At 43.8% G+C, this 57671-nt stretch carries 50 protein-coding genes (2 of these 50 running past the window's edge); 25 read left to right on the plus strand and 25 right to left on the minus strand.

Annotation, left to right across the window (positions count from 1 at the left end):
- The 5 genes from DFP75_RS06725 to DFP75_RS06745 all read right to left on the minus strand — a co-directional run.
- Window positions 1–1842: the 5' portion of a fatty acid cis/trans isomerase gene (locus DFP75_RS06725; RefSeq protein ID WP_110573549.1), read on the minus strand. The gene continues 501 nt to the left of window position 1, outside the view; 1842 of the gene's 2343 nt are visible here — the first part of the coding sequence; it begins with the start codon at window positions 1840–1842; its stop codon lies beyond the left edge, outside the window.
- 194 nt (window positions 1843–2036) lie between these two features.
- The gene (locus DFP75_RS06730; protein WP_110573551.1) at window positions 2037–2636 is read right to left on the minus strand and encodes a hypothetical protein; all 600 of its coding nucleotides are present in this window, start codon (window positions 2634–2636) and stop codon (window positions 2037–2039) included.
- Between the two features lie 87 nt (window positions 2637–2723).
- Window positions 2724–3104, minus strand: a complete 381-nt coding sequence (locus DFP75_RS06735) for a YacL family protein (protein ID WP_110573553.1) — start codon at window positions 3102–3104, stop codon at window positions 2724–2726.
- 11 nt (window positions 3105–3115) lie between these two features.
- On the minus strand, window positions 3116–4132 hold the full coding sequence (ylqF, locus tag DFP75_RS06740) for a ribosome biogenesis GTPase YlqF (RefSeq protein ID WP_110573555.1): 1017 nt from the start codon (window positions 4130–4132) through the stop codon (window positions 3116–3118).
- Between the two features lie 262 nt (window positions 4133–4394).
- On the minus strand, window positions 4395–5015 hold the full coding sequence (locus tag DFP75_RS06745) for an acyl carrier protein phosphodiesterase (RefSeq protein ID WP_110573556.1): 621 nt from the start codon (window positions 5013–5015) through the stop codon (window positions 4395–4397).
- A gap of 234 nt (window positions 5016–5249) precedes the next feature.
- Here DFP75_RS06745 and DFP75_RS06750 point away from each other — a divergent pair, with 234 nt between their 5' ends.
- The 6 genes from DFP75_RS06750 to DFP75_RS06775 all read left to right on the plus strand — a co-directional run bounded on the left by DFP75_RS06750 (window position 5250) and on the right by DFP75_RS06775 (window position 11765).
- The gene (locus tag DFP75_RS06750; protein ID WP_110573558.1) at window positions 5250–6779 is read left to right on the plus strand and encodes an ABC transporter substrate-binding protein; all 1530 of its coding nucleotides are present in this window, start codon (window positions 5250–5252) and stop codon (window positions 6777–6779) included.
- A gap of 75 nt (window positions 6780–6854) precedes the next feature.
- The gene (locus DFP75_RS06755; protein WP_110573560.1) at window positions 6855–7835 is read left to right on the plus strand and encodes an ABC transporter permease; all 981 of its coding nucleotides are present in this window, start codon (window positions 6855–6857) and stop codon (window positions 7833–7835) included.
- Window positions 7832–8770: an ABC transporter permease gene (locus DFP75_RS06760; protein ID WP_110573562.1), complete on the plus strand. Its 939-nt coding sequence runs from the start codon at window positions 7832–7834 to the stop codon at window positions 8768–8770. Before DFP75_RS06755 ends, DFP75_RS06760 begins: the two co-directional genes overlap by 4 nt.
- A gap of 1 nt (window position 8771) precedes the next feature.
- Window positions 8772–9770 carry an ABC transporter ATP-binding protein gene (locus DFP75_RS06765; protein WP_110573564.1) on the plus strand — a complete coding sequence of 333 codons (999 nt, stop codon included), beginning with the start codon at window positions 8772–8774 and terminating at the stop codon, window positions 9768–9770.
- Window positions 9770–10780 carry an ABC transporter ATP-binding protein gene (locus tag DFP75_RS06770; RefSeq protein WP_110573566.1) on the plus strand — a complete coding sequence of 337 codons (1011 nt, stop codon included), beginning with the start codon at window positions 9770–9772 and terminating at the stop codon, window positions 10778–10780. Before DFP75_RS06765 ends, DFP75_RS06770 begins: the two co-directional genes overlap by 1 nt.
- Window positions 10781–10829: 49 nt before the next feature.
- Window positions 10830–11765, plus strand: coding sequence for a LysR family transcriptional regulator (locus tag DFP75_RS06775; RefSeq protein ID WP_110573568.1), 936 nt, complete (start codon window positions 10830–10832; stop codon window positions 11763–11765).
- 47 nt (window positions 11766–11812) lie between these two features.
- Here DFP75_RS06775 and DFP75_RS06780 read toward each other — a convergent pair whose 3' ends face one another.
- Window positions 11813–13318 carry a putative bifunctional diguanylate cyclase/phosphodiesterase gene (locus tag DFP75_RS06780; protein ID WP_110573570.1) on the minus strand — a complete coding sequence of 502 codons (1506 nt, stop codon included), beginning with the start codon at window positions 13316–13318 and terminating at the stop codon, window positions 11813–11815.
- A gap of 174 nt (window positions 13319–13492) precedes the next feature.
- On the opposite strand from DFP75_RS06780, the gene dbpA reads away from it, so the two are divergent.
- The 4 genes from dbpA to DFP75_RS18390 all read left to right on the plus strand — a co-directional run bounded on the left by dbpA (window position 13493) and on the right by DFP75_RS18390 (window position 16875).
- Window positions 13493–14875 carry an ATP-dependent RNA helicase DbpA gene (dbpA, locus tag DFP75_RS06785; protein ID WP_110573572.1) on the plus strand — a complete coding sequence of 461 codons (1383 nt, stop codon included), beginning with the start codon at window positions 13493–13495 and terminating at the stop codon, window positions 14873–14875.
- On the plus strand, window positions 14872–15234 hold the full coding sequence (locus tag DFP75_RS06790; protein WP_110573575.1) for a VanZ family protein: 363 nt from the start codon (window positions 14872–14874) through the stop codon (window positions 15232–15234). The genes dbpA and DFP75_RS06790 overlap by 4 nt, the downstream gene beginning before the upstream one ends.
- 87 nt (window positions 15235–15321) lie before the next feature.
- Window positions 15322–16623, plus strand: coding sequence for a guanine deaminase (gene guaD / locus DFP75_RS06795; protein WP_110573577.1), 1302 nt, complete (start codon window positions 15322–15324; stop codon window positions 16621–16623).
- 96 nt (window positions 16624–16719) lie between these two features.
- A complete protein-coding gene (locus DFP75_RS18390) occupies window positions 16720–16875 on the plus strand; it encodes a hypothetical protein (protein ID WP_175404936.1) in 156 nt (51 codons plus the stop codon).
- Here DFP75_RS18390 and DFP75_RS06800 read toward each other — a convergent pair.
- The 8 genes from DFP75_RS06800 to DFP75_RS06835 form a co-directional block, all read right to left on the minus strand.
- On the minus strand, window positions 16872–17375 hold the full coding sequence (locus DFP75_RS06800) for a hypothetical protein (protein WP_175404937.1): 504 nt from the start codon (window positions 17373–17375) through the stop codon (window positions 16872–16874). The genes DFP75_RS18390 and DFP75_RS06800 overlap by 4 nt on opposite strands.
- Window positions 17376–17498: 123 nt before the next feature.
- On the minus strand, window positions 17499–18302 hold the full coding sequence (locus DFP75_RS06805; RefSeq protein ID WP_110573581.1) for a hypothetical protein: 804 nt from the start codon (window positions 18300–18302) through the stop codon (window positions 17499–17501).
- A 3-nt stretch (window positions 18303–18305) separates the two neighbouring features.
- On the minus strand, window positions 18306–20429 hold the full coding sequence (locus DFP75_RS06810; protein ID WP_110573583.1) for a site-2 protease family protein: 2124 nt from the start codon (window positions 20427–20429) through the stop codon (window positions 18306–18308).
- Window positions 20430–21767, minus strand: a complete 1338-nt coding sequence (locus DFP75_RS06815) for an efflux RND transporter periplasmic adaptor subunit (protein ID WP_110573585.1) — start codon at window positions 21765–21767, stop codon at window positions 20430–20432.
- A gap of 7 nt (window positions 21768–21774) precedes the next feature.
- The gene (locus DFP75_RS06820) at window positions 21775–29544 is read right to left on the minus strand and encodes a DUF4347 domain-containing protein (protein WP_110573587.1); all 7770 of its coding nucleotides are present in this window, start codon (window positions 29542–29544) and stop codon (window positions 21775–21777) included.
- 114 nt (window positions 29545–29658) lie between these two features.
- Window positions 29659–30369 (minus strand): efflux RND transporter periplasmic adaptor subunit, encoded by a 711-nt coding sequence (locus DFP75_RS06825; RefSeq protein WP_181417003.1) that lies wholly within the window; start codon window positions 30367–30369, stop codon window positions 29659–29661.
- A gap of 20 nt (window positions 30370–30389) precedes the next feature.
- The gene (locus tag DFP75_RS06830; protein ID WP_110573591.1) at window positions 30390–31970 is read right to left on the minus strand and encodes a TolC family protein; all 1581 of its coding nucleotides are present in this window, start codon (window positions 31968–31970) and stop codon (window positions 30390–30392) included.
- A 294-nt stretch (window positions 31971–32264) separates the two neighbouring features.
- Entirely contained in the window at window positions 32265–33050 is a 786-nt protein-coding gene (locus tag DFP75_RS06835) for a phage tail protein (protein WP_110573593.1), read from the minus strand.
- Between the two features lie 252 nt (window positions 33051–33302).
- Here DFP75_RS06835 and DFP75_RS06840 point away from each other — a divergent pair, with 252 nt between their 5' ends.
- Window positions 33303–34529, plus strand: coding sequence for a multidrug effflux MFS transporter (locus DFP75_RS06840; protein WP_110573595.1), 1227 nt, complete (start codon window positions 33303–33305; stop codon window positions 34527–34529).
- 57 nt (window positions 34530–34586) lie between these two features.
- Here DFP75_RS06840 and DFP75_RS06845 read toward each other — a convergent pair whose 3' ends face one another.
- Window positions 34587–35147 (minus strand): TetR/AcrR family transcriptional regulator, encoded by a 561-nt coding sequence (locus tag DFP75_RS06845; RefSeq protein WP_110573597.1) that lies wholly within the window; start codon window positions 35145–35147, stop codon window positions 34587–34589.
- A gap of 123 nt (window positions 35148–35270) precedes the next feature.
- Complete coding sequence (locus DFP75_RS06850) at window positions 35271–36227, minus strand: GGDEF domain-containing protein (protein ID WP_110573599.1); 957 nt, start codon at window positions 36225–36227, stop codon at window positions 35271–35273.
- 221 nt (window positions 36228–36448) lie between these two features.
- Here DFP75_RS06850 and trpB point away from each other — a divergent pair, with 221 nt between their 5' ends.
- The 4 genes from trpB to map all read left to right on the plus strand — a co-directional run bounded on the left by trpB (window position 36449) and on the right by map (window position 39556).
- Window positions 36449–37711 (plus strand): tryptophan synthase subunit beta, encoded by a 1263-nt coding sequence (gene trpB, locus DFP75_RS06855; RefSeq protein ID WP_110573601.1) that lies wholly within the window; start codon window positions 36449–36451, stop codon window positions 37709–37711.
- Window positions 37708–38493: a tryptophan synthase subunit alpha gene (gene trpA / locus DFP75_RS06860; RefSeq protein WP_110573603.1), complete on the plus strand. Its 786-nt coding sequence runs from the start codon at window positions 37708–37710 to the stop codon at window positions 38491–38493. The genes trpB and trpA overlap by 4 nt, the downstream gene beginning before the upstream one ends.
- A gap of 81 nt (window positions 38494–38574) precedes the next feature.
- Window positions 38575–38781, plus strand: a complete 207-nt coding sequence (locus DFP75_RS06865; protein WP_110573606.1) for a ParD-like family protein — start codon at window positions 38575–38577, stop codon at window positions 38779–38781.
- Window position 38782: 1 nt separating this feature from the next.
- Window positions 38783–39556, plus strand: a complete 774-nt coding sequence (map, locus tag DFP75_RS06870; RefSeq protein ID WP_110573608.1) for a type I methionyl aminopeptidase — start codon at window positions 38783–38785, stop codon at window positions 39554–39556.
- 90 nt (window positions 39557–39646) lie between these two features.
- Here map and DFP75_RS06875 read toward each other — a convergent pair whose 3' ends face one another.
- The 6 genes from DFP75_RS06875 to nagB all read right to left on the minus strand — a co-directional run bounded on the left by DFP75_RS06875 (window position 39647) and on the right by nagB (window position 44296).
- Window positions 39647–40219 (minus strand): fasciclin domain-containing protein, encoded by a 573-nt coding sequence (locus DFP75_RS06875; RefSeq protein WP_110573610.1) that lies wholly within the window; start codon window positions 40217–40219, stop codon window positions 39647–39649.
- 108 nt (window positions 40220–40327) lie between these two features.
- Window positions 40328–40816: a peptide-methionine (R)-S-oxide reductase MsrB gene (gene msrB / locus DFP75_RS06880; RefSeq protein ID WP_110573612.1), complete on the minus strand. Its 489-nt coding sequence runs from the start codon at window positions 40814–40816 to the stop codon at window positions 40328–40330.
- A 216-nt stretch (window positions 40817–41032) separates the two neighbouring features.
- Entirely contained in the window at window positions 41033–41242 is a 210-nt protein-coding gene (locus tag DFP75_RS06885) for a cold-shock protein (protein WP_110573614.1), read from the minus strand.
- Between the two features lie 215 nt (window positions 41243–41457).
- Entirely contained in the window at window positions 41458–42621 is a 1164-nt protein-coding gene (gene nagA / locus DFP75_RS06890) for an N-acetylglucosamine-6-phosphate deacetylase (RefSeq protein WP_110573617.1), read from the minus strand.
- Window positions 42618–43499, minus strand: a complete 882-nt coding sequence (locus tag DFP75_RS06895) for a glucosamine kinase nucleotide-binding domain-containing protein (RefSeq protein ID WP_110573619.1) — start codon at window positions 43497–43499, stop codon at window positions 42618–42620. The genes nagA and DFP75_RS06895 overlap by 4 nt, the downstream gene beginning before the upstream one ends.
- Window positions 43496–44296, minus strand: a complete 801-nt coding sequence (gene nagB / locus DFP75_RS06900) for a glucosamine-6-phosphate deaminase (protein WP_110573621.1) — start codon at window positions 44294–44296, stop codon at window positions 43496–43498. Before nagB ends, DFP75_RS06895 begins: the two co-directional genes overlap by 4 nt.
- Before the next feature lie 216 nt (window positions 44297–44512).
- On the opposite strand from nagB, the gene DFP75_RS06905 reads away from it, so the two are divergent.
- The 5 genes from DFP75_RS06905 to DFP75_RS06925 all read left to right on the plus strand — a co-directional run bounded on the left by DFP75_RS06905 (window position 44513) and on the right by DFP75_RS06925 (window position 49705).
- On the plus strand, window positions 44513–45808 hold the full coding sequence (locus DFP75_RS06905) for an ABC transporter substrate-binding protein (RefSeq protein ID WP_110573623.1): 1296 nt from the start codon (window positions 44513–44515) through the stop codon (window positions 45806–45808).
- 116 nt (window positions 45809–45924) lie between these two features.
- Entirely contained in the window at window positions 45925–46860 is a 936-nt protein-coding gene (locus tag DFP75_RS06910; RefSeq protein ID WP_110573625.1) for a carbohydrate ABC transporter permease, read from the plus strand.
- Between the two features lie 7 nt (window positions 46861–46867).
- A complete protein-coding gene (locus tag DFP75_RS06915) occupies window positions 46868–47734 on the plus strand; it encodes a carbohydrate ABC transporter permease (protein WP_425451217.1) in 867 nt (288 codons plus the stop codon).
- Window positions 47735–47768: 34 nt separating this feature from the next.
- Entirely contained in the window at window positions 47769–48884 is a 1116-nt protein-coding gene (locus DFP75_RS06920) for an ABC transporter ATP-binding protein (protein WP_110573629.1), read from the plus strand.
- A 65-nt stretch (window positions 48885–48949) separates the two neighbouring features.
- Window positions 48950–49705 (plus strand): GntR family transcriptional regulator, encoded by a 756-nt coding sequence (locus DFP75_RS06925; RefSeq protein ID WP_110573631.1) that lies wholly within the window; start codon window positions 48950–48952, stop codon window positions 49703–49705.
- Between the two features lie 90 nt (window positions 49706–49795).
- Here DFP75_RS06925 and DFP75_RS06930 read toward each other — a convergent pair whose 3' ends face one another.
- Window positions 49796–51124 carry a DUF3422 family protein gene (locus DFP75_RS06930; RefSeq protein ID WP_110573633.1) on the minus strand — a complete coding sequence of 443 codons (1329 nt, stop codon included), beginning with the start codon at window positions 51122–51124 and terminating at the stop codon, window positions 49796–49798.
- 380 nt (window positions 51125–51504) lie between these two features.
- Here DFP75_RS06930 and DFP75_RS06935 point away from each other — a divergent pair, with 380 nt between their 5' ends.
- Window positions 51505–51951, plus strand: coding sequence for a hypothetical protein (locus DFP75_RS06935; protein WP_146219952.1), 447 nt, complete (start codon window positions 51505–51507; stop codon window positions 51949–51951).
- A 2-nt stretch (window positions 51952–51953) separates the two neighbouring features.
- On the opposite strand, the gene DFP75_RS06940 is transcribed toward DFP75_RS06935, so the two are convergent.
- Window positions 51954–52478, minus strand: a complete 525-nt coding sequence (locus tag DFP75_RS06940; protein WP_110573637.1) for a lipocalin family protein — start codon at window positions 52476–52478, stop codon at window positions 51954–51956.
- A gap of 106 nt (window positions 52479–52584) precedes the next feature.
- Between DFP75_RS06940 and DFP75_RS06945 the strand changes: the two genes are divergently transcribed.
- Entirely contained in the window at window positions 52585–54060 is a 1476-nt protein-coding gene (locus DFP75_RS06945) for a glycosyl hydrolase family 79 N-terminal domain-containing protein (protein WP_245926997.1), read from the plus strand.
- Between the two features lie 4 nt (window positions 54061–54064).
- On the opposite strand, the gene DFP75_RS06950 is transcribed toward DFP75_RS06945, so the two are convergent.
- Window positions 54065–54784 carry a 4'-phosphopantetheinyl transferase family protein gene (locus DFP75_RS06950; RefSeq protein WP_181417004.1) on the minus strand — a complete coding sequence of 240 codons (720 nt, stop codon included), beginning with the start codon at window positions 54782–54784 and terminating at the stop codon, window positions 54065–54067.
- A gap of 336 nt (window positions 54785–55120) precedes the next feature.
- Here DFP75_RS06950 and DFP75_RS06955 point away from each other — a divergent pair, with 336 nt between their 5' ends.
- The 3 genes from DFP75_RS06955 to DFP75_RS06965 all read left to right on the plus strand — a co-directional run.
- Window positions 55121–56221: an ABC transporter substrate-binding protein gene (locus DFP75_RS06955; RefSeq protein ID WP_110573641.1), complete on the plus strand. Its 1101-nt coding sequence runs from the start codon at window positions 55121–55123 to the stop codon at window positions 56219–56221.
- A gap of 354 nt (window positions 56222–56575) precedes the next feature.
- The gene (locus DFP75_RS06960; protein WP_110573643.1) at window positions 56576–57628 is read left to right on the plus strand and encodes a FecCD family ABC transporter permease; all 1053 of its coding nucleotides are present in this window, start codon (window positions 56576–56578) and stop codon (window positions 57626–57628) included.
- Between the two features lie 3 nt (window positions 57629–57631).
- Window positions 57632–57671, plus strand: the 5' end (the start) of a protein-coding gene (locus tag DFP75_RS06965; protein ID WP_110573644.1) for an ABC transporter ATP-binding protein. Its footprint extends 815 nt past the window's final position; the window shows 40 of its 855 coding nt (coding positions 1–40); its start codon is at window positions 57632–57634; the stop codon falls past the right edge of the window.

Here is a 57671-nt window from a genome sequence, read left to right on the forward strand (position 1 = left end):
CGATAATTTTTCACGAAGCTTTTCATAGAGTTCTGATTGGTGATCATCCGTTACGTACTGCACTTCCGACTGACGACCAACCTTAATATAATCACTGAATATGTAATCCTTGATAATTTGACTTACATCTCGATACCAATACTTGCGAACAGATTCTCGATCTTCTTTAGGAAGGAAAAGCAAAAAGTTCATTTCGCCTTCCATTCTCAAAAAATCCATATATAAGCGCGTTACAAGCTGATGACCCACGTTGCCATAAACATCAAAACCCGCCACCAGAAGGTAATGGATTCGCTCCAATAATGGGTAATCAATCACCCAAGCGGTTTTGGGTTGCTGTCCGACCATGCCTTTTACAACGGACGCGTTGTCAAAATGACGGAAAATAGTCAAAGCCGCATTTGTATTAACGCCTTCACCATCCCAAATCAAATCTAAATCCAAAGGCGTATTGTTGAACCCAGCACTTTCAATCAAAGCCGCTTTGGCAGACAAATATGACTTCTGCTGCTCTGAAAATCTGACCCATGACGCGATAGGCAAGCTATTGCTTGAGGCAGGTAAATCTAAGCCCTGCACTTGGTCTTCTAAATAATCTGTCGAACCTTTACCGTAGACGACTTCTGGATCAATAAAATACACCCAAAATTGATCATTGATCACATTTACCGCCACTTGACCACGACAAACAGGGCCTTTTATAAACGACATAATCGTTTTTTGCGAATGATCTAATAAAAAGCGGTAACGAGCATGCGTAGGTATTTCTTGAAAGGTTTTAAACGGATTCGATGCAATTTCAGGCTCATAACCAGGATCTTTGGTCACGTCGTAATCACTGGAATAAAAATACGATTGCCAACGAGCATAACGCGCCTCATCCAGCTGCATAGGAATATGGTTCTTTTGTACTTTTACTTCTTGATCTAACCAAAGTCGGTAGTAAACACGCTCCACACCTGGATCATCATAAGGTCGTCGAGTGGCGATTCTCTCAATAGCTTCCCCTGGCGGCGTTTTAGAACGAACAAGTTGAAAACGAAATGCTTCGCCGTCATCAAGATACAAGCTATACAAGTAGAGATGCTCGTAAATATAACGCGAGACTAATTGAGTCTTTAAATCATCGCCATTTAACCGAGATTCCCATAGCGCAACTTTCTTTTTAAGATCGGCCGGAGCCTGCGCCGCCGCCGGCATTTTCCCTCCAGTGGCTAACCAACGAGATAGCACATCATACTCACTGGGGCTGAGTGCCGGTAAGCCATAAGGCATTCCCCAGTTTGGGTAGTCTTGTTCAAACTGGTTATACTCTTCCACACTGACACACTGCTGATCACGAGCCAATGAGAAATCATATTCATCAGACAATACAGGCTGGGTAAATGAGCCCTGTTTAGCACGTAATGCGATCGCCCTATACAACAAGCTACCTTGTAAATTCGCTGCCGGTGATTGATCTCTCTCATTTAAGACTGGATGAAAACCTTTTGATCGCCACTCATCAGTGGTATTGGCATCAATAAATAAACGCGTAGGTGAAGAAGCCAACAGGCGAGTGCCATCGTAAACCAACTCTTTTGAACCGCCTCGCTCAAGACCAGCGGGCGCGGTTAATTTCAACTGACAAGGTGCGTCATAACAGGCATGACAAGAAACACAGCGACTATCAAGAATGGGTTTAACGTGTTCATTATAAAAAGCACTGTCTTCTTCGCTAACCTCAACAACACGATGCTGTGAATTTTGTTCGCCGAATACCGTGTCAAACTGGTGTGTTGCATAGGCAGCACAGCCCGACACCAATACAATCAAACAAAGAAAAGTCAGCCATCGAGACATTAAAAAGATCCTCTTGTATATTTCATCTTTTTTTAATCGTGTTATTCAAAGTTAAAAACGCTTCATTTACTAAATATAACACGTCAATGTCATCATTTAGGCTTCATTAAAAAAATGTTCTTTTCTAAATAAAAAAACGCCTTAAGGCGTTTCTTTATGTGTGATTTTACAAAACAAACTAGGCACTTGTTTGTTTATTCGTCATCAACAATACCATCATCTGGGTATTCGTCTGACAACTCATAAGAATCATCACCCATATCATCATTAGCCATCAGCAGAGCTTCTTCATAAGCGCCGCCAAATTCAATACGAGTTATATCATATAAGTCATATTCAAATGTTTCATCGAACCAACGAGCATCAGAACCAATTTCCTCAAGCTCATACGTCACAGAATCGGCACGAACCACACGACCAATTTCGCAGCTATCTGGTTCTACTTCTTCACGATGAAGTGTCACCAGTCCAAACTCTTCACTAATATCAATCAACATGACCGCTAAATCATCTAGATCAACTTCTGGATCAACAACTTCTTCGCCACGAAGCGACAATACTTTTTTCTGGAAGTCATTAAAGGGAGCAGGATGCGCAAAATCGCTAATATCCTCTAAAAAGAGAACTTGATAACCATTTAGACGAACACTGTCATCCACTAATTGGAGCAAAACCATTTCTTCGTTGGCATCCACGACAAAACCGTCCGTCCAACTATCTGGTCCGTCCAATTCTTCACGAAAAATGCGAACAACATTATTTCGAGTGCGGGCTTTTTCCAATTCGATGAGCATATCGGCTCCCTAAAAAAACGTAAAAAAATAAACAACGCTAGTGTAAACCTAGCTCGCACTAGGAACAACTACTCTGACACTTAAGAATTAATTCAGCACTTCGTGCCAATTCTCAATCATATTAATGAGGTCTTCTAAACCACATTCGGCCTGAATACCGTCTGTCGATGTCTGATAAAAGCTGTCTTGTGAATCAAACATGGCTTTTATCTCTTCTTCAGCTGAATCAAGATCAATTTGTCTAGACACAGACACACCCTCTTCACTGACAATAACGTCAAAAGGGCCATGCTTGAATTCTGTTGTTTCCTTTTCTGTTTCCGCTAAACGAGCAGCAATTAATACGCGCTGAATGCTTTCAACATCACGCACATACTCAGACACCCATTCCCCAATTGCGGCGAACTCATATCCAGTATAAATGCGATACACATTTTCGTCCTGATCAAAGGCAATTTCATAATCCATGACCGTGAACCTCACTGCTTGTCATTTGTATTCTCATCATGCTTAGTAGACTGGGCTTGATCCGTTTGGTGTGTTTGATTATCGCGATAAGCTCGATTACTCGCTTGCTGTCGCTGCGGAACGGCCGCAGCTAACCTTGCTTGCCTTTCTGCCTCTTTCTTCGCTTTAGCCTCTTCCACCAAACGCTCTTCATGCGCAATCATTTCTGGTGTTTCCATCACGTAAGGCCCAATCGCGCCAGCCCTTACATCATTTAAAAAAACTTCTGCCGCCTTATGCATATCGACCTTGCCACCAGATCGCAAAGCGCCTCGCTTAGAGCCAATCACTCTCAAGACTTCATATGGGTCCGACGACACATCTTTTAATTTATAGCGTGTCATCAAGGCATCTAAATAGTCGGTAATAAAAAACTTCACTCCGACTAATGCGACATCTTCGTAATCAATAGCCGTATCTCGCACAGCACCAGTCACAGCTAAACGGTAGCTTGCATCTGGGTTTTCAATTTTTGGCCATAAAATGCCAGGTGTATCTAATATCTGGAAACCGTTTGTCACTTTCAGTTTTTGTTGAGCCTTTGTCACAGCTGGCTCATCACCGACTTTGGCAACACGTCGCCCTAAAAGAGCATTCATTAGACTAGACTTGCCGACATTAGGAATACCAGCAATCATCGCTCTAATCGGTTTTTCAGCACTGCCCCTATGAGGAACCATCTGTCCAACCCACTGACTAATTCTCGCAACGTCTGCTTTATCCAATGTCGAGAATGGGTGCGCTAAAACCGTTTCACTACCACGCCAATGCTCTAACCATAAGTCTAGACGAGCTTTGTCCGCTAAGTCTTTTTTATTCAACAAACGCAAAACAGGCACATCACCACGTAATGTATTCAACATGGGGTTTTGGCTGGAATCAGGAATACGGGCATCCAACACTTCAATAACGATGTCAACTTGCGCCATGACCTCTTCGATCTCTCGACGCGCTTTATTCATGTGCCCTGGATACCACTGAACGCTCAACCTAACTCTCCCATTTCAACCACGCTTTTTTCGGTGGCGAATTCTACCATAAGTTCTTACAAGATAGAGAAAATACTCTATTAAGAAAAAACATTACTCTGCCATGGCTATTTTAGTACTGTGGGCGCCTTATATCTGACTCAGATCAAGGCAGCGCTAAACAAACAATCTATACTCGTCCATTCCAGATTAAGCAAAGCAAGGAATCTGCACCTAGCTTAACGCATAGTCTGGTTGTTCTCTCGATTGGGCTGACTTTCTACTAGAGAGTCGCCAAGCCCATTAGCCGAGGCTGTGTGTGGCCTCGGCTTTTTTTCATTTCTTCATCTACAAACTTTAGTAAATCAGGATACAGACGTAAGAACGGCGCTTCTGCCTGTTTGATTACCAGCTCTAAGTCCTCTACAAAATCAGCCAAATACTCGCCATGACGCCAGCGTCGCATAATGGAATAAATTGCCTTCTCCACACCATCAATGGTGCCCAGATTTGCCAACCAGTTTTCGTTTTCCAATGAACGAATCATGTTCTGCAAACGTTCTGGACTACGCTCTTTATCTTGCACTAAGCCAAATAATGCTTGATCACAAAAAGCATCTAACGGAACAGAACTAAAGCGATCCCAATATTGTATGAGCCAATAATCCATCACAATGTCTTGAACGATTCCAGCAAAGCGACGACGCCCTTTTCTCGGCATAGAACGAAACGACACACTGGCCTCGTGGTTATCCACCATCACATCCACTTTCTGATGCAGCTGCCAACCGATCCACAGATCGGCATCAAGACTTTCCACCTCAACCGAAAAATCCCCCAGCAGATTACCTACCCATGATGTATGAGTAAGAGAAGCAATATGAAGATGTGCAAAATAATTCATGACGACCTGCAAGTAGTGGAAAATTGAGCGAAAGCTTACGCGACATTGTTATCTAAATACGCCAGCAAATAGCAGTCTTACTGTCTTTTTACTCTTTTTTTTGCAAAAATGGCCAATTGTCATCTTTATGGTCAAGATTTAACATTCCTCTAGGATCTACATTACACCAAGCCGAGGTCTGTTAGGTACCAAACACCACACTCGAACATTCAGCCTACTAACGAGACAGAAACAATGAAGATAAAGGTTATTATAGCCTGTTGTTTGGCTTTACTTTTATACAACAAGGCAGTGGCAACAACACTGAAAATAGCCTATGACACGGACCCTGTTTCATTAGACCCTCATGAACAATTATCAGAAAGCACACTGCAATTCTCTCATCTTGTTTTTGATCCATTGCTCAGGTGGAATAAAAACGGGCAATTCGAAGCTCGCCTTGCCACCAAGTGGGAACGACTCGACAGCCATACAATGCGTTTTTTCCTAAGAAAGAATGTTGTCTTTAGTACAGGCAATACTTTCTCATCAAAAGATGTTGCATACACCATAGAACGTTTAAAAAAATCGCCCGATTTTCGCGCCATGTTCGACACAATAGACAAAGTCACAATGGTTGATGAATATACTATTGACGTTCACACCACTTATACCAACCCATTATTACTGAATATAATGACCTATGTCTTTCCAATAGATAAAGCCTTTTATCAGGGGAAAGATCAAATCATTAAATACGGTGAAACATTTGCTTCTCGCAATGTGTCTGGAACAGGGCCTTACATTCTAGACAATCGTGAATTAGGTAGCTGGATGGAGCTAACACGAAATCCAAATTACTGGGATAAAAACTCAAAAGGCAACGCCGACAAAATTATTCTCACGCCCATCCGAACGGACTCCACTCGGCTTGCGGCGCTACTTTCAGGAGATGTGGACTTTATCTTTCCAGTCTCACCGATTGATATCGAACGGGCAAAAAAAGTCTCAGGCATCCAGCTCGTCACCCTGCCAAGTACGCGCATATTATTGCTTCACATGAACCAAAATAGACGCAAAGAGTTTCAGGATGTCAGAGTACGAAAAGCCATCAATTTAGCCATCAACCAAGCGCTAATCGTTGATAAAATATTAAAAGGCTACGCTACACCAGCGGGCCAGTTAAGTTCAGACAGGTTTCTCGGACACATCAACGGCCTTGAGCCAGAATACGATGTTGAAAAAGCACTAGAATTAATGAAAGAAGCCGGTTACGAAAAAGGCTTCCGCATTAGCATGATGGCACCCAACAACCGCTATATGAGTGATGAAAAAGTCGCCCAAGCCATCAGTGCCATGCTTTCCAGAATCGGCATTACTGTCGAATTAAAAACCCTTCCCAAAGCGCAATACTTTAAAGAGTATGATAATCGCAGCGCAGACATGATGATGCTCGGCTGGCAATCAGACACAATGGATTCCAACAATTTATTTGAATTTATTATTGCTTGCCCAGATACCAATACGGGCATGGGCGCTTATAATGCCAGTGAATATTGCAGACCTGAAATCGATGCGGATATCCGCCAAGCAAATAGAGAAATGAACCCAGAGAGACGCCTGCGACTTTTACAGCAAATCGAATGGAAAATTTATAACGATTCTGCCGTCGTGCCTCTTTACTGGCAATCTCTGACTTGGGCTGCCAAAGACGGCGTCAATATAAAAGACATAGTCAATGATCAAAACTACCCGCATATAGGAGATCTATTCATTGAAGAATAGAGAGTACACCAATCACATTAAAGGTATACTGCCCCTAAACACAGCCTTAATGATAAGTGGATATATACCTTTCCTATGCTGATTTTTTTACTACGGCGCTTACTGCAAGCTTGCTTTGTCATGATCATTATCAGTTTGATTAGCTTCTCCATTCAGGACAAGTTAGGTGACCCAGTACAACAAATGGTGGCCATGACTGTATCACCAGAAGAACGCAACCAATTACGTAACGAACTTGGCTTGAATGATGGGTTTCTCATTCAATATTGGCGTTTTGCTAAAGGCGCAATTCAGGGTGACCTTGGCACCTCTTATTATTACAAAGAGCCTGCGCTGGACGTCATTTTGGAAAAGCTACCAGCCACATTAGAGCTGGCCTTTTGCGCGATATTAATTGTGATCCTGATTGCCACCCCTTGTGGTGTCATGGCCGCAATTAAACCCAAACATATACTTTCAAGACTGCTCATGGTGACAAGTTCTATTGGCCTTTCCGTCCCCATCTTCATTGTCGCTATTCTGATGGTGTACATTTTTTCGATAGAACTCAATATTGCCCCCAGCTTTGGCAGAGGACAAACTACTGAAGTTTTAGGGCTATGGGAAAGCGGTCTATTTAACAAAAATGGACTCAGTCACCTACTTCTGCCTAGTTTGTCATTAGCCATTGCATTAATGCCTATTTTTGTTCGCTTAATCCGTGCTGAAATGATGGACGTCTTACAATCTGAATATATCCGCTTTGCTTGGTCAAAAGGCCTATCCGCCCGACGCATTTACTTTATTCATGCGCTAAAAAACACCATGCTCCCCGTGATCACTGTTGGCGGTATTCAAGCAGGTACTTTAGTAGCTTACACCATACTTACTGAAACTATTTTCCAGTGGCCTGGTATGGGCTTTTTATTCATGGATTCCGTTAGCCGAGTCGATACACCATTGGTTTCTGCGTATTTAATAGTGGTGGGAGGCATTTTCGTTATCACAAATACCTTTGTTGATTTGATTTATGGGTTATTTAATCCAACTGTACGCTTAGCGAGTCATGGTTTATGAAGCACCCAAAAAAGGACCTCACCCACCCTATCGCAGGCAGTCGTTGGAATCATATTTGGTCTGGCGTGGTGGGCGACAAGCTTGCAATGATGGCGCTTATCATCTTTGTTTTTTATTGCCTTGTGGCTTTACTTGCTCCTTTAGTCGCGCCCTATGATGTCTCAGATCCCGCTTTTATGGATCTTCTTAACTCTGAACTCCCTCCTAGCTGGATCAGTGGGAACAGTCAGTTTTTGCTGGGCACCGATGCCCAAGGCCGAGACTTACTGTCCGTCATTTTGTACGGCACAAGACTGTCACTCACGATAGGAATTTGTGCCGTTCTGATTCAAGTAACACTTGGTATCTGCATTGGTTTAGTTGCTGGCTATTTAGGTGGCCGTATTGATAACTTTCTGATGCGCTGTGCTGATATTCAGCTGTCTTTTTCAAACATGATGGTGGCAATTGTTTTTTTAGCTATTTTCCAATCTTTATTTGGTATGGCTCGCTATCAGCAGCTTGCTATGGTCATTCTTATTCTGGTTATTGGCTTAACCGAATGGCCACTATTTGCCAGAACCATTCGCGCCTCAGTATTGGCTGAAAAACAACAAGAGTATGTGGATGCCGCCAGAGTAATGGGAATCAGCTCGAAGCGCATTATGTTCCGACATATTTTACCCAATACCCTGTCACCTATTTTGGTTATTTTCACGGTACAAATAGCTAACGCCATTGTGGCTGAAGCTGCCCTGTCCTTTTTAGGATTAGGCATGCCTGCCACCGAACCGTCACTCGGCTCGCTTATTTCAGAGGGGTTTGCCTATATGTTTGCTGGCTCATGGTGGATATGTGTCATCCCAAGCATCACGCTCATTATTTTGATATTAGCCATGAACTTGCTAGGAGATTGGTTGCGCGATCATTTAAACCCAAGGGCGTACAAAGATTAATATGAATTTACTCAGCGTTAGCCATTTAAACGTCAATTTTCATATGAAAAAGCGCGAACTCGCTGCCCTTATTGACGTCAGCTTCACACTTAATAGAGGTGAAAGAATCGCCATCGTCGGGGAATCAGGCGCGGGCAAGTCGATCCTAGGATTCTCTATCGTTAATTTGATTAGCAAGCCTGGATATATAGAGTCGGGCTCGATCAAACTAGAAAACAAAGAACTAACGACAATGAATTTGCGTCAGTTACAAGAAATTCGCGGCAAGCGCATCGCAATGATCTTTCAAGATCCTATGATGACGTTAAATCCAGTGCTCACTATTGGCAACCAATTAGTTGAAACCATTCGCAGCCACACTAACATTTCTTATAAAGACGCCCGTAATATTGCCATCGAAAAACTTCATAATGTGCAAATTTCATCCCCTGAAAAACGCTTTGATCAATACCCTCATGAATTATCAGGTGGCATGAGACAAAGGGTTATCATTGCGGCTGTTTTATTACTGAACCCAGATATCATCATTGCTGACGAACCAACCACGGCTTTGGATGTCACCATTCAAGCCGAAATCTTGCAGTTACTTTTGAGCATTTGCCGAGACAATGGTGTCGCGCTCATTTTGATTAGCCATGACCTTGGTGTGGTTTCAAAAGTGGCTGAGCGTACCTTAGTTATGTACGCTGGCCACATTGTGGAAGAAGGGCCTACTCTGGAAATAATTAATGACCCACAACACCCTTATACCCAAGGCTTGTTGAATGCACTTCCTCAGATGACCATTCCTGGCCAACGACTGAATCAAATACAAGGCAGCATGCCATCGCTGGCAGAACGCCCTACGGGCTGTGCATTTCATCCTCGCTGCCCTTACGCTACTCAAAAATGCAAACAAGAGCAGCCACAGTTCATTTACAGCGGTGTGTCCAGCGTGGCGTGTTTTATGATAGAAGACATGCTAAATGAATTCGCTGATACAGATAAGGAGGTCTTGTAATGGCAACGCCTCTTATTCAAATCAGCGGCCTAGAAAAAGCCTTTTCAACCAATGAAAGCTGGCTCGGACAGTGGCGCCTTCGCCAAGGAAAACTAGCCAGACACAAAGACAGTGTTCACGCACTCAACGGAGTTAACCTAACCATAAATCAAGGCGAAACCTTATGCGTGGTTGGTGAAACAGGCTGTGGTAAATCAACACTGGCACGCGTCATTATGGGACTGACGCCGCCTAGTGCCGGTGAGATTCATTATCTAGATCAGCGCATCGATCAACTAAACAACCGTCAACGCATGTTTTTTAGACGCCGTATGCAAATGGTGTTTCAAAACCCGTATGCATCACTTAACCCTAGAATGACGGTGTATCAGACACTCAGCGAGCCAATTTCATTTCATAATCCGCAATTGTCGCAATCGAGTGTGGATGAAAAAATCGATGAGCTTTTAGAGTCCGTAGGTATTTCGGCTTCCAGTTCCGATCGCTATCCTCATGAGTTTTCTGGCGGACAACGTCAGCGAATCAGTCTGGCTCGCGCTCTATCAGTTGAGCCCGACTTTATTGTCGCGGATGAGCCACTTTCAGCACTGGATGTTTCCGTGCAAGCCCAGGTTCTCAATCTGATGATGGATAAACAAGAAGAGCGCAACCTCAGCTATCTGTTTATCACTCATGATTTAGCGGTTGTTGAGCATTTTGCAACTCGCGTCGCTGTTATGTACCTAGGCAGAATTTGTGAGCTATCTCCAACGAGCACTCTATTTAGCTCACCAAAGCACCCTTATACACAAGCGTTACTATCTGCCATACCTCGACTAGACAGTAACACAGCCCAACCTATTAGACTCATTGGTGAAGTACCAACACCAACAGAGAAGCCTATAGGGTGTGTTTTTCAGGCACGCTGTCCATATGCAAATCAACGTTGCTATGAGTCTTCTCCTAGCATGACATTGCAAAGCGATGGCAGCAGCGTTGCTTGCCACGCCATTGAGGAGGGTCGACTATGACACTCCTAATTGCACTGCATTTTATGTCTTCTGATCGTCGGGAGGCCCCATGGAAATAAGATGGCTTGAAGACTTTATCGCTCTTGCGAAAACACGTCATTTTTCGCGTGCAGCAGATGAACAAAACGTCACCCAACCTACGTTCAGTCGACGCATAAAATTACTTGAAGAAGAGATGCGCGTAACGCTGATCGACCGTAACACGTTGCCGTTGTCATTAACCCCTGCTGGGGAAGTATTTCTGCAGAGTGCAGAACTCATAACAAGACAATTAAGAGACACAAAAGAGCGTTGCCAAGAAATTCGTAAGCAAGAAGAGTCACAGATACGCTTTGTAACGACGCAAACCCTGTTCCTTAGCTTTTATAAAGAAGCAATAGAACCTTTTTGCGAGCAAATCGATATGGAGCTCGACATCAATATGAAATCCAGCTCTTGGCTTGGCATCGATTTTGTCAACTCTTTGATGGATCAGCAATGCGATATCATGTTGTGTTACTGGCACCCTGCTATTAACTTTATTAGAGCCCTTGATGATGAGCAATATGAGCATATTGTTATCGCTCAAGAAACGCTCATTCCATGCAGTGCGACCGATACCAACGGCGAACCCAAGTTCACTCTACCAGGAGCAAAACGCAAACCTTTGCCCTACATTGGCTATTATGAAAACTCATTCTTGCAGCCAGTGATTCATCATCACTTACAACGCCAGCGAGAAATCCCGCAGCTACAAACACTGTCGGAAAATTATCACTCCGTCAGCATTAAAGCCATGGTTAAAGAAGGTTACGGTGTTGGCTGGATCCCCAGACGCCTCATGCTAGATACATTGAATTATGGCAAGGTGGCTTTGGCAGGGGAAGAGAATTGGAATATCCCTCTAGAAATACGCATGTATCGATCTAGGTTCAATCAAAACCCCAACCTAAATCAATTTTGGGAAGCCATAAAGAATAAAATCGCCCGTAACGGATCACTCTAGACCGTTACGTCACGGTTTGTTATAGATAAATGGGCTGACTAGCAGCCCTATTCATTCAATGCGAGCACAATAGGATCACTCCCCATGTTTTGGGGACCTAAGGCTTTACTGAACAAATAGCCTTGCCCAATGTCGCAACCATACTCTCGCAGCAACGCCAATTGCTCAACGTTAGTAATCCCCTCAGCAATAACTTTCAAACCTAAACTATGGCTTAAGCGGATAATCCCGTTTGTTAACGCGGCATTGCTTTCGTCATTCATGATGTCACGAATAAATACCTGATCTATTTTGACGGAATCAAATGGAAGGTTTTTCAAATAGCTTAAACTAGAATAACCCGTACCAAAATCATCTAACGCTAAGGTTATGCCAAGACGACTAACTTGTCGTAGCAGTTCCGCACAACCTTCTGGGTCTTCAATTAAAATCGACTCTGTCACTTCAATCTCAAGCAGCGCAGGGTCGACTTTATACCGATCTAACAAGGCTAATAATTTAGGCAAAAAATCGACTCGTTTTAACTGTGCAGCCGAGCAGTTAATCGCAATGGGTGGGACATTAATTCCTTGCTTTTGCCACTCAAGAATGTGACGAAACGCTTGTTCAAATACCCAATCTCCCAAAGGTAAAATGATGCCACTTTGTTCCGCAATAGGAATAAATTCGGCAGGAGAAACCACCCCAAGTTCTTCATCCTTCCAGCGCAACAAAGCCTCCATACCAACGCAAGACTCAGTAACCAAATCCACTTTAGGCTGAAAATGAAGCTCTAGACTTTCTTGCTGTAAGCCTTGGCGTAATCGTGTTTCTATTCGCACATTACGTGCAAATCTCCGCCCCATTTCAGAGTCATAAAAGTGATGTGTCGCTCTGCCGGAATTCTTCGCTCGATACACAGCCATATCGGCATTTTTTATCAATGTAACGGCATCTAAACCAAACTCAGGATAAAGAGCCATACCAATAGAACAGCCTATGTCGAGCGTTAACCCTTCGACAAAGTAGCTTTGACTTATCTTGTGAATAATATCTTTAGATAACCCATTAAGTTGGGAGACGTCTTGATCATCGTTTTGTACCAACAAGACCAAAAAAGTATCTCCCCCCAAATAACCAACCACTGTATTTTCAGGTAAAATAGACGTTAACCGCTCTGACACCTTAACCAACAACTTATCACCTAGTTCGTGACCAAACGCATCATTGATTGTCTTAAAGTGGTCTAAATCCAAAATCATCACGGCCAACTTTTTATCTTCTTGCTGACAAAAAGCGATTAGTTCAGTGAGCTTTTGTTGCACCTGATAACGGCTTAGCAAGCCCGTTAACTCGTCTATTTCAATCCGCTTCTTGGCATAATCCAAAGCAGCGTAATAAGTAGATAATAGTTTCTTAGTGTACAAAGATGAGCCGAGAGCCAACAAGCCAAAGACCCATAAAGGACTCACTTCCCAAGGCGCAACACTTACGAGCATGCCGGATATGAAAACACTAATAAAAACAATGTAATGCAGATTTTTATTTTTCACTTTTTCCCTTGAATCAGCCATTATTGACTCGCTAGTAGCCCGTAAATGAAATGCCCTTTAATATCATATCAACTTTGTGACGGTTAACTTTACCTATAAATAATAGCACCAACACCTAATAATTAGCGAAGCAAAGTATTTAGCCGTATTTTCTGATATTATTTGCTTATTATTTTTCTAATATACAGGCCTTTTGTGACCCAATTTCAACACACTCTTACCAAGACACTTCCCACTAAGCTTAACAGCCTACTTTCGGATATGGGGTTCACGACCTTTACTCCTATTCAAGAGCAGAGTTTACCTCCCATTATTGAAGGGAAAGACATTCTCGCTCAGGCACAAACTGGCAGCGGTAAAACCCTGGCATTTGCCATTGGCCTGTTACTAAAAATCAACCCTCGCTTTTTTGGTGTACAAGCACTAGTCATGTGCCCAACTCGCGAGCTGGCTGATCAAGTGTCAAAAGAAATCCGAAAAGTGGCACGCTACCAAGACAACATAAAAGTATTAAGCCTATGCGGCGGCATGCCTTTTGGACCACAAATCGGCTCATTGGAGCATGGCGCTCATATCGTTGTTGGTACGCCTGGTCGCTTGATGGAGCACCTTCGCAAAGGCACACTTAAGTTAAATGCGCTTAACACATTGGTTTTAGATGAAGCCGACCGCATGCTAGACATGGGATTCGTTGACAGCATTCGTGAAGTGGTTGAGTTAACTCCAAGCAATCGCCAAACCCTTTTATTCTCTGCAACATACGGCGATGGTATTGAAGCGATTAGTGGCGAATTTCAAAAGTCCCCAATTGAGATCAAAGTTGAAGCGCAAGAAGACCTAAAACCGAATATCGAACAATTTTTTGTCCGCAGCGAAAACGCGGATAAGTGCACCACCTTGTTGGCGGCCTTGCAGCATTTCGAACCGCGCCAAGCAATCGTATTTTGTAATACCAAAGCGGAATCACAAGTGGTCGCGGATTGGTTAGCAGATCATAAAGTAGCCGCTCAAGCTATTCACGGAGACCTTGAGCAAAGACAGCGCGATCAAGTACTCGTTCGCTTCAGCAACCAAAGTAGCTGCGTATTAGTAGCTACTGATGTAGCAGCTCGCGGTATTGATGTGAAAGAAATCGATCTTGTGGTGAACTATGACACCACCCGAGACACAGACGTACATACTCATAGAATTGGTCGAACAGGTCGTGCAGGGGCTGCCGGTATTGCGGTTAACCTAGTCACCTCTAAAGACGATTACAAAGTACGCGACATTGAAACTCGCTTTAACACCACAGCGAACTTCATCGAGCTTGACGCTATCGATCCGCACTATCGACTGATTCCACAAAAAACCACCATCTCTTTTGATGCTGGTCGTAAAAACAAACTTCGCCCAGGCGACATCCTTGGCGCGTTAACCGCTGGAATTGGCTTAGATAAATCTCAAGTAGGAAAAATTGATATTTTTGATTTTCACGCTTATGTATCGGTAGACAATGATGTCGCAAAAACCGTTGTAAAAGAATTCGAGAACAAAAAAATCAAAGGTAAAAACATTCGAGCGCGCATCCTGCGATGATCCAAAAGCTCACCTCACCGACAGCGCAAGCTGTCGATTTTGTTATTGGCGCACTGATTATTGGCTTTGCCACCCTAACACCTATCGATCAGCTCCCTACCGCCCCCGGCACAGACAAACTCCACCATATAATCGGCTTTGGAGGCTGGGCACTGCTCTGTGCGTTTGGCCCCATTAAGCGTTTTCTTTTATTGTCTGTCGTTATCCTATGTTCAGGTGGTGCGATTGAACTGATTCAACCCTATGTGAATCGTTACGCTGAATGGATGGATTTCTATGCCAATACACTTGGCGTTACTCTTACAGTACTAGGTCGATTACTCATTAATCGGTTGCTTAAATCAAACACTAAGGTTTGATGAAAGTACAAAAGAGACCTGCTAAAGTATAACCATTCGGTCAACCTTTATAATTTAAATCATTTAGTAAACACTTAAGAGAGATATATGAGCCATTTGAAAGCGTGGCGCTCCGCCATTGTTCACTGCATCGCTGACCCTAAAGACGTGGGTGTCGATGCCGCTTACGAATACTTTGAAGATGGCTTATTAGTCATTCAAGACGATAAAATTCATGCGCTAGGGAACGCGGCAGATTTACTTGCCACACTTCCAGAAAACACCATCATTGAACACCATCCAGATGCCATCATCACACCAGGCTTTATTGATACTCACATTCATTATCCACAAACGGATATGATCGGCTCTTACGGCGAACAATTACTGACTTGGCTAAACACCTATACGTTCCCAGAAGAAAGCAAATTTGGCGACAAAGCCCATGCACGAAATGTCGCAGACCGCTTCCTAAAAGAATTGCTCCGCAACGGCACCACCACTGCATTGGTCTTTGGTACTGTCCATAAAACATCAGTAGACGCCTTCTTTGAAGCCTGTGAGCCACAAAACTTGCGCATGATCTGCGGCAAGGTAATGATGGATCGCAATGCACCGGATTACTTGACCGACACGCCCGAAAGCAGCTACCAAGAAAGCAAAGAATTAATTGAAAAATGGCATAACAAAGGCCGCTTGCATTACGCCATCACACCTCGTTTCGCTCCAACAAGTTCAGATGAACAATTGCAATTAGCTGGCAAGCTATTAAATGAATATGACGATGTTTATTTACACACCCATTTATCCGAAAACGTGGACGAATGTGCTTGGGTAAAAGACTTGTTCCCGAACAGTAAAAACTATTTAGACGTGTATGACCAACATCAGCTATTAAGCGAACGTTCGGTATTTGCCCATGGTATTCACCTATGTGACAGCGAATACCATCGCCTGCATGAAACCGGCTCGGCGATCTCTTTCTGCCCAACCTCAAACCTATTTATTGGTAGCGGCTTATTCAAACTTAATAAAGCAGAAGAACACAAGGTGAATGTTGCTATGGGAACTGACGTGGGTGGTGGTACTAGCTTCTCCATGCTGCAAACCATGAACGAAGCCTACAAGGTTATTCAATTGCAAAACGAAAACCTTAGTCCGATTAAATCTCTGTATTTATCTACTTTAGGTGGTGCCAAAGCATTACGCCTTGAAGATAAAATCGGTAATTTGGCTGTTGGTAGCGAGGCGGATTTCGTCATCCTAGACAAGAAAGGCACGCCTTTATTGGAATCCCGTCTTGCCCTATCAAAAGGCATCGAAGAAAGTTTGTTCGTCTTCATGACGATTGGTGATGATAGAGCGATCCAAGCAACCTATTCCGCGGGTAAATGCGTTCATCAACGCTAGCTAAACCGCATCTATTCGACCAAAATACACAGCGGCTCACATTAGAGCCGCTTTTTTATATAATTTTGCACCATTCTTTTTACAGGATCTACGATTATGCAAACTCAAGCGACCATCGCACTGGGTGCTTTTGCCATTATTTTCTTTTCTGCAGCACTGGTCATGGGGTTATTTGCACTTAAAAAATACCAAGCTCACAAGAAGCATTTGGAACAAAGCAAAAAGCCAACAAAAGACAAAAAACCTCGTTAGGGGTACAGTCTAACGATGCCCGTCTTGCCTTCCATATCACCTAAGATCCATACTTTTTCAAAGGCGTGGGGTTCAGGTATCGTAATCAGATGCTCAAGGGCTTTAATATCCGCTTGCTTCCAAGCTGGGTGAGTATTGCGAATCACCAACCAAACGCGTTTTGAGTCGTACTTTTTATTCGACTTGCTTTCTAAAATCTTATTAAGCGAACGCAACAAACGTTCATCTGCTGGCTCATTTTCCAGGACCTGCAAAGTTGCACGAGTTTTATCGGTTAAATCCCGCCCCAGAATCGCCATAGCCTCCTCTTCAGAACCATAAAGATGGGCAATTTCTAAATCCAATCGCTCGCCCTCCAGCATACAAGAGACATCAGGACGGATCGGATCATTGTGCCAAATATGGCGAATAGGCTTACCCGTATTACGCTCATAACAACGCATGAAAAGCTTAGCAGCCTGATGTTCAAGCTCTATTTTTTCTTTCTCACTGTTATGCATAGACATTCCTATCAACCAGCAACTATTAAAGTGATGATAACATCAACTTATTACAAGCATTCTAAGTCACTTCATATGCCTAATATACGATATCGCTTCTATAACGATAATATAAGTGACTCGCTAAAAATTCTTGGGTAAAGATAAATACGCCATAACGGCACTGTCTCGAAACGACTTATCTAGATGTCTTTGCTGCTGACGATAGATTCGGCAAAATTCCAATGGACTCCCTACGTCATGAAGAAAAGGATTATGTGATATTGAAGCCAAGCTATTTTGCCACTTTTGTTTGAATCCATCTGGTAAAGTGGGCAATTCGGACAAAACACGTTCCGCAAGGCAAAACTTGCTATTCATAGTCATCGAGAGCATGTCATCATTCGCCTCCCCCATCCAACAACGTCCTTTCGCATCAACATATATCAATGGAAGAAATGGTGCTAAAGCAGGGCACACGTCATTACAATAGATCTCAACCCCCCAATAAGAGTGCGCAATTTTAATAAACTGCTCAAAGCTGGTGATAGTGAAGAATCGTGATTGCTCTAAGGGCAGAATTTCGACTCTGGGTTTGTTCGGATTAACCGTGTCATTAGAAACATCAATGTACCAATCATCCAATATCATTGCGTTTTGAAAGTATTCATCGCGTAGAGAGCCCCAGACTTTTTTCAAAATTGCCCCTTTTATTAACGCTTCACGCATCAACATAAGACCAGGCTGCGTCGTCTGCAGTAATCTTTTATGGATAAGATTAAATACCTCATCACGAATCTCTTTACAACGGCCTAAAGGGTAAGCTTTGTCTAAAAGCATGGGACAACGAGGCACTAACTCTAAATCCACCAATAAGCGTAAATACGCCAAATCTTTTACTATGGCATCAACCTGCTCTTCACCCCAATCAGTGATGCTTGTACTCATAAGCTAAAACCCAGACTCTCTAATAAAAACACCATAAAGATAACGTCCACCCTCTACTAAGAAACTTGTCGGTTCAACGGATAAATCCACTCGACCATACACTTGGCGGGAAATGGACGATGTATCCTTAAAAGATAAAAGAACTTCATAGATAGACGTATCAGGGATAATTTGATCCTGCATTTTCTGTGCGGCAATGGGGCCATCATACACAGAAGATAAACCAGGATAATTAAGGTGAGTAATTGCAGTGGGAAGTACGTTATTTACAACCAGTTTGGTGTCTAGTTTCGTACCATCATTACCAATAAATCTCGCCTCACTGCCTATTTTTAAACGACTCACAGAACGACCGCTAATATAAGCTTTTACGATACCACTCTGGACATCGTACAAGGTCGCTAACGGCATTTTTTCATTTACATAGTCATCTTTTTTAAGCGATAGCGTTTCGCCGATATAACCATCAAAAGGAGCCTGAAAGACCAAACGCTCACGGCGCTCTAACAAGGACTGTAATTGGGACTGCTCCCGTGATATTTGTGTTTGCAAGGTAAGTTTTGTACTACTGGAGGATGCCCCGGAACTGGCTCGTTGCCATTGAGTTTGCAACGCTCCAAGCCTCACCTGAGTCAAACGAATCTCTTGTTCAACCTCAGCAGACTCTAATAACATTAGCAATTCACCTTGTTTAACCTTTTTATCTACTGCAACTTGCCAAGTCACCACGCTTGCTGGCTCACTGGGATAAAAGGTTTGATGACGCTCAAAGGTAATCACCGCAGGGGCGCTTATTTGATTTTGCCAAGGCACAAGCAAAGCCGCAAGCATAAGTAAAACAACACTTAAGGTCGCAATACTGGCTTTATTTATCGTCATGTATTTTCTCAATGTAAGCCAAACACCAATTTCTTTGATAATGGGAAATACTAAAAACCACAAAATCTCCACTAAAAACAGCACAATTCCTAATAACTTAAAGGCAAAGTAATACACCAATACAGCGATGCCAATGAAAAGGAAAAAGCGATACACCCAAGTCCCCCAAGCATAGGAAACCATCAAAAGGCATTTTTTTCTATTTAAAGGTTCTGGCGGCGCAAAACCAAATCCAAATAGTTTTTCCCGCAAAAACCACTTTCCAACTAAAAAAGAGCGTGGCTGTAAATTCTCCATTCCGAGAAAATCGGACAAAGCATAATAGCCATCAAAACGCATAAAAGGACTGATATTAATCAGCAGCGATGAAACCCAACTCGTTGTGGCAACAAAGAACAGCACACTGCGAAAGCCGCCATCTGGTACGATTCCCCATAAAAAGGTTGCCACACAAGCAATGTAAATTTCCACCCGTACACCGGCCGTAACAATACTAAGGCGCTGAAATCGAGAACGTAATCGCCATGCATCCGTAGTATCGGTATATAAAATCGGTGTCATTAACAATAAGGCAAAACCCATAGAACTGACACGGCAGCCATAACGTTTAGCTACAAAGGCATGCCCCAACTCATGGGCTGTTTTAACTAAAATTAAGGCACACACATAATAAACAATCGATGAAAGGTCAAAAAAGTTTTGCAGTGTGTGAGTGAAGGTTTCCCATTGGCGCAAAACCATCACCAGGCCCAGTATTCCTAACAGTAAAGCAACCCAGTGCAAACGTAGCCGAAAAAGAAATTTTATCCTCGAAAAACATCGGTTCAACCATAAATCAGGTCTCACTAAAGGAATTTTAATAAACAAATAATTGTGCAATACCCACATTAAAATGTGCTGCTTTCGTTTAGCTGACTCTTTTTGAAGCCTTGAAAAATCCTGTGAACTACGGATTTCAACGAGGTGATTAAGCTCTAAAAAGCGAATAAAAAACTCTAACTCATTCGGCGCAACATCAAGCCCGCGACGCACCAGCAACATAACAAGTTCGTCATCTGTCTTAGCATTGCGCCACTCACGAAATAAATAAAATCCCGCACGAGATAGGAAAAAAAACTTGTTTGAAAGTGGATCAAAAATTTGCCAACGAGGCTCACCATCCTCATCAGGAGAAGCGGCCATTAGGCGTAAATTTTGACGTACGCGAGGCAATTCTCTAGGGCCATCTTCCTTCATGCCAACAAGCATCTACAACCCCAAACGCTGACGAACAAAAGTAATGGGGCGGCGCAACAAGTAATAGGCTAAAGACACCTGCTCGCCATAAAGCTTTGCAGTGCCTCGCAATCCAATTCTTGGAGGAAGTTGACCACAGTCAATGTCTGCCACTATGCGATAAGCCACGATCTGGTCTGGCGTCAAACTGGGCTCAAATGAAGAGTAATTCACACTAAAAGGAATGGGATTGAGTGGATCTGTATCTAAATACAATGTCACTTTATTGCCATGATCTAAGGAAATGGCATCTTTCACTGGCAACATAATATTTAATTGCACGTAATTTGGGTCAGCAATCAATAGAATACGCTCCCCTACCACAACAGGACGGCCTTTCCATTTTTCTGGGTCGTCCAATACCGCTACACCTGCTTTATCAGCAATAACATTGGTTTGGGCGAGTTTTGTTTTCAGATAATCACGCTCAATGGTTTTTAGCTCAACCCGCGACTCCAACTCCGACAGCTCAGATTTTTTCTTACGATCAACGTAACCCGCCTGCTCTGCTGTTCTTAATTCTGCTTGGGCACGTTCCAACTCTCGTTGAGCAACATCAAAACGTCCTTTGAATTCCGTTTTATCCATCTCCACAAGCAATTGCCCTTTACTTACAGAGTCTCCAGGCTTCACTAAAACCTGACTAACCGCGCCCATTAAAGGAGAGGTAATTAACAGTGGATCTTTAGCCGCAATTTCAGCAGGAGCCAATACCGTTAATCGAACTGGTACAAAACTTAAGACAACAATTGCCGCCAAAACGCCCCACTGCACTTTTTTAGAAAAAAACCGCTTCCACCAGTAACGCCAACCAGAACGAGAAATAAAATACTGCAGAGCATGGGCATAACTTGATGCCAAATGCTGCAGCAAAGCAATTTCTTTCTCACTCCAGGGTTGAGATTTAGCTAGTAAGAGAACGCCTACCCGTTGATTAGGTCTAGAAGGAATAAAAAGTGGCAACCAAAGCATGCAACCAGGTGAGAACTCGCCTAAATCCTTAGCGAGTTCATCAGGCCATAAAGCCGTATCGATTGAATGCGTCTTAACCGCCGAATCAAGATTATCTTCCAGCTTAGCGATTTGCTCCAACCAAGCACAAAATGGTGTTGTGCGATCCACCAAAGATAGATCGCTTAGGGCGTTAACGGTTAGTCGCTCAATTTCATTACCTATTAAAAAAGCGGCTTGTTCATAAGGAACCAGTGTTTTGGTCATATTGACCATCACATAACTCAGTTCCGTTAATGTTTCACAACGCCTAACTTGCTGTTCTATTTGCAGCAATTGCGCTACACCGTGATCTGACATAATGTATTTACGACACCAATAGTTTCATTAAATCACGACCATAATCATCTACCTGCCCAGCTGCTCTATCCAATTGCTCATCTAATGGCATGAAGGTAACACCATTATCCACTTCACTCGATGAAGTCGACTCTGAAGGCGTTTGATCTTGATTGGATACTGGCAACTGGTCCAAATCCAGCTCAACATCCAACACGCGGGTATTACCATTTTCATCTACAGCATTAATTCTCAGCGTGATCTTTCCTTGTCCAGGTGGTGGAGTCATAGACACTTCACCCGTTACGGGGTTTACTTGTACCCAGTCTGGCAGACTCGTCCCATCAGATAAGGTAGCACTGTAACTACTTGCAACACCTGAATCCGCTAAACTGATAGAGACTCCATCAGGCTGCGCCGTCAAGCGAGCAATGCTCAACCCTGTGATATTAGCCGCAGCTCTTGACTCTTGCGACACTTGGACTTGCCCATCAGCACCAACATTCACAGCAACACTCGCTGAAGCGATAGTCGCAGAAGACTGATTAGCACCTATAACATCACTGCCAACGGCAGTATTACCAGCAAAACCAGTCGCTCCACTTTCTGAAGAAATGACTCCTGATGGCAAAGGAGCTGACGCTGTTGCAGGCAAGTCAGTTGGAACTGGCGCACTTACCACAGGAGCCGTTGGAGGTGGCGGGGCTGGTACGAAAACCGGCACATCCGGAGTAACAACAGGTCTAACAGGCTCATTAACATTCACAACAATCGCTTTACTAACACTCAAATTCCCAGAATTAAATGTGTCAGCACCATTATCTGTCGCTGTCACAGTAAAGCTATAGCTGGACTTCGCTTGGTAATTCGCTGATGCCTTTAAGGTCACCTCACCCGTTGTCGCATTAATATTCAATAAAGCCGCATCAGTACCAGACAAACTATAGGTCAAGGAACCATTATCAACATCCGTCGCCGTCGCTGTATAAATCACGGTACTGGTCGCCGCGTTTTCATTTACACTTCCAGTACTACCCGATGTGATAACTGGTGCTTCATTCACGTCTGTTACGCTCACCGTCACTGCTTGCGTATCTGTTAGACTGCCCGTCCCGTTATCGGTGACAATCACATTGAAGCTATAGCTGGATTTTGTTTCATAATCAGCGGAGTTTTTCAGTGTCACTGCGCCCGTGCTGGCGTTGATATTTAATAACGCGGCATCTGTACCAGACAAGCTATATGCCAAAGAGTCATTATCTGCATCGGTGGCCGTCGCTGTATAAATCACGGTACTGGTCGTCGCATTCTCAATCACATTACCAGTAGAGCCCGATGTAATCACTGGAGCATCATTCACATCTGCAACGCTTACTATGACACCTTGGGCATCCGTCAGGTTGCCTGTACCGTTATCGGTGACAATGACGTTGAAGCTATAACTGGATTTTGTTTCATAATCAGCAGATTCTTTTAATGTCACTACACCCGTAGTTGCATTAATGTTTAATAATGCGGCATCTGTACCTGACAAGCTATATGTCAAAGAGTCATTATCAGCATCAGTGGCTGTCGCCGTATAGATCACTGTACTGGTCGCAGCATTCTCATTCACACTACCAGTATTACCGGATATAATCACAGGTGCTTCATTCACGTCTGCTACGCTTACAGTCACCGCTTGGGTATCAGTCAGATTCCCCGCCCCGTCATCGGTGGCAATCACATTAAAGCTGTAACTGGATTTTGTTTCGTAATCAGCAGATTCTTTTAATGTTACTTCACCCGTTGTCGCATTAATGTTTAATAACGCAGCATCTGCACCAGACAAGCTATAGGTCAAAGAGTCACTCTCAGCATCAGTGGCTGTCGCCCTATAGATCACGGTACTGGTCGCCGCATTCTCATCTACGCTACCCGTTGCGCCAGAAGTGATAACAGGAGCATCATTAGCTCCCGTAATCGTCACTGTGACATCTTGAGTGGCTTGTGAGTTGAAATCGTCTTTAACAATAATGGTAAAGACCGCTGTTATTGTTTCCCCTTGTTTCAAAAAGTCGATGCTACTTTCGGCGATATTGAAGCTCCAGTTGACGACCCCTGTATTCGTATTACTGCTCGGTGAACTGATACTGAACCCAGCTTTAACCGCATTAATTTGCTCTGTTGTGAGGGTGAGTGCTGTCGTACCATCTTGAGCCTTTGCTGAGATCAACTTATCTGCTTTTGAAGCCGAAGGACGATTCGAAGTGTCAGAATCACTGAAAGTTACACTGCCACTATCTGTTAACGTTCCGCCTTCTGTGACACTACCTGTCACATCCACAGGAGTAATCACAGGCGTCGCATTATCTTTTAGGGTGAGATCATTACCGTTTCCGCCCTGATAACTCGTTAGGAAACCACGGCTATTCGAGGTTAACGATTCACCTTCAGCGACGCCATTCAGCGTCCCGCTGATCGGATTCGATCCTTGATTATTAAGCAGAACAAAAGTATTACCACTACTAGTAACGGAGTAAGCAATATCAAAAGCGCTGTTCGCCCCTAGAGTAACATCGCCATTCACTGCCACTTGGTCATATCCTGAACCTGCTGTTGTGCTGACTAGGTCTGCCTTCAAAGTACCATTAAGTATCAGGTTACCATTAACAATAAAAGCACCCGCACCGTTACTAACGCCAGCCACACCAGGCGCTAAAAAACCGCCATCAGCAATAGTAAGCGTATTACCCGAATTGGCTGTAAAGACAGAACCTGTACCCGCTAAAGTAGCACCAGAATTAACCGTGACTTGAGAGGTGCCATTTAACGAACCAGTTAATGACAAGGTTCCACCATTAAGAGTCGTAGCACCTGTGTAACTATTTTTACCTGACAGCGTTGCGGTACCAGCCCCTGTTTTTAACAGTGCACCTGACCCAGATACTGCTCCTGAGAAAGTAGCAGCGATCCCCGCATCAAGGTTCAATGCTCCGCTATTTACCAAGGTAATAGCATTGTCTATCGTGGCCCCATTACCTGTGACCGATAAGGTTCCTGAATTTAATGTCAGCGCTCCCGAACCAAGATTTGAGTCCGTTGCAACGGATAACGTACCACCAGAAACCGTTGTATTACCAGAATAGGTATTATCACCCGACAAGGTCAGAGTGCCGGTCCCAATCTTACTAAGTGATAAACCTTGAGAGCCCTCAGAAAGAACACCTGAGAAAGTGGTTGAAGTGTTGTCACCACCAACGGTTAACGTGCCACCATTGGCAATAATATTACCCGCTCCTGCAATGGAGCCCACCGTTTCAGAAGCATCCACATCCAATTCTAAAGTCGCACCAGATGCCACTGTTACCGCACTTGTATCGGAAATGGCGCTACCGCCAGATGCCACCAATGTCCCCTCAGACACCGTAGTACTGCCATCATAGGAGTTCGTAGCACTCATAACTAGAGTACCAGCACCCACCTTTGTGAGGTTACGCGTACTCGTACTATCAGTAATAACGCCACTTAAGGTCAAATAATCTGCTGAGACACCAATAGAAGCATCGCTTGAGAGGCGCAATTGCCCTGAGAAAGTATTATTGCCGCTAATACTTCGCAGCGCACCAGCACCATCAACACCACTGCCACTTACTCGTATCTCTGTTTCCGCAATACTAATACCACCCTGAAGGGCTAAAGTAGCACCATCTGCAACGCCACTAACACCATTCGCACTTAAACCTAAAGCATTGTTATGCGCAAGAACCAAGGTACCGCCATCGACATTAATATAGTTACTAAAAGTATTATTACCAGACAGTATCACCGTGCCTGTGTGAGAGCTGTCTCCAAAAAATAAATTAAATGAATCAGTTCCGGAGATAACGCCACTAATAGACAGTGTTGATCCAGCCGCAGCCATGATATCAGGGTTACCACTCGCATCAGCGATAATAACGTTGCCAGATATAGTGTTCTCGCCACTTGTGCTAACTATGCCATCGGCACGATTGATAGTAATTTCCTCGGCTAGGGTTATTCCCCCCTCAAGCTGCAATGTCGCTGATTCAGATAAACTGGTTCCACCATTCGTTGTGCCTAGAGCACTGCTATTGCTAGCCACCAATATACCAGCAGAAACCCTTGTATCTCCTGTGTAAGTATTGGAACCAGACAGATTCAGTGTCCCTGCGCCACTCTTGATCAACGACCCCGAGCCCTCTAACACGCTAGAGACGGTTAAGGAGTCACTACTGCCATTGTTAAAAGTCGTATCGCCTTGCAGACTTAAAGTACCATTAGAAATCGTCAACGCGCTCATGGTATCGGCATCAAACGTAACGCCAGAAGCGACATCGATCGTCTGACCGTTCATATCGACCGTGCTACCCGAAATCAGCTCAAAAGCAATCGTCTGATTGGCAGACGCATAATGCAAGGCCTCAGCCAATGACAAACCACCGCCATCAGCTAAATCCGTTGCATAGTCAGAAAAAGTCGCATCATCGTCCGCATTACTGCCAGAAGTAACCGTCAGAGAGTTAATCACATCATACTTTACATCGTTACTTCCTGTCGGCGTGGTATTCGTAATCACATTACCTGCCGCATCTTGAATATTTTGACTGCTCGCAAAAGCAAGAGATACCGTGCCATTAAGGTCTGCCAGATCGCCACCCGACACCGTCACATTGTAAGTATTAGACGTCCCTACTTGGGTGATATTGGTAACCGTCGCCGTTGTCCCAGCTACAGAAAAGTCAGTTGTATCTAAGTTGGTAACCGCTTCAGCAAACGTCACTTGATAAACAAGCGAATCGGCATCCGTAAAAGCGCTGCTGGGGGTTTGGCGAGTAATAGACGTCACAGTTGGTGCCGTCGTATCCAGCACATAAGCTTGACTGTACACGGTTCCGTCATTACCTGCCGTATCGCTGACTTTCACTTTTAAAGTGTTTGACGCTGTTAGCGTCTGTCCTGCCAAAGACCAAGTATTCGATCCTACCGAAGCCGTTGCTACCGTCCAGTTAGCCCCATTATCAAGGGAAACATAAACGCTCTCACCAGGCGCCAAATTAGCGGATAAGGTTCCACTGATTGTCTGTTGGGCTGTATTGGTAATAAAGTCTCCGCTTGTTCCGGTATCAGCCGAAAGCGCTGCCGAGGCAATCGTTGTGGTCGGTGCCGTTGTATCAATAGTAATAGTGAGCCCTGACGAAGCCGAACTCACGTTATTTGAAGCATCCGTTGCTGTTGCAGTTAACGTGTGACTTCCTTCAGACAGTGTTGAACTGGTGATACTCCAGTTACCTGAACCATTGGCCGTTGTTGAACCAAGCAGAGTGGTTCCGTCTGTATCGTAAAGCTTTACTGTAGAATTTGCTTCTGCTGTCCCCGTGACAGTCGGTGTGGTTTTACTGGTAACATTATCCGTACTGGATGTACCTGTATCGGATGCCGAAGACAAATCCGGTGTTGATGGGGCATTAGGGGGCGTGTTGTCACTAGCTGAGGCAATATTGCTTAACACAACCGAATCAAAATCGACTGCCATCCCCCCATCCGACGCTAAAGTCGTTATGGTGACACTTGAAATACCTTGAAAGCCACTATTCGAGCTAAGATCAAATAGAGTCCCATTTCCGTTATTAGCAATAGACTGTTGAAAAACGGTTCCATTTGAGGCGGTAAAGACAAGGGTTATCGACTTACTACCAAAGTTCGCTATTTTAATAGACCCAAAATCAAATACTTTCCCCGTCACAGTAAAGGTAAGCTGAGATTCATATCCAACGTTATAACCTGTTGATAACGTCACTGTCCCATCTATATCTTGGCCGGACGAATTAGAGGTATCGATAATGCTATGATCCTTGGCAGTTACTGTTAATGTTTCGCCATCCTTGTTTTGAGTTACTGTCTTGTTTCCAATTCCTGAAACCCCTGACTCAAATCCAAAGGCAACATTAACCGGCATATCCAGCACATAAGCTTGACTGTACACAGTTCCGTCATTGCCCGCCGTATCGCTGACTTTCACCTTCAAGGTGTTTGACCCAGTTAAAGTTTGCCCAGCCAAAGACCAAGTATTTGATCCCACCGAGGCCGTGGCTACCGTCCAGTTAGCACCATTATCAAGAGAAACATAGACCGTATCGCCAGAGGCTAGATTGGCCGACAGAGTGCCGCTGATCGTCTGTTCAGCCGTATCCGTTATAAAGTCTCCACTTGTTCCCGTATCATTTGAAAAGGCAGCAGAGGCAATCGTTGTGGTCGGTGCCGTTGAATCAATAGTAATAGAGAGCCCTGACGAAGCCGAACTCACGTTATTTGAAGCATCCGTTGCCGTTGCGGTTAACGTGTGGCTTCCTTCAGCCAGTGTTGAACTGGTGATGCTCCAGTTACCCGAACCGTCGGCCGTTGTTGAACCAAGCAGAGTGGTTCCATCTGTATCGTAAAGCTTTACTGTAGAATTGGCTGCTGCTGTACCCGTGAAGGTAGGTGTGGTGTTATTGGTAATATTATCCGTACTGGATGTACCTGTATCGGATGCCGCAGACAAATCCGGTGTTGATGGTGCATTAGGTGCTGCAGTGGCTGAGAACCCCGTAAGATCAAGACTTACAAATTGTAAGTTCTGAGTGCCCCCTGCATAGGAAAACGTTATTGACGCAACATTATCTATGGGGATCAGACTGCCCCCATTAAAAATGGAGGAGATAGTCGTAGAGCTAGTACTAAGATTATAATCACTGCTTAAAACCAATGAGCTAATTTCGTTACCACTACTATCTTTAAATGTGACAGAAGTGCCTGCTTCAAGAGTAAGCGTAGCAAACCCTCTAATGGACATATCATTGAAAGTAAAAGTCTTAGCGTTAGTCCCATCTACTTTAAAAATAAAATCTTTAGTATTAGAGTTTACAGGATATAACTCCGTACCATCCTGTTCTAACCCGTTAGACACTACAATGCGGTTGTCAGTGACCGTTTTGAATCCAGCTCCGCCACTATCGCTTAGGCCTAAACCTGCATAATTTATGGTTTCTAAGATGGAGCCAAACTTTTCTAATGCTGCTGAATCGAATATTGATACATCTGAAATATTTCCATATTTTTTCTCTAATACCCAGTCACCACCTTTATCCGCAGAGCCAGTAATATCATCTGACGCCGCCACATCCGCTTGTGTCGCTTGAGCTAATGCCGTAATGAAACCTTGCCCTTCGCCGCTGGCGACGTCACAGCCGTAAAGCAGCAAATCACCATCTTCATTGAGCGCCGCGCCCAGTTGGGCTAAATCCGCAGAACGAGAACTAATAGCGGCGCTATCTAAACTCAAAGCCCCCAGATTGACACTGGCTTCAGAACCATGGCTAATAAGATGGATGGCATCATAATCGCTGTGTGTTTTGGCCCACTCCGCCATCTGCGATAAACCATCTTGAGTCGAGTCAAGCAGAACAATTTCTACCCCGGCTTTTGTCCCATCCATTAAGCTTTGATAATCGGCCACATTGCTCTCAATAAAGACAACTTCTTTTCGCCCATTATTTTGCGCAGGATCTACTGCTCGTACTTCTGTCGGAGCAACAATTATGGATTTACTGGTATCTTGATGGCTATCTGTTTGAGACGCATCATGATGAAGCTGAGCATCACTAATCACATCCACCGCGGTAGCGACTGCCGCACCATCTAACAAGAGTCGAGGCTCCAAAGCAGTGATCAGCGGCTTACGCGCCTGCGTTTTATTACCAGCCGAATATTTACCTGACATTTTTTTGCCTTGTGTATTGGAATCTTGCTTTTTCATACTCGCCACCTCGATGGGTCATTCTTAATAAGTAGACACTGTCTGCTTATGTTAAATATGCTCAAACTCTTACTTTCTACTGTGCGTCTCTACGCATTTTTAAACACATTAGGGTCACTGAAACTCCGCCACCACACTCATACCAGACAGTACTTTAGCGGGTACATTTTTAATGCTGGCACGAATTTGGATAGTCTGACTGGTCGGGTCCACACTGGGCCCAATATGGCTTACTACGGCTTGTAAACGCTGTTGAGTCTCTTCCACTTGCAAGCTAATCGCCTTATTTAGTGTTAGCCAAGTCATCCATTGAGCAGGCACAATAATGTCAGCCTCCAAGCGCTCATGCCCAACGATTTTCAGTAAAGCTTGCTGTTGCTGCACCACTTCAAAAGGCTGAACATCCAATTGCTCTATACTGCCTGCAAAAGGGGCTTTGATATCACAGCGCTCCACATTCAACTGCGCCATCGTTCGCTCAGCTTGCACTTTTTGTAAATCGGCTTCAGCAATGACTACATCAAGTGTGCCGATGGAATTTAAACGATTAAGCTGCTGCACGTTGTCTAGCTTTGCCCGCGCCGTCTTCGTCTCGGCTTCGACTTTTTCCAGCTGTGCGTTAAACAAACGACAATCAAGCTGCACAAGCAGATCGCCCTTATTAAAGGACTCCCCCATTTTTTTAGGCACTGCAATCACTTTCGCCGCCAGCTCACTAGACAAACTGGCTTTATCGCTCGCAACCAGTATGCCGCGAGCGCGTTCCTCGGCCGACGCCTCAATAGAGGTCATCATAAAAGAGCCGACGATAAGCATCAGGCCCATTGTTTTGCTTATCAATCGCATCAGTCTTTTAACGCCGTATTTTGTTGAGCAACTACTGCTGCCTGCATCGCTTCTTGGCTCACAACGCTGACTTCACCCTGCTGCCATTTCGTTTGAAGCTGACCAAAAGCCTCAGATAATTGCTCTAGGTTCATGCCGCCAAAGCCTTCAGGCAAAGGATCTAAGCCCATAGACACCAGCACCTTCCCAAAGTTGTTTTGCAATTCTGCATAAGCGACATCGCGACGTAACTCGGCTAACAAGGCATTGAGATTTTCTCGGATCACCGTAAGGTCACCAATACTTTGCGCTTTTCGATTAGAATCGATTTGCGTTTTGATCCGTTGCGCTACATCCAAATATTGAGTGGCTAACTGATAACTGTCGCCCGCTTCTTTAAATTGAATATCCGCAATATGCACTTGTGAAATGACCGCCATCGACACAGCAAGAGCTTGCTGTTGACTCGCAGCCACTTTTAATTTGTTTAGCTGCTCTATTTTGCCGTAGCGGAATACATTCATTAAATTCCAGTTGACCCCAACACCAGCGGATGTCCAGTTATTATTACGAAGGTAATCTGAATCGTTGTAGTTAACGCTGGCATTTAAATTCAAACTTGGGAACAAAGAAAGGAAGGCTGAGCGCACCTCTTCCTGAGTAATACGCTCCTGATATTGCGCTTCACGAAGTTCTGGACGGCGAACTAATGCCGTACGCTCCATATCATCAATGGCAATATTCAAACGCGGTGTAATAAAATCAGGGTTATTTACATCAGCAAGCTCAAAATCCGCTGCGGGGTTCAACCCCATTAAGGTGGCCAACTCGGCTTTGGCTGGCATTAGGTCTTTGCGAATATCTTGTAATGTTCGCAGGGTTTCTAACAGGGAACGCTGATAAGACAAGGCTTCCATAGGCGATTGCGCACGAAGTCTTTCTAATCGAGTTGAGTCGGCTAAAGCGGTACGCGCTTGTATGATAAGCGGATTAATTTTAGACAAAAGGCGTTCAGCAGATACCGCGCGGTAATAGGCACTGCGAGCTTGCTCCATTATAGTATGAACGACTTTTCGTTCACGCTCTTTGGAAATTAAAAAGCGGTCTGCCTGCTGCTTAGAACGATAATAAGACAAGCCAAAATCTAAAATATCCCACGTTGCACCAATACTCGCATTGACTGTGCTTTTATCAGACGAAACGGAATAACTCGGGTTACTGCCAAGTGAAGCAGGCTCATCGCCAGAAAACGACACGGAAGCCGAAGCGGCATAATTGTTACGTCGGTTATACCCTGCTTGAACAGCCAAATCCGGTAACATGTCGAACTGATCGACTGCCAACTGACCTTGAGAAACAACCGCTTCAAACGCCTTTAACCGAGCATCGCGGTTGAATTTAATGGTCCGCGCAAATGCCTCGCTCAGACCAATAGGGCCATTGATAGGAGCTACATCTTGCGTTAATAAGTCCGCATTTTCCGCTGCATTCGCCATCACTTCTTGATTAGAAAATTGCTTTGGCACTACCGAGCACCCAGCAACAGCTAAAGATACAAAAACAGCCAATGCGGAACGACCCAACATTAGTCGAGAAGACATAAAAACTCCTTAGAAGAGAATAAAATCAGAGATTGAAAAGTACATTCACGGGGAGGAAGAACATTTAGAGTGAACATAAAATTTTAACATCCATATTAAAATCAAATAACAATTTGACGGACCTTTTAAAGCGCAACTATAAAATATTCTTTGCACATATCAAACAAAAAAATCTCTTTTTTATGCATATTTTTACCCTACCAAAAATTGTTACTCATCAGAAAAAATGATAGAAAGAAATGTGAACTGGGATGATCACCTGAATACGCTCCGGTGGAACATCCCTTTTTATTCTCACCCTCTTGGCGGGTAGATCCCATCAACTACAATACAATAATGCATTGCCAGTCTAGGACCCTCGACAGGCATAGGTGCACTGTCTCCAGTACTTTTTATGACAACCGCATTGATTCCGCCACTTCCCGTGACCGGAAGTTTTACAAGTCCCGTCGCAGCCCCTGTTACTGCGCCCTCTGATCCTATGGTCAGATCCGCTACCGTTCCAGGCTCACTGTATGCTTTCGCTAAAGGCGACCCAGTAGGACCGAGCACGGCATGATCTTCTGGTGTATTTGATGCATTAACGGCAACAGACGTCGCTATTTTCGCTGATGCGGTAACAGGTAAGCTGACAACACCAGAAGCATAAACCTCACTCTGTCCACCACTTGGTCCAACTACCGCGGTATGGCTATGTTCCGCTAATTGAGACGCACTTTGCACGATACTTTGATAACCATAATACATTCCCCACGGACGATTGGCGCCACCTGGAGGAGTACCATAATGAACTGGTGCCCTTCCTCGTAAATCAGGCAGTGCGAAAGTCGTACGACAATCCCCCCCATACTGGCAGCTAAGCAATGAGAATAAGGTGGTATTTCTTGCAATATCCATAAGCGCCCCATTGGCTTCCACTGTCCTTTCAGGGCAAAAATTTGCAGCAGTAAGGCACACCTCACCTATATACGATTCCGGCCCACAAGCCTCAGCTTCTGGTGACCAGGTAAGGGAAAAACCAGTCAGCAAAAAAGCGACAGTCCCAGTAGAAAATAATGATAACTGAGTTTTATTCTTCATATTCAATCCTTAGAATTATTAACCATTCAATCAAGCCAGCTATAAGCATTAACCAGCCTTTGCAAGTTTAGTACATAAAATATTTGAGGGAGCAAATAAAAGTAGCCTTTCCCATAAAGTAAAAATGCAATAATTTTTCCTCGATTAATGTTGAAATAGTCAATTTTTCGTCACTATAAAAAGTTATAATAGATCTTCTAAAAAAGAGCGTTAGCACTGGACTCGCTCTCAAACCATTTAGCTAGGAAAACTATGGAAAACGCACACAACAACACATCCTCTGCGGGCATGGGGTCAAAAGAATTCACCCTTCTTGTCGCCACTTTAATGTCGATCACCGCCATTTCTATTGATGCTCTTTTGCCTGCTCTTGGTATTATTGGCAACGAACTGGGTGCGGTAACGGAAAACCAGCCTCAACTGCTTATTAGCATGCTGTTCCTAGGTTTGGCTTTGGGTCAGCTGATTTGCGGACCACTTTCTGATTCGTCAGGCCGACGCCCCATTTTGTTTGGTGGTTTCGCTATGTATTTGGTTGGTACGGTCGTGTGCTATCAAGCTGATAGCTTAGAAGTGTTGATGTTAGGCCGATTCATACAAGGTTTAGGCGTTGCTGGCCCCTATATTTCAGCCATTTCATTAGTGCGCGATTTGTACCATGGCGACAAAATGGCGCGCATCATGTCTTTGGTGATGATGATCTTCGTATTGGTACCTGCCATTGCACCTACATTGGGGCAAGCTATTTTATTGGTGTCCGATTGGCGCGGCATTTTTGAAATGTATCTAGTCTATGCAGCCATCCTGATCGTCTGGATCGGCCTGCGTCTTAAAGAGACATTACCCAAAGCACATCGCATTCCATTTTCTAAAAAAGGCTTTGTAGAAGGCTTTAAAGAAGTCATCACCAACAAAGCGACTGCCAGTTACACTGTTTGCATGGGACTCATGTTTGGTAGCTTCATGGGCTATTTGAATTCGTCTCAGCAGATTTTCCAAGTGCAATTCAAAACGGGTGAATTATTCGCTCTTTATTTTGGCTTACTGGCTCTCGTACTGGGTTTTTCTTCTTTGGTAAACTCTCGGATTGTTGAAAAGTTTGGTGCCAAATACATTGCATTTAGAGCAACATGCTTAGTTGTTGTGGCTTCTATGCTTTTCTTTGCACTACACAGCTTTGTCAGTATTTCACTGTGGATGTTCCTGATCTATGCAGCAGTTCTGTTCTTCTGCTTTGGCCTGTTATTCGGCAACTTGAACTCCCTTGCCATGGAACCTATGGGGCATGTAGCAGGCATTGCTTCCGCCGTTATAGGCTCAGTATCTTCAATCATGGCAATGGGCATTGGTACCATCATTGGTCAAATGTACAACAACACTCTAATGCCAATTTCAGGCGGCTTTTCGATTCTTGGATTGCTTGCCGTTTTCCTCTTATTCAGAGTTGAAGATGGTCATGCGCAAGTAACAGAAGCTTAAACATAAAAAGGTCAGATAAATTTGTTATCTGACCTTTTTTAAAACTGATGACAGCTGTTACAACACAAGTAGCGGATCAAGTTGGCGTTTTAATTCCGTTGCACTCATTGAAGCTCGATTCATCAAAACAGGTGTTAATATCGCTTCTTTCGTAACAGCCTTTAGTATAAATAATGTATTTGGTGACATCGAAAAATGCCCCAACCAAGCCAACAAAGCCGAGTCCAATACGCCTTCAAATTCATCAAACATCAAAAGAGTCGAAGCCATCATCTTGTGCTGTTCGCCCAATAAAATACGGTAAACTCTTACACGCTCAGGCAAACCCAGCCACGTCTCCCACAGCTTCACCCAACCAGTAAAGAAGTCTTGTTTAGCATGGGTATTAAGCCCATCCAATACCGCCTGCATTTCATACTGAGATTCCTCAATCAGTTCAGCAAATACAGCTTCCCATAACACTAACTTAGTGGGAAAGTTGCTGTACACAGTCGGCTTTGACACGCCTGCTGTCGCCACAACTTGATCAATACTGGTGCTTTGATACCCCTGCTGAGTAAATAATCCGCGTGCAGATTTTACAATATGCGCTTTCTTACTGGGTCTTCCTCTTGCCATTACAGCCTCTTAACAAGTGTTATTTCATCTAACGGAATTCTAACCCATTGATGTGTCGGTACTTTCTATTTCTAAAAAAGCAACATAAGCGGATAATAACAAATTATAGAAATGAAAGGGACGCTACCTATTTTTCTTCTGTTGATACATGACGGCATCGGCGCATTGAATCATCTCTTCGATCGATTTGTCTGTATCATACGGGAAATGCGTAACACCTGCGCTGTATTGAATCCTATAAGGCTTTTTCAAACTATCATTCACTTCATCGACACATGCCGCAAAATGCTCTAAAAAGATACTAATCTCTTCATCTGTACGGTCACTCAACATAGCAACAAATTCATCACCACCCAACCGACCGATCACATCGTATTCACTAAATGACTCAAGCATTATCTGAGCGAATTTAGCCAATACAAAATCACCTTCATGGTGTCCATAGTTATCATTTATCGCTTTAAACTTATTAAGGTCAAAGACAACAAAAGACATCGCTTTTTTATCGCGCTGACACACTTTGAGCATATGATTGACCATGGTCATAAAGCCACGTCGATTCGATATCAATGTCAATTCATCCAAGGTCGCAAGCTGAATCGATTGAATTTCCTGCTCAATGATCGTGCCTAAGTCTTTCAGTAATAACTGATCTTCTTCATCAAATATCCTTGGCTTGCTATCTATGATACACAAAGTGCCGATATTAATTCCTTGGCGAAGTTTCAAAGGGTAGCCTGCATAAAAACGAATATTCGGCGCATCGGTAACAAGTGGGTTATCAAAAAATCGTTCGTCAATTGACGCATCGGTAATGATAAACAAACCATCCTGATGAATAGCATGACCACAAAATGAAACATCACGCGGTGTTTCAATCACCTCAAGCCCTTGTCGTGATTTAAACCATTGGCGGCTTTCATCTATCAGGCTAATCAACGAGATAGAAACATTAAACATTCGCTTAGCCATCCGAGTGATGCGATCAAATCTTTCTTCGTGAGAGGTGTCAAGAATTCGCAATGCTCTTAATGCGTGCAATCGCTCAGCTTCATTTTTTGGGATGTCAGGCTTAATCATAAGGCGTCCTGTTATAAAAAATTGGCTCACTCAAATTGTAGCAGTAAATTGAGCATTAACTCGTAACTTGTGAAACTCTTAGAACGAATGATAAAGATCAAAGGTTCTATCAAAAACACAAAACGACAATCGCTCAAGAAAAATACACTTGACGGCTAATCAATGCCGTATTAAATTAACTAAACGGTATAGTTAAATAAATAGTTATTTAGGAGCAAGTCATGCAAAGCGAGAACGGTTTCTACGGGCAATACGGCGGTAGCTATATTCCTGAAATCCTTTATTCGAGCCAACAGCAAATTTTACATGCGTTCGAAGAAGCCAAAAACGATCCAGAGTTTCTCGCTGAGCTTAATAAACAATGGCAGCAGTTTTCTGGCCGCCCTACACCTCTGACGTTTTGTGCAAATTTAACCGAGCACTTTGGCGGCGCACAAATTTACCTTAAGCGTGAAGATTTAAATCACAGTGGCGCACACAAAATGAACAACGTGATTGGCCAAGGGTTATTGGTCAAACGCATGGGTAAAAAACGCGTGATTGCCGAAACAGGCGCGGGACAACACGGCATCGCCACCGCTCTTGTTGCAGCGCGTTTAGGCCTTGAGTGCACTATTTACATGGGCGCAAAGGACATCGAACGCCAGTACCCAAATGTGTTCTGGATGAAACAATTAGGCGCAACTGTTGTACCGGTTACCACTGGCGCACAAACTTTGCGAGATGCACTGGATGAAGCACTACGCGATTGGTCTTCCAGCCACGAAGAAAGCCATTATTTAATCGGCACATCCTGTGGTTGCGCGCCTTTCCCTGAAATGGTGGCGTTCTTCCAATCTGTTATTGGCAATGAAGTACGTGAGCAAAGTGTGGCGCAATTCGGTCAATTCCCGGATCGTTTATACGCTTGTGTTGGCGGTGGTTCGAATGCTTGTGGCCTATTCTTACCTTTCCTCGATGACAAAGATGTGGAAATGGTTGGTGTTGAAGCGGGCGGCAAAGGCTTAGAACTTGGCGAGCACTCTATTCGCCTTTCTCATAACCTTGGTCAGCCAGGTATTGCCCAAGGCTTTGCAACCATGTTCTTGCAAGATAACGCAGGACAGCTGCAAGAAACTCACTCGATTGCCGCAGGCTTAGATTACGTTGGTGTTTCCCCAATCATTGCTCACCTTGCCGAAACAGGCCGATTGAAAATGACTTATGCAATGGACGATGACGTAATCGCTGCTTGTACATTATTACTGAAAAAAGAAGGTATTATCCCTGCTTTAGAATCGTCTCATGCCTTGGCAGGTGCGTTTAAAGACGCACCGAACTTGCCAAAAGATTCAAAAATTGTCATTAACCTCTCAGGTCGTGGCGACAAAGACATCTTTAACGTAGCGAAAGCGGTACAAGACGAAACCTTCCCGCAGTTTTTAACCGATTACCTTGCGGCCTACCCAACCAACCACGCCGACAATGAGGAGCAAAAAGCATGAGCCAGTTAGCGACCTTTATTGAAGAAAAGCGCCAACAAAAAACCATTCTATCCATGACTCATGTGGTGTATGGCTACCCAAGTGTTGAGGAAAGCTTAAGCTGGATGGAAAGATTAATGCAGGAAGGTGTCGACTTTATCGAAGTGCAATTTCCTTTTTCCGATCCAGTAGCAGACGGTCCAAGCATTGTGGCGGCTTGCCATAAAGCATTAGAGCAAGATCTGAATGTAGACACTTGCCTGTCGCAACTTGGTAAGCTAGCAAAGAATTTCCCAGACAGCCGCATTGTGTTGATGAGCTACCTAAACCCGATGTACCGCTTTGGTTTAGACAAGCTCGCCAAACGTGCGGCGGAAGAAAACATTCTAGGCTTGATCCTACCGGACTTGCCAATTGAACAAGCAGCAACCTATCAAGCCGCTTGTAAAACCAATCACATCGATCCAGTTTGGTTGGTCACACCAGTGACGCCACCAGAGAGATTAGCTATGCTAGCCAGTCAAGCCAGCGGTTTCTTATATTGCGTCGCGCGTTCTGGTGTAACAGGTCACTCTAGCCATGAAGGCAAAGCCAAGCAGACATCACTTGATGACTATTTAGCACAAATCAAACAACACGCCAGCGCACCAATGGGCGTCGGTTTTGGCCTGCGTGAACGTGCGCAAATAGAACAACTGATTGGCAAAGCCGACATCGCGATTCTTGGCTCTGCACTTTTAGATGCGTACAACCAAGGCGGACAAGAAGCAGGCATTAAGCTGATAAAAGACCTGTTTCACTAAAAGCGCATTTATAATTCGCACTTGAAAAGATCAAATCATGAATATATGATCCGTATACAATTTATATATGGATCATATCTTATGGGTATTATTAAAATTTCCGACGACCTCCATGACGACATTCGCAAAAGCAGCCACGTCATGTCTCGCTCAATCAATGCACAGGCCGAATTCTGGATAAAAATGGGACGTTTAGCCGAGCTAAACCCAGGCCTCACTTTTTCCGAGTTGATCGCCAATGAACTCGCCAGCGCAAATGCTGAAACGCCACTCAAAGCTGTGAAGTAGCATGCAAGTTCATATTAAAACAGCAACAGAAATCGAACTCATGCGTGAGTCTGGCAAGCTACTGGCCAGCGTATTTCATATGCTCGATGACTTCGTCAAAGAAGGCGTATCGACTTTAGAAATCAACGATAAAGTAGAAGACTTCATTCGCAATGAACTGAGCGCCAGGCCGGCAAGCCTTGGACAATACGATTATGGCTTTTCCTTAAACTCTTCAATAAATGAAGTCGTTTGTCATGGTGTGCCAAACGACAGCCATAAACTCAAAGCAAAAGACATCATCAATCTAGACATTACCCTAGAAAAGAACGGCTTTATCGCAGATTCCAGCAAAATGTATGTCATGAGCGAGGCCAATCCTATTGCCAAACGTTTAGTCAAAACGACTTATGACGCCATGTGGGCTGGGATTAAAAAAGTAAAACCGGGGGCCACGCTAGGCGACATCGGCGCAGCCATCCAAACCTTAGCTGAAAGCAAAGGCTATTCAGTGGTCAAAGAATACTGTGGTCATGGCATTGGTCGAGAAATGCACGAAGAACCACAAGTTCTGCATTTCGGCAAAGCAGGAACAGGAATGACACTGGAAGCAGGCATGACTTTTACTATCGAACCCATGATCAACCAAGGGAAAGCCAAAACTAAGACGAAAAAAGATGGCTGGACCGTCGTTACCGCTGACAAAAAGCTTTCCGCACAGTGGGAACATACCATCTTGGTCACAGAAACAGGTTATGAAGTTTTGACCTTAAGAAACGAAGAAACCAGCATCTAAAGGGGTAAAGATACTGGTTTCATCGTTTAGCCTGCCAACCTTATTAGTTAAATACCGGCTTTTGGGCTAAATCTGTGTTTTGGTACTGGCTTATTGCTTAGGCAAAAGCACAGTATCAATTACATGGATCACACCGTTAGATTGTTTAACGTCAGCAATAGTTACGTGAGCAACACGGCCGTTTTCATCTTCCAGCATGATTTTATCACCCATATAAGTAGCCATTAATGTACAGCCGCCAATGGTAGGCACTGGGTGTTTGCCCATGTCATCATCAATCATGGTTTTGATAGCGCCAGACAAAGCATCCGCTTTTACCACATGACACGCTAACACTTTAGTTAGGGCGGCTTTATTCTCTGGTTTCAACAAACCGGCTACAGCACCCTCTGGTAATTTATCAAACGCCGCATTGGTTGGCGCAAAGACAGTAAAAGGACCTGGACCTTGAAGTGTTTCAACCAAACCTGCGGCTTTAACAGCTGCCACTAATGTCGTGTGGTCTTTAGAATTAACCGCATTTTCAATGATGTTTTTGCTCGCATACATTGGCGCGCCGCCCACCATTGGGTTTGTATTTTCATCAGTCGTTTTCATGCCACCAGCAGAGCAGCCAGCAAGCGTCACAATTGTTGCAGCGGAAACAAGACTTAGTAATTTCATTGTTATTCTCCAGTTTGTTTGTCCATAACAATTCGCCATGGTTATAAAGAGATACGTAGCAAATTTAAAAAGGTTTCATTTTTTTTCAAAATAATTTAGAAATCGTATTTACGCGGGCTTAAAAACTAAAGAAATACCATTTAAGCAATGGCGTAATCCTGTTGGTTGCGGGCCATCATCAAAAATATGCCCCAAATGACTACCGCATCGACGGCAATGAACTTCTGTACGCTTCATAAAGAAACCATTGTCTTCTTTTGTTCCTATCGCATTTGGCAAACTATCATAGAAACTTGGCCAGCCTGTGCCGCTCTCATATTTAGTCTTACTGGGATAAAGAGGAAGATCACAGCCCTTGCAGTGATAGGTTCCCTCTCGCTTTTCACCCAGTAAAGGACTACTACCAGCACGCTCCGTTTTTTCTTCTCTCATTACCTGATATTCAAAATCACTTAGCTTTGCTTGCCACTGCTTCTTACTGAGTACCACCTCAAAATCTTCATCAGAGGTTGAACTGGCAGCCATGACAGGCGCACTGAACGAATGAGCACCACCGATAACACAAGCAGTTGTTACGAGAAAGTTTCGACGATTCATAGCATCTTTCCTTATTAGTCTTAGGTTGTTGCAATATGACTACAAAGCAACAGATACATATAAATACGTAAAAACCTAAAGGAAAGTTTCAATTAGATAGGTAAAGAGCGCAACGAATTGGTACTCGCGCTTCCGTAAGAAGGCGTGATTTTTCAAACACAAAAAAGGGTAAGCTCCGAAGAACTTACCCCTTTTTTAAATATTCTTAGTAGCTAATTAACGTACTGTAATATTTTCTGCTTGAGGACCTTTTTGGCCAGCAGTCACAACGAATTCTACTTGTTGGCCTTCAGCCAAAGTTTTGAATCCATCGCTTACAATAGCGCTGAAATGTGCGAACACATCTGGGCCAGACTCTTGCTCGATAAAACCAAAACCTTTCGTTTCGTTGAACCACTTAACGGTTCCTTTCACTGTATTAGACATAAATAATCACCTGAGTTTTAAATAGCCCTTTAGGGGCCGGTTTTGCAAAAAAAATAGACTTGTACTTAGAAACTTTCAGGACGAGGATTTTATGAATAAAACAACGTATTGCAGAGTTAATAATTTTAGACTTCTTTCTAGCTTGTGCCGCCATACTATAGAGATTAACTTTGGATAGATAGCTTTATTCCAACTTAATTAAAATAAGTTACTACCTACCCCCACACCTTTTGCCCATCAATCCATGTTGATTTGACAAAATAATCTTCGCTTAGACCGACAAGACTCGCTCGGTATCCCGCTTTAATACGACCAAAATCACCAGCTATCCCTAAAAACTCAGCAGGCCTTAAGGACGCCATTTGCAAGGCTTCCGTTGGTGACAGGCCTATTAGGTTAACGGCATTACGTACAGCGGTTGCCATATCTAAATCGGAGCCCGCTAACGTACCATCTTCGGTGGTGACTTTGCCTTCACTGCGCAATACTTTTTTGCCTAAAAATGGCATTTCTTTTTCATCGGATCCCACACTCTGAATAGCATCGGTTACTAAAAGCATGTGTTCACAACCTTTTGCGGCAATAGCCACTCGCATACTCGCAGGATGAACATGATGCCCATCGGCAATTAAACCGCACCAAGTTGGGATGTCGGTTTGCAATGCCGCACCAACCACACCAGGCTCACGGCTAATTAAAGGCGTCATGGCATTAAACAAATGGGTGAAGCCGCGGGCACCACTCATCACCGCTTGTCTTGCTTGATCATAACTCGCTGCAGAATGCCCAACACAAACGATAGCCCCTTCAGAAACCAACCATTCAATAAAACCTTCTGGCACTTGCTCTGGTGCCAATGTCACCATGAGCTTTCCACTTCGACTCACTTCTAATAACGTGGCAAGTTTACCTTCTGTGGGTTTGCGCAGCTTAGATTCATTATGAACACCTTTACGAATGGGATTAAGGTAAGGACCTTCATAATGCATCCCCAAAATACCCGCCATATTTTGCTTAAGAGCTTGGCAAACCGCTTGATGTGCTTGCGACATGATCTCGTAATCATCAGAGATTAATGTCGGCATCATAGCCACAGTACCAAATTGAGCATGCACAGCCACCATGCGCTCTAATGCTTTAATAGTCGGCGTATGGTTAAACAAGGCGCCGCCGCCGCCATTGACATGCACATCAATAAACCCTGGCGCCAGAATATCAACCACGTCTGTATTTTCAGTGGATTGCTCAACAGCTAAATCAGCAACAGATGTAATAGAGTCAATCACTTGCCCTTTAAAGATCACCTTTTGATTCGAGAGCCAGTTCTCTCCATCGAACAAACGCTTGGCAAACAAGGTTGTTAACTTATGTTCCATCATATTGCTTTCCTTCCTATTTGAGCTTTAGCCATCAAAATGGCACCCGCCATGGCATCACCCTTTGGCTGACAAAAGTAAGGCGAAAAACGCTCTGGCAAATATTCTAAAATGGCCTCTGAGACGCCGCCAACTAAAACAATCTTCTGAGCACCTTTAGCTATCAAAGCGTCTAGATATTGACTCACCCACTCCACTTGTTGCTGGATAATTTTCAGGGCAATTGGGTCTTTCTGCTGGGCAAACTGAAATACCTGAACTGCAAACGCACCGTATTCTTTTGGCAATGGAGCTCTGTTTTGATACAAGACATATTCCTCTGCCGATAAAGAGAACTCAGCATTAATGCTGTCGGTAAAAGGTGTCGATGGAGAGATTCCATCCAAAGCCGCTAGTGAATACTCTAAAGCAGCAAGACCAATACGCGCCCCACTACCTTGGTCAGATAAGGGAAAACCCCAGCCACCAACAATATTGAATCGTTCATTTTGATAAACAACCCCACAGCTGCCTGTGCCCAATATCAATAACGCGCCATCTTCGCCATTAAAGGCCCCCAAACAAGCCGCGTGCGCATCGGTCAATAAGTAACGCTGCCCAAACGGTGATTTTTGAGCAATCACCAACTCTTGCTCCAGTGGCTGATTGGCACCCGCTAAACCTAAACCTAAGGTAATTTTTGCATAAACTTCGGGAGAAATATTGCCTTGATGGCACGCTTCAAGACAGGCGTTGATAATATTCTGCCAAGCCGCCTCAATACCGATTCTTGGATTACCTGAGCCACCGACGGCTTCACCTAAAACATTGCCATCACCATCAACCAAGCGGGCACGGCAAAAAGTACCACCGCCGTCCACACCAATATATAAACCGCTCATGCCAAACTTCCCTCGTGCAATTGTTGACGTTTTTGTTCACACCATTGGTAATATTCTTTTAACGTTAACAAACTAGCGGCTTCTTCATCTAATACTATGGTTGCCAATTCATGCAGTTGCAGTGCTGACGCTGGACACATGGCAGAAAGTGGGCCTTCAACCATGGCTTTAACCGCCTCTGCTTTCGCTTTACCAGTGGCCATTAACAGCACTGACTTGCTTTCTAAAATAGTACCAATTCCCATGGTTAGCGCTAAATGCGGCTGATACTCGCCTTCTTTAAAAAAACGTTTATTCGCAGCAACGGTCGATTCAGACAAGGTTTTGATGCGCGTGCGCGAAGCAAAACTAGAAGTAGGCTCATTAAAGCCAATATGACCATTTAAACCAATGCCCAAAATCTGTAAATCAATCCCACCCGCTTGCTGAATACTCACTTCATAATCTTGCGCACTTTTCTTTAAGGTGTCTGCATTTTGGCTCTCGGCCAATGGAACATATGTATTCGTTGCGACAATATCAATCGATTCAAACAGGTGTTGATTCATAAAGGTGCGATAGCTCTGCTGATGAGAATCGGCAATACCAATATATTCATCCAAATTAAAGCTGATGGTGTGCCGGAACGATACTTGCCTGGATTGATAACGCGCCACCAGCTCTTTGTACAAAGCAATGGGTGTAGACCCAGTCGCTAACCCTAAAACAGGATTCGTTTTGGTATTAATCACATCAACGACACGATCAGCCGCGAACAAGGCCACATCATGAGCGGATGGAAGAATGATGACTTGCATAAGAACCCTCTTTTCAGCCACGAAAACAAACCAATATAAGACCAATTAAAACGCAAGATCAAATTACTTTCCACAATTCTGTCATATTTATTTGCCTGAACGAATAATTGGTGCTAATTTTTAAAAAAATAAATACCTAAAAGATACCAATAAGACTTTAGAGACTAATAAAAAAGCAACCACATCACAATTGGAAAACACAATCGGAGAGTACTCATGTTAAATGTTCGTTCCGCTTTACTTCACAAAAAACCGGAAGCAAAAACGGTTACAAAGCTCACTTGCCTAGCGGCGATACTGCTTAGCAGTACTGGTATCGCGCAAGCGGCAGATGGTTTATCTATTGAAAGTTGGCGTAGTGACGATGCTAACATCTGGTCAGATGTTATTATTCCAGCCTTCAACAAAAGCCACCCAGACACAAAAGTTAACTTCGCACCAACCCCTCCAACTGAATACAACTCGGCACTGCAAGCAAAATTAAAAGCAGGTTCTGCAGGTGACTTAATCACTTGCCGTCCATTCGATACCGCTCTCGACCTTTATAAAGATGGTTACCTAGCCAACTTAAATGATTTAGAAGGTTTAAAACAATTCTCCGATGTAGCGAAAAGTGCTTGGGTAACAGATGATGGTAAAGACCAATTCTGTATGCCTGTTGCTTCTGTTTTACATGGTTTTGTTTATAACAAAGAAATATTTGAAGAGCTCAATTTATCGATTCCCAAAACACGCGATGAATTCTTTAGCACTCTAGAAACCATCAAGACTGAAAGCCGTTACATTCCGCTAGCTATGGGTACTGCTGACCAATGGGAAGCAGCCACAATGGGGTTCCAGAACATTGGCCCGAACTATTGGAAAGGCGAAAAAGGTCGTAAGGCACTATTAACAGGCGAAGCAAAGTTAACTGACAAAGCCTATGTGGACACTTGGAAAGAACTTTCCGAGTGGAAACCGTATCTGGGCAGAGGTTTTGAAGCGCAAAAATATTCTGATTCACAAAACCTATTTACTTTAGGCCGGGCAGCCATTTACCCAGCGGGCTCTTGGGACATTCAGACATTTAACAATCAGGCGGATTTTGAATTTGGCGCCTTCCCACCACCTGTGGCGAAATCAGGAGACACTTGTTACATCAGTGATCATACCGATATGGGGATTGGCATTAATGCGAACTCGACGAATAAAGAAGCCGCTAAAGTCTTCTTAAATTGGATGGCTAGCAAAGAATTCGCCACACTTTATGCGAATGCGGTACCAGGCTTCTTCCCATTGTCTAATCACCAAATCGACATCAAAGACCCTGTTGCACAAGAGTTTATGAGCTGGCGTCAGCAGTGCGAGTCGACCATTCGTAACTCTTATCAAATCCTATCTCGTGGTACGCCAAACTTAGAAAACCAACTATGGAATGTTAGTGCTCAGGTTATCAATGGCACCATGACACCAGAAGCAGCCGCCAAAGAAACACAGGACGGTTTGGAGCAATGGTACAAACCTCAGCAATAAGTGAAACCCTAGCCCTCCCCTTGAAGATAAAGGGGAGGGAATAAAACTAGCCTGCTCCTCCCCTTGCTAAGGGAGGCCGGGAAGGGGTTAAGATTAATAACCTTTTGAGATGAACTATGACGCCATCCAACCAACATGACGAAAAGAAACCTTTCCCATGGCACTTGGTGTTTTTCCTTGGGCCAGGATTGCTGATTTACGTTGTTTTCAGTGTTTACCCCTTGCTCGATACACTGGTATTAAGCCTGTACAACGAGCAACAAGGACAAAGCAACTTTGTCGGTTTGCAAAACTTTATCACCTTGATAACGGACGATACTTGGTCACAAGCTTTCTGGAATGCACTCGGCAATAACTTTAAATTTTTTGCGATCCATATGCTTGTACAAAATCCGATAGGTCTGCTTCTGGCGGTATTATTAAGCACACCAAAATTACGTCTCTCTGGCACTTATCGAACACTCATTTTTATGCCAACCATGTTATCTGTGGTTATCATCGGCTTTGTTTGGCAGTTGTTATTAAGCCCTATCTGGGGCATTTCAGAAGACTTTCTTTATAATATTGGCCTTGGCCAATACTTCGATGCATGGCTTGGCAAAGAAGGCAGCGCGCTAATTACTTTAGCCTTTATCTCCGTCTGGCAGTTTGTCGGTATTCCGATGATGTTGATCTACGCCACCTTGTTGAATATTCCTGATGATATTGTCGATGCCAGCGTGGTAGATGGCGCCAATTCATTCCAAACATTTTGGCACATTAAATTACCATTGATTTTACCGACCATCGCCATGGTCTCGATTTTGACGTTTGTGGCGAACTTTAATGCTTTTGAATTGATATACGCCGTGAAAGGCGCTCTTGCTGGACCTAACTTTTCAACGGATTTAATGGGGACCTTCTTCTACCGAACCTTCTTTGGTTTCCAGCTACAACAAGGCAGCGCTTCCATGGGTGCCGCGGTGGCTACACTGATGTTCTTAATCATTTTGGTGGGCGTTATGTTGTTCCTATTCTTTATTCAACGTCGCATTCAGCGATTCCAATTTTAAGGAGGCTATGATGAAACTATTAGATCGGCTAATGCCCGCCTCTGGAATAAGACAAGTCCCAAAAAGCGTCACGATACATGCAGTCTTATTGGCCTATACCGTAATTGCACTTTTCCCAATTATTGTTGTTGTGATCAATGCCTTCAAAGAGCGTCGGGCTATCTTCCGCGACCCACTCGGCTTGCCAGACAGTGACTCCTTTACCTTGGTGGGCTTCCAACAAGTACTTCTGAGATCTGACTTCGGTTTGTATTCGTGGAACAGCTTAGTCGTCACAATTTTGGCGGTTGGCTTAGTACTTTTACTGGGTGCTATGGCGGCTTGGGCACTGACGGAATACAAATTCAAAGGCAACTTGCTGATTACCTTTTTGTTTGCCATGGGCATCATGATCCCCATTCGATTGGGTACGGTAAGTATCTTAAGCCTAATGGTGAGCTTGGACCTTGTGAATACACTCACTGCTCTGGTGCTGGTGTACATAGCCCAAGGCTTACCGCTTGCTGTGTACATTTTGTCAGAGTTTGTGCGCACTATTCCCAAGGAGCTTACCGAGGCTGCCCGTTGCGATTCCGTTAGTGAATACAAAATTTTCTTTTGTGTCATCTTACCGCTACTGAAGCCCGCAATGGCGACCGTGGCTGTATTTACCATGATTCCGATTTGGAACGATTTATGGTTCCCGCTGATACTCGCGCCAGGTGAAGAAACTCGCACTATTACCCTTGGCGTACAGCAATTTGTGGGGCAATACGTCACCGACTGGAACTCAGTTTTGTCAGCGTTAACTTTGGCGATCGTTCCTGTGCTGATTCTATACACCATTTTTTCAAGACAATTGATCCGCGGCTTAACCAGCGGAGCGGTCAAATAATACTTTCTATCTTTGACCGTTGGAGGTTTATTTCATGGCAAGTGTAAAACTAAACAATATCAAAAAGCGCTTTGGCGATGTGGACGTACTTCATGGCATCGACCTTGATATAAAAGACGGCGAATTTGTCGTTTTGATTGGCGAATCCGGTTGCGGAAAATCGACTTTATTACGTTTACTGTCTGGATTAGAAGACATCACCGAAGGCAACTTATATATCGACGAAGAGCGCGTTAATGGGCGCTCACCAGCCAAACGTGGTATTGCTATGGTATTCCAATCCTATGCCTTATATCCGCACATGAATGTGTTCAAAAATATGGCGTTTGGCTTAAAAATCTCAGGCAAAGACAAACACTTTGTAAACAACAAGGTAATGGAAGCCGCAAAAAAGCTAAAGATTGATCATCTACTGGAACGATTACCTCGAGAGCTGTCAGGTGGCCAGCGCCAGCGTGTCGCCATAGGCCGCGCCATTGTACGAGACCCGAAAGTCTTCTTATTTGATGAACCTTTATCTAACTTAGACGCTTCCTTACGGGTTCAAACACGTGTCGAACTTGGCAAACTTCATCAGGAACTAAAAGCCACCGTAGTGTATGTGACTCATGACCAAGTTGAAGCCATGACATTAGGCGATAAAATCGTCGTCATGAACAAGGGACGTGTAGAACAAGTTGGCGCACCTTTGGATTTATATCACCACCCCAAAACCCAATTTGTTGCTGCTTTTATTGGTTCGCCAAAGATGAACTTTTTAACAGCCAAAATCAGTCAACCTGCCCCAGAAAACACGCAACTTGTGCTAGAATCCGGCCGTGCCATTCAGGCTTGCATTGATACGACATCGCTAAACAAAGGTGACATAGTGCAACTTGGCTTACGACCAGAACATATTGCGCTCGACTGCGAACACAATACCGTTGAAGGCACAGTTACTTTGATAGAGCACCTAGGTGAACTGTCCTATTTGTATGTCGATATCGGTCAGGAAGGCGAAATGGTGCTTAAAGTCGATGGAGATAATCAACACAAAGCGGGTGATAAAATCACATTTGGCATTCAACCTAATCGTTTGTATTTATTTGATCATCAAGGCAAGGCGTTAAAAAGGGTTAACGCCCATACGACTGCGACTATTCCCCTTTAACCCTGGAATATTTAGCCCTTAGCAATAACAAGTACGGGAACCCCTTCCCGTTCAGGACACTAACTATGAACCAAAATCGCGTTAATGAATTATTTGGCGCTGGCGAAGCACTGAGAGCAAAAGGTATTCCTCTCTATGTGCAGGTTAAAAAAGCCATTTTAGCGTCTATTTCTGCAGGTCGAGTGCTTGGCGGTGATACGCTGCCACCAGAGCGTGATCTGGCTAAATATCTTGATGTATCAAGGGTTACTGTACGCCGTGCCATCGACGAGTTAGTGAAAGAGGATGTATTAACGCAACGTCAAGGTGCTGGGACTTTTGTCAGCGAACGGGTTGAGCAACCACTGAACCACTTACGCAGCTTTACCGAAGTTATGGAAGCTCGCGGCAAAGCCATTACGTCTAAATGGCTAGATCGATCTTTGGGAATGCCCCATGAAGATGAATGCAAAGCACTGAAATTATCTGCAGAGCAGGAGGTTGTGCGTTTTTATCGTTTGCGTTACGCCGACGGCAAACCCATGGCACTTGAGTTAGCAACGATTCCAAGCAATTACATTCTTAACCCTTTTGCGATGGAAGGGTCACTGTACGATTTATTAGAGCAACAAGGCTGCCGCCCTGTTCGTGCATTCCAGCGCTTACGAGCAATAAGTATTGATGAACAGCGAGCCCAGTTGCTCGATATCCCAGAGCTTAGCGCTGTGCTTTACATTGAACGTACCGCCGTCACGCAAGATGGCACGCCCATTGAATTTACGCGTTCATGGTTTCCTGGGGATTCCTATGATTTCGTGGCAGAAATTCATAATACGATCTAAAAAGCTTTAAAGCCGTGAACTGTTCCACATAAAAAAGGCTTTCTATTAGCGTTGTAGAAAGCCTTTTTAAATTGTTACATAGAGCAAGATCTAGCCTCCCTCTTTTGCTTTCGCTAATAGCAAAAAGCGTTTATGGATTTTTCGTGTCGCAAACCACACACTGCCAACCACAAGAGGTACTGACAAACCTATCACTAGGCTTTTATCAAAACTAACGCCTTTGTCGTACACGGCTTCGATCAAAAACTTCAATAACCCTACGCTGTAGTAACTAATCGCTGCAACAGACAAGCCTTCAACCGTATGTTGCATGGCAAGCTGAATTTTAGAGCGACGATCCATAGAGGTTAGCAACTGCTGGTTCTGAGATTGAATCGACATTTCTACTTGGGTGCGCATCATATCCGACACTCGGTCGATACGAGTCGAAAGGCTCTCTAAATGGTTCCCTGCCGTGTTACAAGTTCTTACTGCTGGCGTTAGTCGGCGTGTCATAAATTCGGTGATGGTCAAGTGCCCTGACACTTCGTCCTCTTTTAGTTCTGCTAAACACTTTAGTACTAGCTCATGATAGGCCCTTGTGGCACTGAACCGAAAAGAGGTCTTCGCTCGAGTTGCTTCTACCCAAGCTGCCATTTCAATTAACTCACCCAACAAAGCCTGCTCATCAAGAGTCTCTGTTGCATCAGATAAGCTGGCTGTGGTGTTCGCTAACTCTTGATCCATAGCCACCAGCTCCGCGTTGTATTTACGCGCCATAGGCAGAGCCAATAATGCCATTAATCGGTAGGTTTCGATCTCAATAACCCGCTGCACCATTCGGCCTAACTGGCTGTCGCTCATGTTTTTGTTATAAATCAAAAACCGACCACAGCCATCGCTGTGCAACTGAAAACTCGTCCAAACTTGCGCATCGCCATTTTGCGGGCGACTCCCTACTAAACGCATTCCTTCAAAGTGACTTTTTACCAAGGCTAAATCTGGCTCTGGTATTGTGCGTGCGTCTTCAATCGCTATATGAAAAGCGGCAATGACGGCTCCTGGGATGGCAGACAGCCAATCCACAGGCAAACATGACAAAGCATTTTGATCAAAAAAGCCAAGACTGGAATCAACTTGACCATGGGTAATGATGTAAGACGTAAACTCTAAATGCTTATCGCGACGTATTTTACAATGCCCAAAATCCACTTCAATACAGGCCCCATCCTCTTCTGGAGGCGTGCCAGTAAAGTATTGATAAAGCGCACAAAAATGTTCGAATTCAGCTTTCTTTTGCTCCGGCCTCAAAATGACCGCAAGATAGCTTACTCTGGCTGGGCTAGGAAGAACTTGGAAAGGACGAGAATGCAATTCTGCATACAAGGAGTCCCGTAATGGATGCACATCCAATCCGTACGAGTTGTTAACCTGATTCACTGTATTATTCCAACTAATATTGGTTAATGTCTGTTCAGCAAAATTACCTAGTAAGATAAACGCTTAGGAAATAAAACCTATAATCTATAGGGCGATATCTTCAGTATTGAGCTTTTGCCTCTTCTTATCGCTCTAGCATATCATTAGACATTAAGATTTATACTAAACCTTAATCCTATACAGCATCGCTGCTTGATCAAGGTAAGGACACAAAACAAACCTAGGCTTATACTAGAGTCACATGAATTCAAGATAAAAAGCAGGTTACTACCCTAATGACGATCCCAATCATAAAGTCTAGCCTTTTAACACTTAGCTTAGCTATGGTGAGTAGCCTTTCGCACAGTAGCGACTTGGTAGAGTTTGGAAAAAAATGCTTAGTGAAAGAGGACCGCCTCAATAAAGCTAAAAATAGATTAGAAGCGCTGTCTCTTAGAGCGGAGCAAAATCACAGAGGCAAAAATAGATCACAGGATCAGTTAGATCGTTATCAAGCAGAAAAAGAGCTGCTAGAGATTGATATGACTGAATGCAACGAAACCACACCTAATAGCGCTTTTTGTCATCAAGTTCGCCTTAGATATAATGAGATCACCTATTTAATTCAAAGTACGAAAACGGAAAATGTCGGCAGTAATTGGGGCGGCAATGATGCCATCATTGATTATGAAATAACCAAAGACAACTTCAACCACCAATATGAGGAATTTCTTGCTCTATGTAGAGACTCAAATGCCCATTATGCCCTGATACAAACCCCAGAGGCTTACGCTAAAGTTTGCTCAAGTGAGGCGGCTAAGCAATCGGTCACCTGCACATTGTTTTGATCTCACGACCCCTTTGGGGTATGTACCACTGTCACCAACTTATCCATGGGGAAACCTAACGCTTCTGCTTTTGCTAATAACCGACGTTTCACGGCTTCAGGCATAGTTGGTGTGCGAGATAACAACCAAAAATAATCACGGCTAGGACCGGATATCATGGCATATTGATAGTCTTTTTGATCCAGTTCGAAAATAACATAAGCGCCATAAAAAGGCCCAAAAAACGATACCTTCAGATGCCCTACATTGGAAGAGTTAACAAAATAAGCCCGCCCTTCAGCTTCTCGCCATGCTTTATCTTCGGCCGAATAACCTCGATTCAAAACCGCTACTCCGCCATCTTCTCGCATAGAATACGTTGCAGTAACCTCTGACAAACCCTCTTCAAAAGCATGATCTTGGCGAACAATTTCATACCAAGTTCCCAAATAGCGCTCTAACTGAAACTGCGTCACAGGATCAATATTTTTAGGTGCGCTGGTACAGCCAGCTAATAAAAAAGTCATAATCCAAATTGAAAGTTTCATAACCGCGTCCTTTAAAAATCAAAATGCGCTTCTAAATAGTAGCATCACATAAATGTCATATATTTATTGCAGTCTAAAGAAAACCTTTTAATAGAGAAGAAGACTCTTGTTTAGCTCTAGACTGTTACGACCTTTGCATCAAAATAGACGCAACATTCGTCAAAACAAATCACTTGTTGTTCATCTTAACAGCACCACGCCTATTACCACTATAGAACCTAGGTACTTATCTTTCTCTATTGATATCTCGGTACTTGCTGGTGGCTTTTGGTGGGAAGGTAGCCAAGGGACACAACGAGGATTAGGCACCCAACGGGTCGAGCCTCTCGATTTACAGCAAGAAAAACTCGATTTATTAGTACAGGCTTTAGGGGCAGCGTACGTGCGCGTTGGTGGTTCGGAAGCCGACAATATCCATTACTTCACAACCCCCTCTACAACAGACAACCCTGAGGCGCTTATTGTGACCCAAGAAATGTGGCATCAGCTGCATGACTTTTGTCAGCGCAATGAATTGGGTCTTATGTTTACCATGAAATATGGCCTATTCGATCGCCGTCAACAAGGCAACTGGCAAGCCTACGAAGTCAAATCACTTTTGGAATACAGCCAAGCTCACGGGCAAAACATCGACATTTGTGAGCTGGGTAATGAGCTAAATGCTTATTGGGCATTTCATGGTCTCACATCCCAACCAAGTGCGAAAAATCTCGCCAAAGATTATGATGTCTTCATTCGTTGTGTTCGACAATATAGCCCCAATAGCAAAATTGCTGGCCCAGGCAGTGCTTTCTGGCCCCGAATTGGTGAAGCCATAAAGCCATTTAGCAACCTGTCCGCTTCGTTTCTAGAGTCCCTAGAAGAGTCACTCGACATTGTAGATTGGCACTATTACCCGTTTCAAAGCAGCCGCTCTCCTGTCAAAACCCGATCTGCTTCAATCAGCAACCTTCTTTCACCAAATTCTCTTTTAGATTATGAAAAATATTCGCGCCAACTAGAGAAACTTCGCCATCAGCATCAACCCAACGCCCAATTATGGACCGGGGAAACAGGCTCAGCCCAGTGTGGCGGACAAGCAAAATTATCAGATCGCTTTGCTTCTTGTTTCTGGTGGGCAGACCAACTCGGCAGAGGCGCGAAAATCGGTCAAAAAGTCATGATAAGACAAAGCTTAATTGGCGGCGACTACGCACTTATTAACCGACAAACTCTCAACCCCAACCCAGATTATTGGGTCAGCTGGCTATGGGGTAAGCTCATGGGAGAACATGTTTTTGATGTGCAAAGTGATGACCCTTATGTACAAGTTTATTGCCATAGCGCGAAAAAAGCTGGCAAATGCACCCTGCTCATTATCAACATGTCGGCCAGCCCAAAAATTCTACAATGCAATGGCTTTGGATCGAAAAAGAAACGCTTTGAGATTACCGCAGACTCACTCACGTCAAAAAAGATACGCATCAACGGCCTAAAACCAAAATTCAGAAATGGCAAAGTGAAACTCAAAGACTTCCCTAAATTATCTAAGCTCAATCTCGTCAGCCCATACAGCATTAATTTTTGGTGTTTTACCGTATAAGCTGTCAACAATAGGCCCAAGTCATAATATGGTCATCCTGTATTTTATAGCGAGCATGTAAAGTAAAACCGGATCCGACAACGAAGCTTAATTGACGCCTAACCCGAAATTCGAACGCCTCATCATCAGTGGCAACCAAAGCGACGTCCAGAAAGTCAAAAAACTCACCAACCAGAGGAAATAAGGCTTTATAAACACTTTCTTTGAGCGAGAATAACAATAAGGTCGAACGTTTTTTCTCCACGCCCATTGCTTCTAGTATTTCAAACTCAGACGCTAACCCTATTAGATTAGCCGCATCAAACTTATCCGCATGATCAAGCAACTCTAGATCAATGCCAATGTGTTGAATCGCTTGTTTTGATCTTGGCAATATCACCGCAACGGCTTGCTTCTCAGTATGAGAAATACTGCCTATGTAGTCTTCTGGCCAAACAGGTGAGCCGTCTTTAGCCTTTGGAATATCTGTCAGAGGCAAATTTAAACAGCTTTGCCGATGACGAACAGCAAGCCGCCCCGCCAAAAAGCTTGCTTTACGCTTAGCTCTCCAATTGCTATAGCCTGACGGCTTTGCAATAGAGGCTTCATAGTCTGTCGCAACCAAAGACTCTTCTTTAAAAATAAGATGGCTCACATGTAAAACATGAGTACCAAACAACAGTATTTGCGTTTGGGAATAGCAATTCACTTTAACATCCATATAAAAGCTCAATATGAAAATCATACCGAGCAAATTTCCCTTACCAAGCGAGAAAAACGCTTGATTCATCCTATAACAATCTTACTAGGTGTTTAACGTAACTCCACTGTCTACAACGATATCCTGCGTAGTGACATGGTTCGGCATATCGGAGTCAAAGAACAATATCACCTGAATACCAGCCTGCTGAGCAATGTCCCCCATTAATTATAAGTTTTTTTAGCGCTATGCAAGCTTCCCCACACCTTCTTATGATAATAATTCTTAAAAGCATCTTAAATCTTATTAATATATTGCTAAATTTTCGCCTATCCGTAATATCTCAAACAAAAATCATTCTCAATAAAAGGACATCCTTTAATGAATCCACGCGCACTGCTTATTTTAGCGTTAGGTATCTCTATTTTTGCTGGTTCCGTTCAAGCAAAAATGACGGTCATTGACGACGTTTTGGGTAGAAAAGTTGAACTAGACTTACCTGCCAAGCGTGTCATTTTAGGTTTTTACGCTGAAGATTACATGGCCATAGGTACTGAAAACGCACTAGATAATGTAGTTGGAATTTCTCGTGACACTTGGGAAGGATGGCGCCCTTCAAGCTGGAGTCTTTATACGAATTATCGTCCTTCGTTAAAAAGCATCCCTGATGTTGGAGAAGTAGAAGCTCAAACTTTCTCTATTGAAAAAGTCATCAGTCTTAAGCCGAGTGTTGTTCTTCTAGCAGATTGGCAATATAAAGGCCTTGGTACGGATGCCGAACGCTTAGAAAATGCAGGCATTCCAATTGTGGTTGTCGATTACAATGCTCAAACACTAGAGCGCCACATCAAGAGCACACAAATTATTGGTGAATTAACTGGGCAAGAAAAACGTGCTCAAGAAATCGCAGATAACTATAAACACACTATAGAATCAACCTTACAGCGTATAAAAGCCGCTAAACTACCAAAACCACGCACTTATGTTGAGTTTGGCAATAAAGGCCCGAGTCAATATAGTTTCACTTATGGTAAAAATATGTGGGGGGCTGTGATTACCATGATGGAAGGCGATAATATTGCTGCACCATTTGTAGAGTGGTGGGGACCAATGAACCCGGAGCAGGTTCTGGCTTCTCGACCTGAAGTTGTATTTCTAGCAGGCACAGAATCAGGTGTGGCAGGCGATGCAATAGCCATGGGACAAGGTGTCGATAGAAAACTGGCTGAATCTCGTCTCGCGGGTTATAAAGCTCGCACTGGCTGGAACCAAATGCCAGCAGTAAAAAACAACCGCGTATACGGTATTTACCAAGGTGCTTCCCGTTCTATTTTAGATGCCTCTATGGTTCAGTTTATCGCTAAATCTATGTACCCTAGCTTATTCAAGGACATAGACCCAGAGCAGGAATACTTAAACTTTTATAAGAAGTATTTACCCATCATGCCAACAGGCACCTTTACCGCCCAAATATCAGAGTAAAATACGCCTCAACTCAGCCTATAAAGGAGGAGCATACGCTCTCTCCTCTATAGGCCTGTTCAGGCCCTTTTTAGGCCCAGCTTTTGCTCTATATTGAAATGACTCTTAAATGCACTTTAAATCGTAATAAAGTTCTTGATTAATTCTCATCTATCCGTAAGATTCCAAACAGAAATAATTCTCAATAAAAAAGGCTCATTAATGGATCTGCGTATAACTATGAGATTAGCCATCGATAGGGCTTTATACAAATGTTCAACATCTAGAAGCAGCAGATGTTTCAAATGACGCTATTAATCACATAGCCCGACTAGAGCGATACATCAAAAGCACACAAATTCCTGGTAAATAATAATGCAATCAGCCTTAATCTCTGATGCCGTATCAAAGCAACGACACAGTGAAAAACGTCGTTGGACAGTCATCAGTATCTTACTCGCCGTTCTTGCCTTTTCTTTTGTATTAGATATCGCAACAGGCCCTTCTTTGCTAAACGTTAAAGATGTGGCTAAAGCGCTATTGAATCTTATTGGTTTTCCTGTCGAAGTAGATGCAACAACACAAGTCATTGTCTCCAGCTTACGCCTACCAATCGCGATTATGGCGATCGTTGTGGGTGGCGTATTAGGTGTGGGTGGCGCTGAAATGCAAACTCTACTTAATAACTCCATGGCGAGCCCCTACACCTTAGGAATGGCGGCCGCGGCGGGCTTTGGTGCTGCGATGATGTTGTATTTCGGCTCTTTAGGCATCAATACAAATATTGCCGTTCCATTAGGGGCCTTCATTTGCTGTATGCTAGCGGCCGCGTTTTTATTTGCCCTAGCAACCATGAGACACATCAGCTCAGGCCAACTTATCTTGGCTGGTATCGCATTGTTGTTTTTATTCCAGTCACTGCTATCACTTGTACAATTTGTCTCTTCTCCAGAATTAAGCCAACAAATCCTATTTTGGCTGTTCGGCAGCTTATCAAAAGCTTCTTGGTCTAATCTTGTCATTATTATCAGCGTGACGGTCATCTGTATGTTCTTTTTAATACGAGATGCGTGGAAGCTAACCGCATTGCGCTTAGGTGAAGAAAGAGCCAAAAGCCTTGGAGTGAACATCACTCAACTTAGGTTACGTACTTTAATAATCGTTGCCGTTATGACGGCAACAGTGACCAGCTTTGTAGGCATTATTGGATTTGTCGGCATTGTGGCACCTAACATCGCGAAGATGTTAGTAGGAGAAGATCAACGCTTCTTTTTGCCTTTGTCATTTATTATAGGGGCGTTTTTACTCTCTAGTGCATCAGTGTTGTCTAAAGTAATCGTGCCTGGCGCACTCTTCCCAATCGGCATTGTCACTGCCATCATTGGTGTGCCCTTCTTCTTTTGGCTGATTTTAGGTAAAAGGCGCTAAACTATGCTGACAGTAAATAACCTTAACGTCACCTTAGACACCC

Source organism: Marinomonas alcarazii (genome assembly GCF_003208215.1).
GTDB classification, from domain to species: Bacteria; Pseudomonadota; Gammaproteobacteria; order Pseudomonadales; family Marinomonadaceae; genus Marinomonas; species Marinomonas alcarazii.

What these genes read in the sequence shown, in the direction of transcription:
- DFP75_RS06865 (WP_110573606.1), top strand. Translation starts at nt 38,575, where the DNA reads ATGGGTATTATTAAAATTTCCGACGACCTCCATGACGACATTCGCAAA.
- DFP75_RS06960 (WP_110573643.1), top strand. Translation starts at nt 56,576, where the DNA reads ATGCAATCAGCCTTAATCTCTGATGCCGTATCAAAGCAACGACACAGT.
- nagA (WP_110573617.1), bottom strand. Translation starts at nt 42,621, where the DNA reads ATGATGGAACATAAGTTAACAACCTTGTTTGCCAAGCGTTTGTTCGAT.
- DFP75_RS06750 (WP_110573558.1), top strand. Translation starts at nt 5,250, where the DNA reads ATGAAGATAAAGGTTATTATAGCCTGTTGTTTGGCTTTACTTTTATAC.
- DFP75_RS06820 (WP_110573587.1), bottom strand. Translation starts at nt 29,544, where the DNA reads ATGAAAAAGCAAGATTCCAATACACAAGGCAAAAAAATGTCAGGTAAA.
- DFP75_RS06780 (WP_110573570.1), bottom strand. Translation starts at nt 13,318, where the DNA reads ATGGCTGATTCAAGGGAAAAAGTGAAAAATAAAAATCTGCATTACATT.
- DFP75_RS06875 (WP_110573610.1), bottom strand. Translation starts at nt 40,219, where the DNA reads ATGAAATTACTAAGTCTTGTTTCCGCTGCAACAATTGTGACGCTTGCT.
- DFP75_RS06885 (WP_110573614.1), bottom strand. Translation starts at nt 41,242, where the DNA reads ATGTCTAATACAGTGAAAGGAACCGTTAAGTGGTTCAACGAAACGAAA.
- DFP75_RS06790 (WP_110573575.1), top strand. Translation starts at nt 14,872, where the DNA reads ATGATCCAAAAGCTCACCTCACCGACAGCGCAAGCTGTCGATTTTGTT.
- msrB (WP_110573612.1), bottom strand. Translation starts at nt 40,816, where the DNA reads ATGAATCGTCGAAACTTTCTCGTAACAACTGCTTGTGTTATCGGTGGT.
- DFP75_RS06745 (WP_110573556.1), bottom strand. Translation starts at nt 5,015, where the DNA reads ATGAATTATTTTGCACATCTTCATATTGCTTCTCTTACTCATACATCA.
- DFP75_RS06770 (WP_110573566.1), top strand. Translation starts at nt 9,770, where the DNA reads ATGGCAACGCCTCTTATTCAAATCAGCGGCCTAGAAAAAGCCTTTTCA.
- DFP75_RS06835 (WP_110573593.1), bottom strand. Translation starts at nt 33,050, where the DNA reads ATGAAGAATAAAACTCAGTTATCATTATTTTCTACTGGGACTGTCGCT.
- DFP75_RS06905 (WP_110573623.1), top strand. Translation starts at nt 44,513, where the DNA reads ATGTTAAATGTTCGTTCCGCTTTACTTCACAAAAAACCGGAAGCAAAA.
- DFP75_RS06920 (WP_110573629.1), top strand. Translation starts at nt 47,769, where the DNA reads ATGGCAAGTGTAAAACTAAACAATATCAAAAAGCGCTTTGGCGATGTG.
- DFP75_RS06895 (WP_110573619.1), bottom strand. Translation starts at nt 43,499, where the DNA reads ATGAGCGGTTTATATATTGGTGTGGACGGCGGTGGTACTTTTTGCCGT.
- guaD (WP_110573577.1), top strand. Translation starts at nt 15,322, where the DNA reads ATGAGCCATTTGAAAGCGTGGCGCTCCGCCATTGTTCACTGCATCGCT.
- DFP75_RS06940 (WP_110573637.1), bottom strand. Translation starts at nt 52,478, where the DNA reads ATGAAACTTTCAATTTGGATTATGACTTTTTTATTAGCTGGCTGTACC.
- nagB (WP_110573621.1), bottom strand. Translation starts at nt 44,296, where the DNA reads ATGCAAGTCATCATTCTTCCATCCGCTCATGATGTGGCCTTGTTCGCG.
- DFP75_RS06775 (WP_110573568.1), top strand. Translation starts at nt 10,830, where the DNA reads ATGGAAATAAGATGGCTTGAAGACTTTATCGCTCTTGCGAAAACACGT.
- DFP75_RS06840 (WP_110573595.1), top strand. Translation starts at nt 33,303, where the DNA reads ATGGAAAACGCACACAACAACACATCCTCTGCGGGCATGGGGTCAAAA.
- DFP75_RS18390 (WP_175404936.1), top strand. Translation starts at nt 16,720, where the DNA reads ATGCAAACTCAAGCGACCATCGCACTGGGTGCTTTTGCCATTATTTTC.
- DFP75_RS06765 (WP_110573564.1), top strand. Translation starts at nt 8,772, where the DNA reads ATGAATTTACTCAGCGTTAGCCATTTAAACGTCAATTTTCATATGAAA.
- trpB (WP_110573601.1), top strand. Translation starts at nt 36,449, where the DNA reads ATGCAAAGCGAGAACGGTTTCTACGGGCAATACGGCGGTAGCTATATT.
- DFP75_RS06825 (WP_181417003.1), bottom strand. Translation starts at nt 30,369, where the DNA reads ATGGGCCTGATGCTTATCGTCGGCTCTTTTATGATGACCTCTATTGAG.
- DFP75_RS06810 (WP_110573583.1), bottom strand. Translation starts at nt 20,429, where the DNA reads ATGCTTGTTGGCATGAAGGAAGATGGCCCTAGAGAATTGCCTCGCGTA.
- DFP75_RS06755 (WP_110573560.1), top strand. Translation starts at nt 6,855, where the DNA reads ATGCTGATTTTTTTACTACGGCGCTTACTGCAAGCTTGCTTTGTCATG.
- DFP75_RS06910 (WP_110573625.1), top strand. Translation starts at nt 45,925, where the DNA reads ATGACGCCATCCAACCAACATGACGAAAAGAAACCTTTCCCATGGCAC.
- DFP75_RS06730 (WP_110573551.1), bottom strand. Translation starts at nt 2,636, where the DNA reads ATGCTCATCGAATTGGAAAAAGCCCGCACTCGAAATAATGTTGTTCGC.
- DFP75_RS06805 (WP_110573581.1), bottom strand. Translation starts at nt 18,302, where the DNA reads ATGAGTACAAGCATCACTGATTGGGGTGAAGAGCAGGTTGATGCCATA.
- DFP75_RS06830 (WP_110573591.1), bottom strand. Translation starts at nt 31,970, where the DNA reads ATGTCTTCTCGACTAATGTTGGGTCGTTCCGCATTGGCTGTTTTTGTA.
- DFP75_RS06850 (WP_110573599.1), bottom strand. Translation starts at nt 36,227, where the DNA reads ATGATTAAGCCTGACATCCCAAAAAATGAAGCTGAGCGATTGCACGCA.
- DFP75_RS06915 (WP_425451217.1), top strand. Translation starts at nt 46,868, where the DNA reads ATGATGAAACTATTAGATCGGCTAATGCCCGCCTCTGGAATAAGACAA.
- DFP75_RS06950 (WP_181417004.1), bottom strand. Translation starts at nt 54,784, where the DNA reads ATGATTTTCATATTGAGCTTTTATATGGATGTTAAAGTGAATTGCTAT.
- trpA (WP_110573603.1), top strand. Translation starts at nt 37,708, where the DNA reads ATGAGCCAGTTAGCGACCTTTATTGAAGAAAAGCGCCAACAAAAAACC.
- DFP75_RS06735 (WP_110573553.1), bottom strand. Translation starts at nt 3,104, where the DNA reads ATGGATTATGAAATTGCCTTTGATCAGGACGAAAATGTGTATCGCATT.
- DFP75_RS06955 (WP_110573641.1), top strand. Translation starts at nt 55,121, where the DNA reads ATGAATCCACGCGCACTGCTTATTTTAGCGTTAGGTATCTCTATTTTT.
- DFP75_RS06760 (WP_110573562.1), top strand. Translation starts at nt 7,832, where the DNA reads ATGAAGCACCCAAAAAAGGACCTCACCCACCCTATCGCAGGCAGTCGT.
- DFP75_RS06815 (WP_110573585.1), bottom strand. Translation starts at nt 21,767, where the DNA reads ATGTCAGATCACGGTGTAGCGCAATTGCTGCAAATAGAACAGCAAGTT.
- DFP75_RS06800 (WP_175404937.1), bottom strand. Translation starts at nt 17,375, where the DNA reads ATGCATAACAGTGAGAAAGAAAAAATAGAGCTTGAACATCAGGCTGCT.
- map (WP_110573608.1), top strand. Translation starts at nt 38,783, where the DNA reads ATGCAAGTTCATATTAAAACAGCAACAGAAATCGAACTCATGCGTGAG.
- DFP75_RS06925 (WP_110573631.1), top strand. Translation starts at nt 48,950, where the DNA reads ATGAACCAAAATCGCGTTAATGAATTATTTGGCGCTGGCGAAGCACTG.
- DFP75_RS06845 (WP_110573597.1), bottom strand. Translation starts at nt 35,147, where the DNA reads ATGGCAAGAGGAAGACCCAGTAAGAAAGCGCATATTGTAAAATCTGCA.